The following is a 57,671-nucleotide window of genomic DNA, read 5'->3' on the forward strand; positions in this document are numbered from 1 at the left end:
CGCGGCCGGCGGCGCCGCGCCGAGCGCCGAGGCGATCCAGTCGGGGCTGCCCGATCCGCGCGCCGCGACCATGGCCGCGGCCACGCCGCAGCTGCGGACCGATCTGGCCGCGGCCGACCTGGTCGTCGTGACGATCGGCGGCAACGACTTCTCGCCGCTCGTCCAGGAGCTGGCGGACGGACGGGACGAGGCCGAGGCGTGGCTGGAGACTGCGCTGGAAGCCTACATGGACGAGCTGAGGACGTCGCTGGAGCTGATCGGCGAGCTCGCGCCCGAGGCGCGCATCGTTGTCTCCGACCTCTACTCCCCGCTGCCCGACAGCCGCCTGACGCTGGGCGCGCTCGGCCTGGACGACTCGGACTACGCCTTCCTGCTCGACACGCTGGAGCAGGTGCGCACGCGGCTGGGCGCGCTGGCCGGCGAGCTGAGCGGAGACGGTCCCGACGTCGCGGTCGCCTATTCCGGCGAGGCATTCGTCGGTCAGGAGAGCAAGTTCACCTCGCTCGTCAGCGCCTATCTGTCCGACGGCATCGCCGATCTGCATCCGACGCAGCCCGGCTATGCCGCGATCGGCGACGCCTTCGCCGAGGCGATCTGGGGCGAGGCGCGCGCCGTCGAGCCGCGTCCGGAGGGCGTGGGCATCTCCGTCGTCGTCGACGGCCGCGAGCTGATCACCGCCAACAAGCCGGTGCTCAAGGCCAACCGCACCTACCTCGCCTTCCGCGACATCGCCGATGCGATGGGCGCGACGACGGAGTGGGACAACCAGACCAAGACCGTCACGATCACCTACGGCGAGCGTGCCGTCGCCCTGGCCATCGGCGCGCAGACGATGCTGGTCGACGGCCAGCGCGTGGCGATCGACACACCGGCCTTCCTCCATGCCGTAGGCAAGGAACAGAAGACCTACGTGCCGCTCGCCGTGCTCGCCGACGGGCTCGGCTTCCAGGTCGAATACCGTGGCACGCTCAAGACCGCCTTCATTAATAAATAGCGCTTCTAATATTCATTCTTCAGGCGCTGCAGCTGCTCGAGGCCGCGCGCGGCCCAGCGCTCCAGCTTGTCGAGGGCCGCGAGCTCTTGCTGGAGCGCGCGCTGCAGCGATTCCTTGTAATCCGGCACCGCGCCGGTGTGCGGCTGCAGGTCGCGCGCCGGCGCGAGCGCCTTCTCCGTGTAGCTCAGCGCGCGTCGCTCGTGGAACATCGGCACGTCCGGATCGTACGGATGATGCAGATCGCCCTGCTCCGGATGCTTCAGCACGGCCAGCACCTTCACCACAGCGCGCGCGCCGCTCCACTCAGTCACCTCGCCGACGTAGACGCCCGATTTATAGCTCATGCGCACCCGTTCGCCCGGCTGCGGCAGGTTCTTTTCCGTTTGACTCGCTTCCATGTCAAGACCTCCCCATGCGTTTTCAAGAATTTTAGCATAATTTAAGGTTCATTTTAAGCGCATATGCGATTCCGCGCCTTGTCTAAGGCGCTGCCAAGTCGTAATATGGTAGGTAGGAAAAGTAGGTGAGACGATGCGCAAGAAAAGAGTGCTCCTGCTCTCTGAAGGATTCGGCTCCGGCCATACCCAGGCCGCGTACGCGCTGGCGATGGGGCTGCGGCAGCTGGATCACGGCGTACAGACCCGTGTAATCGAGCTCGGCAAATTTTTGAACCCGGTGGTCGGCCCCTGGATCATGTCGGCCTACCGCAAGACGGTCAGCAAGCAGCCCAAGCTCGTCGGCATGATGTATCGCACGCAATACCACAAATCGCTCAACCGGTTCACCCAGCTCGCGCTGCACCGCGTCTTCTACACCCAGACGTCGCAGGTCATCGCCCAGCTCAAGCCCGATCTGATCATCTGCACCCACCCGGTGCCCAACGCCGTCGTGGCCCGCCTGAAACGGCTCGGGCTGGACGTGCCGCTCTATACGCTGATCACCGATTACGACGCGCACGGCACGTGGATCAGCACCGAAGTGAACAAGTACCTCGTCTCCACCCCGATGGTCAAGCACAAGCTGACCGATCACGGCATCGACGAAGCGCGGATCGAGGTGACGGGCATTCCCGTGCATCCGAACTTCTGGACGACCTACGACAAGTCCGACGTGCGCGCCCAGTTCGGCCTGCGGCAGCTGCCGACGGTGCTCGTCATGGGCGGCGGCTGGGGACTGCTCGGAGCGGACAGCCTTTTTGAATACATGACGCGCTACCGCGACCGCGTGCAGCTCGTCTTTTGCGTCGGCAACAACGACAAGATGCGCGAGGAGCTGCTCGCCAGCTGGGCGTTCCGCCATCCGAACATCAAGATCATCGGTTTCACGAGCGAAGTCAGCAAGCTGATGGACGTCTCCGACCTGCTCGTCACCAAGCCCGGCGGCATGACCTGCACGGAAGGCCTCAGCAAGGGCATCCCGATGCTCTTCTACGAGCCGATCCCCGGGCAGGAGGAGGAGAACATGGATTACTTCATCGCCGGCGGCTTCGGGGAGGCGCTGCAGTCGGAGGAGACGATCGACAAGTGGTTCACCCTGATTCAGGAGCCGTACACATCGGGCGAATACCGCAGGACGCTGCTCACCAAGCGCAACCAGGAATACAATCCGACGCAATGCTCGCGGGCCGTGCTGCGCATGCTGCAGGCCAAGTCCATTTCGTAGGCGCGTTGCACCACGCGCCGCAACTTGCGCCACATTATAAGGGGAAACGGGGAGAGCGCCATGCAAGGAACCTCGCTTGACCGCAAGACGATCATTCTGCGCCTGGAGCTGAGCACGAAGCTCGCCAACTTCAGCCGCGCCGCCTCGACAATCGAACAAGCCGGCGGCGACGTCGTCGCCATCGATATCATCCAGACCGGCAAGGATCGGACTGTCCGCGATCTGACCGTCAAATTCGGCGAGGGCGGCAGCTCCGAACAGATCGTCGCCGCGCTGGACGCGCTGGAGGGCATCCGCGTCGTCAATGTGTCCGACCGCACCTTCCTGCTGCATCTGGGCGGCAAGCTGACCGTGCAACCGAAGACGCCGATCCAGAATCGGGACGATCTCTCCCGCGTCTATACGCCCGACGTCGCCCGGGTCTGCGAAGCGATCCATGCCGATCCGGCCAAGGCGTTCAACCTGACCATCAAGCGCAACACCGTCGCCGTCGTGACCGACGGCAGCGCTGTGCTCGGCCTCGGCAACATCGGACCGCATGCGGCGATGCCGGTCATGGAGGGCAAGGCGATCCTCTTCAAGCAGTTCGCCGAGGTCGACGCCTTCCCGATCTGCCTCGACACGCAGGACACCGAGCAGATCATCGCCTCGGTGAAGGCAATCGCGCCGGCCTTTGGGGGCATCAATCTCGAGGATATCGCCGCTCCGCGCTGCTTCGAGATCGAGCAGCGGCTGCGTGAGGAGCTGGATATCCCGGTATTCCACGACGACCAGCACGGCACCTCGGTCGTGCTCTACGCCGGGCTGCTCAACGCGCTCAAGCTGGCCGGCAAACGGCTGGAGGATGTGCGCATCGTCGTCTGCGGCATCGGCGCCGCCGGCACCGCCTGCACCAAGATGCTGCTCGCCGGCGGCGCGCGTCATATTGTCGGCGTCGATCGCGACGGCATCCTGACCGCGGACCGCAGCTACGCGCATCCGATGTGGCAATGGTACGCCGAGCATACGAATGCCGAGCGGCGCAACGGCGGACTCGCCGAAGCGGTGCAAGGCGCGGACGTCTTCATCGGCGTATCGGCCGGGGGCATCCTGACGCGCGCGCATATCCAGAGCATGGCGAACGAGCCGATCGTCTTCGCGATGGCCAATCCCCATCCGGAGATCCTCCCCGAGCAGGCGGAGGATCTGGTCGCCGTACTCGCGACCGGGCGCTCGGATTATCCGAATCAGATCAACAACGTGCTCTGCTTCCCCGGCATCTTCCGCGGGGCGCTCGACTGCCGGGCCCCGCTGATCAACGAGCCGATGAAGCTCGCGGCGGCGGAGGCGATCGCCTCGGTCGTCTCGGAGGAGGAGCTGAGCCGGCATTATATCATTCCCAGCGTATTCAACCAGCGGGTCGTCGAGGAAGTGCGGCGCCGCGTCGTGCAAGCCGCGATCGACAGCGGCGTGGCGCGGCGCCGACCGCACGAATAACGGCGCCCTAGCCGCCTTCACGACTACGCGCCTATACAGCCTGAATCAATATAATCCCCGGCCATGAGGGCACGGGGATTTTTTTATGCTTGTGCGCACGCCTCATCCGGGATGCATTCACCCAAGCGGCGCTGCCGGTCGCGCAGGCGACCAGCAGCGGGGCGGGCGGCCCCTCGCTACTCCCTGGCCGCAGCTTGTCCATCCGCCTCACCGCGCTCCTCCGGCTCGACATGCACGTGCACGTTCATGATGTTGTGCTTGCTCTCCATGCGCCGCTCGATCTCGTCGCTGATGAGGTGGCCCTCGACCAGCGACAGCCGCGCATCGACGACGACGATGACGTCGATCAGCACCTGGCTGCCGTGCGCGCGCGCCTTGATGTCCTTGATGCCCCGTACGCCTTCGATGCGGCCGATCGTGGTCCGCAGCGTCTTGAGCTCTCCGGCGTCGAAGCCGTCGGTGAGCGCGTGGGTCGAACTGTAGAAGATATCCCATGCCGTCTTGCAGATGATGAGCCCTACTGCCAGCGCAGCCACCGGATCGAGCCAGGGCATGCCGAGCTGGGCCCCGAAAATGCCGACTGCCGCTCCCGTGCTGACCAGCGCATCGGAGAGATTGTCCTTGGCGGCCGCCATCAGCGCCTGGTTGTGAATCCGCTTCGCCAGCCTGCTGTTGTACAGATAGACCGCGTACATGAAGACGGCGGCGGCGACCGCGATCCAGCCAGCCGTCATGCTCGGCGCCTCGTGCACATCGACGAACAGCGAGCGCACCGTCTCGATCAGCACCTGCAGGCCGACCGTCGCCATGATGAAGGAAGCGATCAGCGCCGCGATCGTCTCCGCTCGAAAGTGGCCGTACGGGTGATCGTGATCCGGCGGCTTTTGCGAGATGCGCAAGCCAATGAGTACCGCCACCGAAGCGACAATATCGGTCGCGTTGTTCAGACCATCCGCAATCAAGGCCTGCGACACGAACCAATAGCCCGCGCCGAGCTTGACGGCCGAGAGCAGCAGGTAGGAGCCGATGCTCACCCACGCCCCCCGCTCACCGGCTTTAATTTCTTCGTACTGATTCAGCAGAGCCACCTCCGGACCGCATTTCACATTGTTTTGGTATCATACCCGACCGCATACGTGTGGGTCTAGAGAAACAGTGTTGACCGCGGGAGGACTTTTATGCGCGTTGACAACATGTTTGTCGCGCCACAACTGCCTTGCGATCCTCCAACTGCTTTGCGCCGGCCCAACTGCTTTGCCTCGTGCCAACTGCTCCGGACCGCGCTTCAGGCCGCGCTGTAGCGGGTGCCGGCGGGTGCCGCCATGCGGTGAATCGTACGCGTCGCGGACCTGATTTCGCTCGCGTGTTAATCCGAATCGATGCGTGTAATGGAAGAGAAGAGGCAACCTTTTTCTGGAGAAGTGCGTCTGAGAGACATATGGCAAATTTGTGAAGGAGACGATACACGAATGAAAAACGCAACCCTGTCGTACGGGAAAGCGCTGCTCTGCGCCGCTGCCGCGGCTCTGCTGATGCTGACCCTGGTCGCCGTTCCGAGGCAGGCGCAAGCCTGCTCTTGTGTCGCGCCGGGCACCCCGTTGGAGGAAATGGAAGCCAAGGACGCCGTATTCTCCGGCACCGTCTTGGGTGCGATTGTCGAGGAGCCGAACCGAGCGGACGGCACGATCTCTTCGGCGGACCCGGTATTCGCAACCTTCGATGTCGATAAAGTGTGGAAGGGCGAGATCGAGCAACAGGCGCAGGTTAATACGGTGCGCAGCAGCGCGAGCTGCGGCGTCGACTTCGAGATCGGCACCGCCTACATCGTCTACGCGAAATTTGGCGAAGACGGCATGCTGCACGCCAGTCTCTGCTCCCGCACCGCTCCGCTGACGCTGGCCGGCGACGACCTGGCACAGCTCGGCGCAGGGCGAACGCCCAGCGGTCCTGATCCAGCGAGCAATGGCGCAATGCCCATGCGCATCGATAGCATACCGATACCGGATAGCGGCGTAACGGTTGGCCATGGCCTCGCACTTGTGCTGGTGCGTACGCTCGCCGTCATCGGCGGGTGGCATATCTTCGCATGGGACAACATCGTCAAGACGTTCGGTTGAGAGGGGCGATAGAGCCGCGCGAACCAGTCGAGCGCCATCCGCCGGCGACCCGAGGACGATGCTTCAGCTTGGCCTGTCCGCGCTTGGACCTGTCCGCGCTTGGGCAGCAAGAGTGTTCTCCTCAGGCCAAAACGAGCGCCCACAGCGGCATTGCTGTGGGCGCTCGTTTTGCGTTACACGGCGGCGAGATCCTCGCCGCAGGAGATGCAATATTTCGCGTTCATGTCGTTCTCCGTCTCGCAGGAAGAGCAGATGACCCGGATATCGCCGGTCGTATCCGCCTGCCGCGGTTCGTCGGAGAAGCGCTTGCCGCAGTCGGGACAAAATTTCACATCCGCCGCTACGACCTTGCCGCAGTCGCAGGTTTTCACCGCCTTGAGCGTTTTGATGCGAAACTCGAGCCGCTCAATCTCCGTCTCCATCTCCTCCAGCTCGGCGCAGTAGTCCATGACCTCCGCCTCCGAGGCGCTGATATCTCCGGCCTTGTGCGATTCGTAGACCGCTTTGCCGATACGCGCATAGACGCGTTCCATTTCCTTTTCCTTGCCGCTGGCCTGGCTTTTGAGTTTTTGCGTCTCCACGGTCAGCTGCGCGCGCTTGGCTGCGTCCGAAGCGCCCTGCTTCATCTTGTCAAAAAAGGATGCCATCTCAGTCACTCTCTCCTTTGAGTCAATTGCGTGCCGTTTGTACCTGATACGTCGCGGCAGCTGCAAAAGTTGCGAAATTTCGCCGATACCGTTAGATTACCCTGTCGAATCGCGTCTAAAACAGGCGGCTTATATACTTTCTATATTCAAAAAAGCCCGCCCCAGCTAAGGGACGGGCCATTCGGAAAGGCAATCAAGCCGTAGCCGCGGCATACATCTTGTCGCGCAGCGCCTTGATCTCGTCGCTCTCCAGATATTCATCGTACGTCGTGACGCGGTCGATCACGCCCTCCGGCGTCAGCTCGACGATCCGATTGGCGATCGTATGGATGAACTGATGGTCATGCGAGGTGAACAGCATCGTGCCGTCGAAGTCGATCAGCCCGTTGTTGAGCGCGGTGATCGATTCCAGATCGAGATGGTTGGTCGGCTCGTCGAGCATGAGCACGTTGGAGCCGGACAGCATCATCTTCGAGAGCATGCAGCGCACCTTCTCGCCCCCGGAGAGCACGCTCGCCTTCTTGAGCGCTTCGTCGCCGGAGAACAGCATCCGGCCGAGGAAGCCGCGAATGAACGATTCGTCCTGATCCTTGGAGTACTGGCGCAGCCAGTCGACCAGGTTCATCTCCTTGCCGTCGAAGTAAGGCGCGTTGTCCTTGGGGAAATACGCCTGCGTCGTCGTCACGCCCCATTGGTACGTGCCCGCATCCGGCTCGAGCTCGCCCGCGAGGATCTGCATCAGCACGGTCTTCGGCAGCGAGTTGGGGCCGACCAGCGCGACCTTGTCGCCCTTGTTGACGGTCAGCGTCAAGTTGTCGATCACCTTCTCGCCGTCGATCGACTTGGTCAGTCCCTCGATCAGCAGCAATTGCTTGCCCGCCTCGCGTTCCGGCTTGAAGTTAATGAACGGATATTTGCGGTTGGACGGCCGGATGTCGTCGAGCGTAATCTTGTCGAGCAGCTTGCGGCGCGATGTTGCCTGCTTCGCCTTCGACTTGTTGGCGCTGAAGCGCTGGATGAACGCTTGCAGCTCTTTAATTTTGTCTTCTTTTTTCTTGTTCTGGTCGCGCTGCAGCGCCAGCGCCAGCTGGCTCGATTCGTACCAGAAGTCGTAGTTGCCGACATAGAGCTGAATTTTGCCGAAGTCGATGTCCGCGATATGCGTACAGACCGTATTCAGGAAGTGACGGTCATGGCTGACGACGATGACGGTGCCTTCGTAGCCCGCCAGGAAGTGCTCCAGCCAGCCGATCGATGCCAGGTCCAGATGGTTGGTCGGCTCATCGAGCAGCAGGATCTGCGGGCGGCCGAACAGCGCCTGCGCCAGCAGCACGCGCACCTTCTGATTGCCGTCGAGCTCCTCCATCCGCTTGTCGTGCAGTTCGGTCTCGATGCCGAGTCCGTTGAGCATGGAGGCCGCCTCGGACTCGGCCTCCCAGCCGTTCATTTCCGCGAACTCGGCCTCCAGCTCGCCTGCTCGCATGCCGTCCTCGTCGGAGAAGTCGGCCTTGGCGTAGAGCGCGTTTTTCTCCTGCATGACGTCGTACAGCTTCTTGTGACCCATGATGACGGTGTCGAGCACCGTGTGGGTGTCATATTCGTAATGGTTCTGCTTCAGCACCGCCAGCCGCTCGCCGGGAGTCATATGCACCTCGCCGCCCGTCGGCTCGATCTCCCCGGACAAGATCTTCAGGAAGGTCGACTTGCCCGCTCCGTTCGCGCCGATCAGACCGTAGCAGTTGCCGGGCGAAAATTTGATATTCACATCTTCAAAAAGCGCGCGCTTGCCATAGCGCAACGTCACGCCGCTTGTGCTAATCATCGAAAAAATCCCGTCCTTCGCTCACAGATTTGAACTATCTAGCCATTATACCACAAAGGCGGCGCGGGCGCCGCCCATTAACGACAGATCGTCACTCTATTCACGCACTACCACACATCGTCACGCTATTCACGCATTGCCGCACAGGACGCCGTTCTCGACACGGGACGGGGTTCTCGGCGTCCGCCTCATGCACCGGCGAGACGGTCAGCCTGGCTCGACACGGAAATACGCGCCCGTTTACTCGCCCGACAGCCGCCAGGTCTCGCCATGAGGCAGGATGACGACGCGCGTCTCTTCGATTGCGTGCGCCCGGCGGCCCGATTCGAGCCGATCCAGCGCCTCGCGGGGCGTATCGTCGGCCAGCTTGAACGATCCGTAGTGCATTGGCACGAACCACGTCGCCCCTGTATCCAGGAACGCCTGCAGCGCTTGCTCCGGCGTCACGTGCTGGGGCGACATGAAATACTCGGGCTCGTATGCGCCGATCGGCATCAGCGCCACATCGATCTTGTGCCGCCTGCCGATCTCGCGGAAGCCCTGAAAATACCCGCTATCGCCCGCGAAATACAGGGTCGGTGCCGTACAGACAAACGGTCGCTGCGCTTCACTCGACGCTTTCGCCTCACTCGACGTTACCGCTTCATTTGTCGTACGCGGCGTTCGTGCCTCGCTCGAAGCATTGGGCCGTGTCGCGGCATCTGACACATCCGATGTAACGGCTCCTTGCTCATCAATGCCAGATTCCGGGCCCGCATGCGTCTCCCCGGCCTGCAACGCCCGTACCGCCGGCGGTACGGTGCCGTCCGGCCGAGCCGGCACTTCGCCCGGCTCCGTGGCGGTGCGGTGCCCGCCCGGAGCGCCCGAAGCACAAGGATCGCCAGGCTTCGCTTCAGCACTGACGGGGCCCTGCTCCGCAGCGTCGTACGACTCCCCGTCGCGGGTCTCCTGATCCGCCGATGCTCCCCGCAGCCGCTCCTGCACGGTCGCTCCTGGAGGCGGACTCAGCGGCGCAGCCTCTCGCTTGCCGCCGGCAGGTGCGATGATCCACCCGCCCCAGTGCGAGCGGTTCATATCCCAGGGCGTGCGGCGCGTCCAATGCTGCGATGGCACGAAGGTGAATTTGACGCCGCGAATAGTCGCCGATTCCCACCAATGGAACTCGCGGATTCGAAAAAAGCCCTTGAGCTGCAGCTTCGTCTTCAAGCCCATCGGCACCAGCAGCAGCTTCGTGCCGGCGAGCCGCCGCAACGATGCAATGCTGAGATGATCATAGTGCGAATGCGAGATCAGCACGATATCGATCGGCGGCATATCCTGCAGGGCAATGCCCGGACGGGCCAGCCGCTTGTGCATTGCCATCGAGCCGGACCATACCGGGTCGGTGACGATATTGAGCCCGGAATGCTGAATCAGGAAGGTTGAGTGACCGATCCAGGTCAGCGACGGCTCGCGATGATTGTGGTCGAGATAAGTCAAATTCGGCTCCACCCCCGGCACCACGAACGTGTAGTCCTTGTCACGAAGCTTGCGGGCGCGCTCCTTCCGCCATCGCTTGAAATGGGTGAGCGTTTTTTCCGTTTTTATGGGATCGATATTCGTAAAGCGCAGTCTGCGCAAGGTGTCATCCCTCATTTCGTCGCTGTTCGCTTAGGATACCAATTGCGGCCCTTTGTTAGCAAATTTACCCCGCGCCCTCCGCAGCGAAACGAAAGCGCGGCGCAGGCGCCTTTTATTCAGGAGGACGACCGCCCGCTTGCCACAAGGCAACGGCTGGCGTTGTCCTCTGACCAGCGCTGAACCCGGACCTACTGCTATAACCTCGTATTTTACGCTTGTTTCCGCCGCCGACGCTCATTGCGCCGTGTAACCTCACTTTTTTCACGCTTATTTCCTCCCGCCGAGCGCGTCAAGTGACTCGCCTTATCGTACGCGGCGGCGAAATTGGGCGTGAATCGCAGCCGGAGCAGGGCAAGCCGGCGAGCGAGCCCGACGAATAGGGATCGATGGCTTGATGTGATATAATCCACCCATACGCTTCATTATTCCGCAAAATGGAGGTCGAATACGCCATGAAACTGTTATCTATCGAGCCCACGCCGAGTCCCAACTCGATGAAGCTGAATATGGACGAAAAGCTCCCGCCCGGACACCGCTCGAGCTATACAAAGGATGACGCCGACAGCGCGCCGGAGCCGCTGCGCGGGCTGTTGGCCATCGACGGCGTGCGCAGCCTGTTCCGCACCGCCGACTTCATCGCCATCGACCGCAAGCCAGGCTCCGACTGGCAGCGCATCCTCGAGGCGGCGCGCGCGCTGCTCAGCAGCGGCGAGGAATCGGCCGAACAGGGCGGCGTGCCGCATGAAAGCTACGGCGAATCCCATGTATTCGTCCAAGTGTACCGCGGCATCCCGATGCAGCTGCGCGTGCGTACCGGAGACGCGGAGACGCGGGCCGCGCTGCCCGAGCAATTCGCTGCGGCCGTGCAAGAAGCGGCCGGCTCCGGCATGATCCGCGAGCGCCGGCTGGAGGAGCTCGGGGTGCGCTACGGCGAGCCCGAGGAGATCGCCTCCGAGGTCGTCGCGGAGCTGACGGCCGCCTATCCCCAGGAGCGGCTGCGCGAGCTGATCGCAGCCGCGCGCGCGCTCGGCGCCGAGGCGGCGCCCGAGGACGCTCCGGCCGCGCCGCGGCCGGAGCCGCTCAGCCCCGATGCGCTGGCTGCCAGCCTCGAGGACCCCGACTGGCAGGTGCGCTACGCCGCGCTCGAACGCGTAGCGCCCGCAGCGGAGCTGCTACCGCAGTTTGCGCAGGCGGTGCGCGACGACAATACGTCCATCAGGCGGCTGGCGGTCGTCTACCTCGGCGATCTTCGCATCCCCGAGGCGCTGCCACATCTGTTCGCCGCCCTGCAGGACCGCTCTGCCTCCGTGCGCCGCACCGCCGGCGATACGCTCTCCGATCTCGGCGATCCGGCGGCGATTCCGCCTATGATCGACGCCCTCCGGGACAAAAACAAGCTGGTGCGCTGGCGCGCCGCCCGTTATTTGTACGAGATCGGCGACGAACGCGCGGTCCCGGCGCTGCACAAGGCGGCGGAAGACCCGGAATTCGAAGTCAAGCTGCAGGCTCAGATCGCCCTGGAGCGGATCGAACGCGGCGAAGAAGCGGCGGGCTCGGTCTGGCAGCAAATGACGGCCAGTCGGCGCGCCGACGCGCCTTGAGCACAAGCGACGTCTCCGAAGCTCCCGCAGGTATCCGCTTGCCCGCTGTTGTCCGATCGCGCTCCCGTTGCCCGGCTGCCTCGCAGCACGACAAAGACCGCCCGCGCCGCCTCGCCATGAGGCAGGTCCCGCAGTGCGGTCCTTTTTTTTGAACCGATCAATTATTAAGGGGAGCTGCCCCTAAGCTAAGCCAGTGATGGCCGCACACCCTAGGCCGCGCGCTCGTCCAGTTGGAAGTCGAGCTTCAACAACACACCGCCCGCCGCGCCAAAGTCGGAATATCGGATACGGTAGGAGGAAATCGCTCCGACCGCCAGCACCGCGGCCTTGACGTCAGCCTCTACCCGTTCGCCGCGGGTGTAGCGCACCGTCATATTCCGCTCGCCGCCGGCTACCGCATCGGCCAGACGCGTCTCCAGCTCGGCTGGCGTGCCCGCCGTATGCTCCGGCCGCAGCCAGATCAGCCCGGTCTCGCGCTCCACCGTTGTATAGAACGCCAGCCGCTGCGGGTCCCGCTCCTTGAGGCGCTGCAGCGTCTGCGCATAATCGCGCACCGCCGCCGGATAGCTGCGCGTCCAGGCATGATGCTCGCGCATCTGCGCGTCGTTGAGCAGGTAATAGGCATAGGACACCTCACCCGGGCGATCCGGGACCGGGTCGTCCCAGGTCACATCGAGGTGGTACCAGGCGCCATTGACGTTCACCAGGTTCCAGGCATGATCGCCGGTGTTCACCGTTCCTTCTACGATTCGACTCTCCACGCCTGCCGCCTCCAGCATCCGCTGCGCGAGCAGGGCATAGCCCTGGCAGACGGCACGCCCCTCGGTCAGCGCCTCGTATGCCGTGTAGCGGCTCAGCGACTCGTCGTACGCGACATGACGCACGATCCAGTCGTGGATCGCCTTGACCTTCTGATGATCATTCATGTCCGGCCGCAGCAGCTCATGCAGGACTTGCTCCACCCGTCGATCCACGACGGCCGTCTGCCGGGGCGACTCGCGATAGGCGATGGACAGCTCGATTCTGGAGTGGGCAGGCCAACTGGTGATCGTATAATGATACGAATCGACGACATAAGCTGTGTAATCATCGGCGGCGATGGCCCGCTTCACGGTCGCGGCCAGTTGCTTGGAAAGCGCCTTCTGGTCGCCGACATACTCGATCACCAGCGCCTCTTGCCGCTGCTTGAGCTGCTTCGCAATCGTGCGCTCCAGCTCCTGCAGTCCGACAATGCGCGACGCATCCGCGTTGACCGGTCCGAATTTGATGTCCCACCCGACAGCCACCACGACCAGCATGGCCAGCACGCCCCATTTTGCCGCTACCCTCGCCATTCGCATTCCTCCCGATGTTTATCCGATGTATAACGGTTCGTCTTCATTATACCCAGTATCTGGGTAGTCTCAAACCGCCATTCTTGCGTCAGCACCGCTGCTGTCAATGCCCAGCGCCGCTGTTAGGCGAGTCGGGGCTTGCCGCTTGTGGAGGAGACGCGTCGGGGTCCGTCTTGGGGGTTGTTTTTTGCTGGTGCTTTTGCTGGTGCTTTAGTACCCGGCCGGTGCTGGTGTGTTTCGCAGCTACTCCTCGCGGTTCGTATTTTTGGGCGGCTTGTTCGTCTTGACGACCGCCAGCGTGATGATGACGGCAGCGGCTGCGACCACGACAAAAAAAATCAACGCTTCCATCGTCAGTCCACCTCCTTGGTTGAAATCAGATTGAGAACGGATTCAAATTTGTAACGATTTTGTAATCGTCTACTCAGGTAACGTTCATCTTGCATTTGTATACTTGTTCCCATGACCCCCCTTTAATATATTTTCTCTCTTGAGCCTGCGGAAGCTTCCGCAGGCTCCTTTTTTGTCCAAGCTCCGCGGCGCGCGCCGCGGAAGATTGAGGTTTAACGCCTCCCCCGCGCAGCCGCCGCAAATGCCGCAGCCCGCTCCCGCAGCTGATCCAGCTTGCCTTCCCGGGCCCATTCGAGATTGACCAGCTTGCTGCCCATCCCGACTGCGCACGCGCCGGCCCGGAAGTAGTCTCCGATATTGTCCAGATCCACCCCGCCGGTGGCGATCATTGGAATCTGGTCAAGCGGCGCGCGAATTTCCGCCAGGTACTTCCACCCCAGCGTCCCCATCGGAAATACCTTGACCGCTTCGGCCCCCGCGCTCCAGGCTCGCACGATCTCAGTCGGCGTCATGACGCCCGGCCATACCGATACCCCTCGCGAAGCGCCCAGCGCCACGACGCCTTCGTCCAGATTCGGCGAGATCAGGAACTGCGCGCCCGCGTCGATCGCCTCCACCGCCATCCCCATATCCAGCACCGTGCCGGCCCCGATCGCCGCCTGCTCGCCGAAACGGGTCCGCCAGCTGTCGATAATACGCGTCGCGCCTGCGGTATTCATCGTCACTTCCATCATTGTAATGCCGCCTTCGATCAATGCGCCGGCCGCTGCGTCCGCATGATCCTGGCCGATGCCGCGAAAGATGGCGACAATTTTTTCACGCTGGAGTCTCTCCAACATCTCACTCATGGCATACTCCTTCCCGGGCGTCTCGCCCGACCGCTATTCCCCCCGTATTGTATCGCGTCGCTACGACCAGGACAAGCCCGGAGTAGCGCAATGGGCGCACCGTGCATACACTGCTTGCAGATGGATGGGCGGGCATGCGCCCGCTCCGCGAACCATTCACCAAAAGGAGTGAAGGATCAATGCGTACGAATCGCTCATACCCGCGTGCCGGCGGCTGCGGCTGCGGCGGCGGCACGCGCGGGCTGGGGCCCGGCTTGTTCCCGCCCCCCGGCCCTCCCGGACCGGGGCCCGGGCCTGGTCCGTTTCCGCCGGGGCCTGGGCCCGGACCGTTTCCGCCCCCGCCGCCTCCGGGGCCGGGACCATTCCCGCCTCCACCGCCCCCGGGCCCCGGACCTGGCCCAGGGCCGTTCCCGCCAGGGCCGGGGCCGTTTCCGCCGGGACCAGGGCCGTTTCCGCCAGGGCCGGGACCGTTTCCGCCGGGGCCGGGACCGTTTCCGCCGGGACCCGGTCCATGGCCGTTGCCGATTCCGCTGCCCATCCCGGTGCCGATTCCGCCGGGGCCCGGTGCGCGCAGCGTAACGGTCGTACTCAACGGCGGACCGCGCTACCCGTTTGTAACCCAGGCCTACCGGGTGCCGTTCCGACCGGGTCTGACCGTCGCCGAGGCGCTGGCCTTCACCGGTGCGGTCCGCTTCGGACCAAGCGGCAATATTGTCTCGGTCGGCGGAGTGTTCGTCGGCGGCAATCAGGTGCCTTACGCCCTCCGCCTGAATGGGCGGACTGTCCCCCTCTCGCTGCTGTATGCGCCGTTGCAGCCCGGGGATACGGTTGAAATTCAACTTTTTTAATCTTTTAATCGAAGCATGAGATAACGCGAAGCAAGTGAATAAAGCGAAGCGGCTGCGTCGTCCCTGGGCGGCGCAGCACGTACGCTAACGGACACAGGAAGTCCTTAGAATCCAATTTCGCTCGTTCCCCGGCTCTAACGGACATGAGCGAGGCTTAGACGCATTTGCGACGCGTTATTCCTTTGATATTGGGCGCTAAGCGTCGCTGGTGACCGTTACATTGCCAGATCGTTCGTTAAGACTCGCTAAGCGTCGCTCATGACCGTTACAGTTTGACTTGCTTCAAAATCCCTTGACGACGGAGGCAATCCGATTGTGCATGCGAACCAAGTGTGGCATGCAAGCCGAGCGTGTATTTCGTAGTTTGTATTTCTTAACGCTTTCAAATTTGTAATCGTACTGAAACATTTCCTTCAGGATACGTTCATCTTCATGTTTTATTCTTATAGACATGACCCCCCTTATACAATACTTTAGGCCGACGGAGTTTCCGTCGGCCTCTTTGTTTTTTCCGGTGCTACGCGAATTTGTGCGCACTTGCTATACGCTTTTGTGTGCGAATGCTGCGCTCGTTTGTTTGGGATGCAAATGCGGTCATCGCTTCCGCATCAAGCATGATGCTGCTCATCGATAGCCGCAAAGCTTTTCAACGCAAGCGGATTGCCGTTTGCGCTTCCTTTGCGCTGGCTGACCACTTTCCGCTCCGCGCTTCCAGCTCGGTGCGCGGCTGGCCGTCCGCTCTCGCCGAGCGATAGAGGCGGCGCAGCGCTGAGCGCCGGGCCGCCGCGTCTAGCGCTCGGCGCGGCCGCGGCCGGTCAGCAGCAGCATCACGAACGAGATCGCCACGATGGACAGCGTCCATGCCCAGGCCATCTCTTGCCGTCCCGCATCGACCGCGACGTAGATCGCCGTCGGCACGGTCTGCGTGTGGCCGGGAATATTGCCGGCTATCATCAGCGTCGCTCCGAATTCGCCGAGCGCCCGCGCCGTGCCCAGTACAAAAGCCGCCGCGAACGAGCGGCCGACGAGCGGAAAGGTCACGTAACGAAAAACCTGCCATTCGCGCGCGCCGGCGGAGCGCGCCGCATCCTCGAGATGACGGTCGACCGAATTGAACCCGACCTTCATCGTCTGGTAGACGAGCGGAAAGGCCACCACAACGGCGGCGATGACGGCCGCCCACCAAGAGAACAGAATCGGGGCCGCGAAGATCCATTCCGCCAACCGGCCGAGCGCGCTGTTGCGCCCCAGCGCCACCAGGAGCAGGAAGCCGACGACCGTCGGCGGCAAGACGAGCGGCAGCATGAACAGCGTCTCTACGAGGACGCGTCCGCGGAAGCGGCGGCGCGCCACCCCCCAGGCGGCCAGCGTGCCGAGGGCGAGCGTACAGGTCCCCGCCAGCAATGCGACCCGGAGGGAGAGCAGGACCGGCTCCCAAAAAGCCGCCCAGTCAAAAGGCTGCGCCATCATGGAGCAGCGCTAAACCCGTATGTCTCAAACACCTCGAGCGCCTCGTCCGATTGCAGGAAAGTATAGAGCGTCTGCGCTTCCTCCGGATGCCCGGTCGCCGAGACAATGCCGGCCGGATAGTCGATGGCCGCATGCAGCGAGGGGTCCACGTCGAACGCAATCCGGACGCCCCCGGTCGAGGCCGCGTCGGTCTTGTAGACGAAGCCGGCCTCGACATTGCCGGTCTCGACATATTGCAGCACCTGCCGCACGTCCTTGGCCTGCACGGTCTTCGCCTGCAGCGTCTCCCACACTCCCGCATTCATCAAAGCTTCCTGGGCATACGCGCCGGCCGGCACGCTCTCGGGAATGCCGACCGCCACCCGGGCAATCGCGTCCGACGTCAGAGCCTCCAGGTCGGCCGGCGCCTCTTGCGCATCGGCCGGCACGACGACGACGAGCGAATTGCCGAGCAGCGTGCGCTGCTGATCGGCCGCGATCAGGCCGGCCTCGACGAGCGCCTCCATATGCGGCATCGACGCGGAGAGGAACAGATCGGCCGGCGCGCCCTGCTCGAGCTGGCGGCGCAGCGCGCCCGAGCCGCCGAAGTTGAACTGCAGCTCAATATTCGGATGCGCCGCCTCGAATTGCGACTCCAGCTCCTCCAGCGCATCGGTCAAGCTCGCCGCTGCGGAGACGGTCAGCGTGACGAGCTCGCCGGCGGACGCCCCCTCCTCCGTCGGGGCGGCGTTGCCCGAGTCTCCGGGTTCCGCGCCGCCGGTTGCGTCCGGCGCTGCCGCTTGCGCATTGTCCGCCGTTCCGGCCGACTCCGGCGACGTAGCCTTGCCGTTATTGGAAGCGCCGCAAGCACTTAGCAACACAGTCACGAGCAACAATAACCAAACCATACGAAATCGATTCAAACGAGATATCCCCTCTCCAAATCCATACATTTCATTATATCTAAATATAATTAATATGATTATATAAGGTCCTGTATGGTTTGTAAACCGCGCTGTCCCGAAAGTATGCTACAATGACAGCAGTTCAATCGGGGAGGAATACGCGTGACCGAGGACATCTCCTACACGACGGAGGAAATCGCCAAGCTGCTCAAAATATCGAAGCTGACCGTATATGATTTGATCAAAAAAGGTGAACTGCCTTCTTACCGGGTCGGCAAGCAAATGCGCGTCGACGCTTCCGACCTGCAGGCGTACAAACAACGCGCCAAATCGGCGCGCCCAGGAGCGCCAGCCACAAGCCCAGCCGCGGCGCAGACGGGAGAGGGCGCGGCGGCGCCTGCGGCCGCAGACGCCAACCTGCGGGCCGTGATCATTACCGGACAGGACACTAGCCTGGATATTCTGGCCCGGCACCTGGAGGGCGGCGAATCCGGCATCCGCCCGCTGCGCTCGCATATGAGCAGCATGGACAGTCTGATCGCACTGTACAAGGGCGAGGCCGATCTGGTCAGCCTTCATCTGCTGGACGGCGATACCGGCGACTACAACGAACCGTACGTGCGCCGCCTGTTGGTCGGCCTGCCCTATCGGATCGTGCGGCTGCTGGCGCGGCAGGCCGGCCTGTACGTACAGCGCGGCAATCCGCTCGGTCTCAAGAGCTGGAAGGATCTCGCCCGACCCGGACTGTGCCTGATCAACCGCGAGCAAGGCTCCGGCACGCGGGTGCTGCTCGACGAGCAGCTGCGGCTGCACGGCATCGACGCCGCCGGACTCGCCGGCTACGACCGCATCGCCACCAATCACCTCGGCGTCGCGGCCAAGGTCGCCTCCGGCGAAGCCGATGTCGGGATCGGCATGGAAAAAGCCGCCATGCTCGCCGGCGCGGTCGAATTCGTCCCACTGCTGCGCGAATGCTGCGACTTGGTCATGCTGGATACGACAGTCAACCGAAGCTGGATCGGCGAAGTGCTGCGCATTGTGCGCTCCGACGCGTTTCGCCGCGAGCTCGAGGCGCTCGAGGGCTACGACCTGTCCGAGATCGGCCGGCTGATCGCGCCCTCCGGCCCGTAGGGCCGCCCTGCTCCCCTCGCAAGCTTATATTGGATCCCTCCCCGCAAGCCTGGCCCGAAAAGGCGTCCGACGTGCTGCTCGGATCGCTACTGCACGTCAAAGTCGTAGTAGCGCCGCGGCTGCGGCTCATTCTCGTACGTGTAATGCCACCATTCCTTGTCGTACGCGCGGAACCCGCCTAGCACCATCGCGGACTTGAGCACGGCCCGCGCCGCGGCCTGCTCCTCTCCGATCAGCTCGGTCCCATGGCTCGAGACCGGACCGAAAAAATCGAACGGCCCGCCCATGTCGACCTCTTCCCCGGTCGCCGCATCCGCCAGCGTCAGATCGACCGTGCTGCCGCGCGAATGCCCCGAGCGCGAGGCAATGAAGCCGAGCTCGAACAACCGACGCTTGTCCAGCTCGGGATAGTAGTCGTCCTTCATTTTCGTGTCTGTCGCGTCCTGCGACCAGCGCTTGAAATGATCGACGGCTTTTTGCGGACGGTAGGCGTCAAAAATTTTTAACACATACCCTTCCTCCTGCAGCGCCTGCTGCACAGTCTGCAGCGCCCCGGCCGCCTCCTCCTGCATAATGGCCAGCGGCGCCAAATACCCGTCGATTCGCGTCCCGACAAAATTGTTGTCGCCGTAATACCGGATGTCGTACTGCGCGCCTTCGAGCACCTCGTCCAAATAGACGAAGCCCTCCGGCAGCTCATACTTTTTTGAACGATTCGGAGCCAGCGCACGCTCCTCGCCAATCGTATGATTCGTATCGTCCGGCGGCAAGGGGTCGCGCGGCGCGTCTGCTCCGGCGCGGTCCGCCGCGCCTCGTCCGTCCGCCCCCTCATCCGTCTCGCCATCGCCCTCAGCCGATTGGCCCTGCCCGGCAGCCAAGGGCGCAGACGCAGCGTTGTCGCCGCTTTGCTCGTAGGCAGGTCGCTCGATTGCCGGCTGGGCGTTGCTCGGAGCGGCCTCGTCGCCGCCGGTCGCCCCTTCGGGTCCGTTCGTTTCTCCAGTCGTACAGCCGACCAAGGCCAGCGCGATCATTATGCAGAGCAGCCACCCTGCGCCTGCGCCGCTTTTCCATCTGTTCATCGGTTCACGCTCCGCTTCCTTGCAGAATTGGCCGCCAAAAACCCCGTCGATCTGCTGCGGGCCGCAGACCGACGGGGCGGAGCGGCGCGCAATACCCCTATGCTTGCCCGCGGTTATGATTTAGAATCTTGAAATTTAAGGACTTTGAAATGTAAGGGCCTTTAACCTTAATCCCGCTGATCATTAAGGCCCCTAGTCGTTAAGGCGGCTGATCGTTGAAGCCGTTAAGGGTACGCTCGCTCACCCGTTCTCCTTCACCCGCCCGCTTACTACGCTTGCGCCGCTTCTTCCTTGATCGCCTTGAGGCGCTTCATGACGTCGTTGGCGCCGCGGCCGAAGTAATCGTGCAGGGCGGTATATTCTTGGTACAGCTTGTCGTACACGGCGACATTGGCCGGGATCGGCTTGAACGTCTCCTCGCGCACGCGCGCCATCTTGGCAGCCGCGTCGACGATGCTGTCGTAGCCGCCGGCCGCGGCGCCGGCCGCGACCGCGCCAAACATCGCCGCGCCGAGCGCAGGCGTCTGCTTCGAGGCCGCGATCTTGATCTCGCGATTCGTGACGTCCGCGTAGATCTGCATCAGCAGCCGGTTCTTTTGCGGCAGGCCGCCGCAGGCATAGAGCTCGTTCACCTCGACGCCGCTGTGATGAAAAGCGTCGACGATCTTGCGCGTGCCAAACGCCGTCGCCTCAAGCAGCGCCCGGTAAATTTCCTCCGGCTTGGTGAGCAGCGTGCAGCCGAGCAGCAGGCCCGTCAGGTCGGTGTCGACGAGTACGGAGCGGTTGCCGTTCCACCAGTCAAGCGCCAGCAGGCCGGACTCGCCCGGACTCAGCTTGGCCGCCTCGCGCTCGAGCAGCTCGTGGATGCTGATGCCCTCGCGGTCCGCCGCCGCCGTGGCGTAGGCAGGCACGCCGTGCTCGACGTACCAGGCGAAAATGTCACCTACCGCCGATTGGCCGGCCTCGTAGCCGTAATAGCCGGGGATGATGCCGTCCTCGACGACGCCGCACATGCCCTCGACCTCCTGCTCCTGCGTGCCGAGCAGCATGTGGCAGATCGAGGTGCCCATCGCCATCACCAGCTTGCCCGGCTCCACGACGCCGACGCCCGGCACCGCGGCATGCGCGTCGACGTTGCCGACCGCAATCGCCGTGCCGGCCGCCAGGCCCATGCGCGCCGCCATATCCGCCGTCAGCTCGCCGGCCTTGGAGCCGAGCGGCACGACGTCGCCGCGCAGCTTCGTCTCCGGCAGATCGGCCAGCCGCGGATCGAGCGCCGCGTAGAAGTCGCGGCTCGGATAGCCGTCCTGCTTGTGCCAGATCGACTTGTACCCGGCCGTACAGCTGTTGCGCACGATCCGGCCGGTCATCTGGGAGACGACCCAGTCGGTCGCCTCGACGAAGCGATCGGCCGCCTCGTACATCTCCGGCGCCTCGTTTAGGATCTGCCAGGCCTTGGCGGTCATCCATTCGGAGGAGATTTTGCCGCCGTAGCGCGCGAGGAAGCGCTCGCCGCGCGAGGCGGCCATTTCGTTGATCAGATTGGCTTCGTCCTGCGCCGCGTGGTGCTTCCACAGCTTGATCCAGCTATGCGGATTGTCGCGGTAACGCTCGTCGAAGCACAGCGGCAGCCCCGCCGCGTCGACCGGCACGAGGGTGCAGGCCGTAAAATCGATGCCCAGTCCGATCACGTCGCCCGCGGCAATCCCGGTCTCCTTCATGACGGCCGGCACGCAGGTCTCCAGCACCTCGATATAATCGGCCGGGTGCTGGAGCGCCCAATCATGCTCCAGCTTGATCCCCGACACCGGCAGCGCCTCGTCGATCACGCCATGCCGGTACGGCAGCACCTGCTCCGCCAGCTCCGCGCCATCGCTCAGATCGACCAGCACCGCCCTCCCCGACTCCGTACCGAAGTCGACGCCAATTGCATACTTACGCTTGCCCATCGTTCGCTCCCCTTCCCTCAATTACGATTGTCCGTAGTAGGCGCCCGCTCCGTGCTTGCGCAGGTAATGCCGGTCGAGCAGATGGCGGTCCATCGGCGGCGTATCGGGATTGAGCTGGTATGTGCGCAGCGCCATCGCCGCGACCTCCTCCAGCACGACCGCATTATGCACCGCGTTGTCCGCATCCTTGCCCCAGCAGAACGGCGCGTGGCTATGCACCAGTACAGCGGGAATCTGCAGCGGATCGAGTCCCGCGCGCTCGAACGTCTCGACGATCACATGGCCCGTCTCCGCCTCGTAGGCCCCTTCGATCTCGGCGCGCGTCATCGGACGCGTGCACGGTACTTCACCGTAGTAATAGTCGGCATGCGTGGTCCCCAGCGCCGGGATCCCCCGGCCCGCCTGAGCGAAGCTGGTCGCCCAGGGCGAATGCGTATGTACGATGCCGCCGATCCTCGGGAAGGACCGGTACAGCAGGACGTGCGTCGCAGTGTCCGAGGAGGGCCGGCAATCTCCCTCGACGACATTGCCGTCCAGGTCGACCACGACCATCTGCTCCGGCCGCAGCTCCTCGTACGGCACGCCGCTCGGCTTGATGACCACATAGCCGCTCTCCCGGTCGACGCCGCTGACGTTGCCCCATGTGAAGGTCACCAGACCGTGCTCGGGCAGCGCCATGTTGGCCTTCCATACTTCCTGCTTCAGCGATTCCAGCAAGTCTCTCACTCCTTACCCCTGTTCATGTTGTACGTACAAGTCGAAACGGCGAGGACGTTTTTGGTCGCGCTCAAGCAAGGTTTATGGCGCGGCTGCGGTCGACTCCCGCAGCACGAGCCGCGGCTCGTACACGATGTCCTGCGGTCGCTCGCTTGCGCCCTCGATCATCCGCCAGAGCAGTTGCACCGCCTGCCTGCCCATCTCCGTCTTGGGATGCGTCAGCGTCGTCAGCTTCACCTCGGTGGCCACCGCCAGCGTCGAGTCGTCGAAGCCGATCAGAGAGATGTCCTCGGGCACGCGCAGGCCGGCGCCGCGTATGACGTCGAGCATCCGGACGGCGAGCTGATCGTTGTAGCACACGAGCGCAGTCGGCCGTTGCTCCGGCGCGCGCTGCAGCAGCGCACGCAGCCGCTCCCCCGGCTTGCTGTGCTGCTCCTGCGTCGCGTAGCGCACCAGCAGCTCGGGATCGAGCACGAGGCCGCGCTCCCGATAGGCCCGGCGGAAGCCGCGCATCCGATGCACGCCCTGATAATCGTCGGTCTTGAACAGGCCCGCGATCCGCGTGTGACCGAGCGCCATCACATGCTCCGCAGCGCGGTAGCCGCCGAGCTCGTCGTCGACCTTCAGACACGGCGCGTCGATGTCGCTGTAGCGCTCGTTGAGCATCACCAGCGGAATCCGCTGCGCCTCCAGCGCCAGGAAGGCGGAAAAATTCGGATTGCCCTCCGCGCTCCGGGTCGGCTCCAGAATGAGTCCGTCCACCGGCTCGCGCAGCAAAGCGCGCAGGCTGTCGCGCTCCTTGGCCTTCTCGTTGTCGGTACTGGCGAGCAGCAGCCCGGCCTCGCGCGCGCGCAGCTCCGATTCGACGCCGCGCACGATGACCGGGAAGATGTAATCGGAGATGTACGTCGTGATCAGGCCGATCGTCAGCGCCTGTCCGACCCGGCGCGGCGCCGGCGCGCTGGCCGCGACGAAGGTGCCCTTGCCCTGCTCGCGGTACAGCAGGCCTTCCTGCTCGAGCTCGCCCAGCGCCTGCCGCACCGTCTGGCGGCTCATCGCGAATTCGCGGGCAATCTCGTTCTCCGACGGCAGCTTGTCGTGGGCCCGATAGCGCGCCTCGGCTAGCCACGCTTGGACCGCCTGTTTGATCCGTCTGTATTTGGGCTGCTGCTCCACGTTCACGATCCACCTCGCTGCATAATTTTTCGGGTCTGACACACTTGTATTATAGCACAGTCCTCTTGTATGTACATGTAGAACTCCAACCTGACATATTGCGGGCAAGCCGCACCAGGCGAAACGGCGAGACCGTCTGCGATCGGCCGGTGCTCCCTGCAGCCGCCATTTTGGCGGTTTCACGCTCCGCTCCCCTCGGCCGCACTCCTACAGCCGCCATTTTGGCGGTTACACGCTCCGCTCCCCTCGGCCGCGCTCCTGCAACCGCCATTTTGGCGGTTACACGCTCCGCTCCCCTCGGCCGAGCTCCTGCAGCCGCCATTTTGGCGGTTACACGCCCCGCTCCCCTCGGCCACGCTCCTGCAGCCGCCATTTTGGCGGTTTCACGCCCCGCTCCCCTCGGCCGCGCTCCTGCAGCCGCCATTTTGGCGGTTACACCCCCCTCTTCCCCCGTCCGCGCTCCTGCAGCCGCCATTTTGGCGGTTACACACCCCTCTTCCCCCGTCCGCGCTCCTGCAGCCGCCATTTTGGCGGTTTCACGCTCCTCTCCCCTCGGCCGAGCTCCTGCAACCGCCATTTTGGCGGTTACACACCCCTCTTCCCCCGCTACGCGCTCCTGCAGCCGCCATTTTGGCGGTTACACGCCCCGCTCCCCTCGGCCGAGCTCCTGCAGCCGCCATTTTGGCGGTTACACACCCCTCTTCCCCCGTCCGCGCTCCTGCAGCCGCCATTTTGGCGGTTTCACGCCCCGTTCCCCTCGGCCGCGCTCCTGCAGCCGCCATTTTGGCGGTTTCACGCTCCGCTCCCCCCCGTCCGCGCTCCTGCAGCCGCCATTTTGGCGGTTTCACGCCCCGCTCCCCCCCGTCCGCGCTCCTGCAGCCGCCATTTTGGCGGTTTCACGCTCCTCTTCCCCCGTCCGCGCTCCTGCAGCCGCCATTTTGGCGGTTACACGCCCCGCTCCCCTCGCCGTGCTCCTGCAGCCGCCATTTTTGTCCGTTAGGATGAAAATGTCATATATTTTCGTTCAAAAAAAAGGCCCGCATAGCGGACCATAGTCAAATATCGTTTGACGCGGCTTGCGAAGCATCCAGCAGCAGCCCTGCCTGCAGCAGCAGCCGCGCCGCCACCGGCGGTCGCCCGACCGCCGTCATGCCGCCGGACCCCGCAGGCTTAGACGACGTCGTAGCCCTGCTCCTCGATGGCCGCTGCCAGTTGCTCGCGCGTCACCTTGGTCTCGTCGTAAGTCACTGTAGCCGTACCGGCCGCCAGATGCACCTTGCCCTCGGCGCCCAGCTCGCGCACCGCGCCTTCCACGGCTTGCACGCAGTGATTGCACGACATGCCCTTTACGTTCAGCGTTGCTTGTTGCATCTGCCTTCCACCCTCTCTGCGCATAGATTGTACAAGCGTCCCGGGTCAGGGGAGCAGCAGACCTGCCGCTTGCATTTATTTCAACAGCTTGTTGATGGTCACGAGCAGCTCGTCGACTACGGCGTGATCGCCCTCTTCAATCCGCTCCACGATGCAGCTCTTCATATGTCCTTCAAGCAGCAGCCGGCCTACGCTATTCAGCGCAGACTGCACCGCGGCAATCTGATTGAGCACGTCGTCGCAGTACGTGTCCCGCTCGATCATGCCCTTGATCCCTCTTACCTGCCCTTCGACCCGATTGAGCCGCGCCAGCAGATTGGACTTGAACTTCTCGGAGTGGTGCGCCTTGCGCTCGCCTGCTCCGTGACAGTCTCCTTCTTGCCGGAGCGGCTGCGCCTCTTCCATGGCAGTCATCCCCACCACCTCCGTCTTCTATTTTACCATACCCCCCATGGGTATTCAACAAGTTACTTAACACTCCTCCTGAGCCAGGCGCCGCTGCAAGTAGCTGCGCACATCGTCCGCCATATCCGCGCGCCGCAGCGCCAAATCGATCGTGGCCTCGACGAAACCGAGCTTGTCGCCGACATCGTAGCGGCTGCCCTCGTAGCAGTACGCCGCGATCGGCACTTGGCGATTCAGCTCCTGCAGGCTGTCGGTGAGCTGGATTTCTCCGTTTTTGCCCGGCTTGGCCGCGGCCAGCAGGTCGAATATACCCGGGTCGAGCACATATCGGCCGACGACGGCAAGGTTGGACGGCGCCTCGCCGAGCGGCGGCTTCTCCACCAGGTCGCGCACCCGGTCCGCGCCTTCTTGCTCAAGCGCCACAATGCCGTATTTCTCAGTCTGGTCCCATGGCACTTCCATGACCGCGACGACCGAGGAGCCGTCCTGCTCGTAGCGCTCGATCATGCTGCCCAGACAAGGCGGGTCGGAGAGCAGGATGTCGTCGCCCAGCAGCACCGCGAACGGTTCGTCGCCGATAAAGGTGCGCGCCGACAGCACCGCATGCCCGAGGCCGAGCGGTTCTTTTTGACGAATATAACAGATGTCCGCGAGTCTGGATATGCGCTGTACGAGCTCCAGCGTATCCGAGGAGCCGCGCGTCTCGAGCGAGTGCTCGAGCTCGACGGACTTGTCGAAATGGTCCTCGATGGCGCGCTTGTTGCGGCCGGTCACGATCATGATGCTCTCGATGCCCGAGGCGACCGCCTCCTCGACAATGTACTGAATCGCGGGCTTGTCGATCAGCGGCAGCATTTCCTTCGGCTGCGCCTTGGTTGCAGGCAAAAAACGGGTACCTAAACCGCCTGCGGGAATGATGGCTTTTCGTACTTTTTTCATGGTTGCACTCCTTTTCCGAGCCAAACGTATTCTTCTTCTATGCTTACGTTCCATAACAGTATGTATTCCTGATGCGGAGCAGTCCTCGGCATACGCTGCATACAGCTTATCCATAAGGGGGAGCCGCAATACGGGGGTCCCACTCAATATAACATAATTCCCACTATTGAGCACATCGACTGCCGCCGGCAGCCCTCCTGCGCCGGATTGACAGACCGCGGCCGCACATGGCACACTTCAACGAGAGCCAAAGGGCAGAGGTTGAGTAGGGTTGGAGTTGGACAGGAGCTAACATTTATCCGAATTCGAATAGGAGGCTGACGCGTATGCTATACAAGGAAGCGCTGCGCACGACGCGCAGAGACGAGATGATCGACATCACGAGGCAGGTCGCGGCGCTGGTCGCGCGCTCGGAGACCGAGGAAGGCGTCGCGGTCGTCTATTGCCCGCACACGACGGCGGGCATCACTATACAGGAGAATGCCGATCCGGACGTCAAGCTGGACGTGTTGATGCGGCTGGACGAGGTCTACCCGTGGACGCATCCGAAGTATCGACATGCGGAGGGCAATACGGCCTCGCATCTGAAGGCAATGACCGTCGGTGCCTCGCAGACGGTACCCATCGCCGGGGGGCGGCTTGTGCTGGGACGCTGGCAGGGCCTTTACTTTTGCGAATTCGACGGTCCGCGCAGTCGGGAATACGTCGTCAAGGTGCTGCGCTAGCTCGTCGCGGCTGGCGGGAGGCTGTCAATGCTTGCGTAAATGGTCGATGAGCTTGCGCAGGATGCGGTCGTCCTCCCGCCGTTCTTCGTTGCCCAGCCGCACAATGCGAATCTCGACCGGGTCGTCCCCGTTGGGATCGAAGAAGATCAGCCGCTCCGGGTCCTTGATCTGCGCGCCGCGGTACCCGCTGCCTCGCAAAAATTGCTCGATCTGATCGGCCGTAGGGGGCCGCTCGCCATCCGTGAAGATCAGTCCCTTCAGGTTGCGCTCTTCGCCGTGCTGCCTGAGGTAATCGATCCGAAATACAAAATTCCATTCCATAGGGGCTCGCTCCCTTGTTTGAGCTTGTCAGTTGTCTGAAAATTTGGTAAAGTCAAATCAGGTCCCGGAAGATACGCTGGGCCTGAATAAGCAAATAACCTCTCGCTAGCGGAGAGGTCGCGTGCCGATTAAAGAAGCTGTCGCTTGTTTAATCAACGGTATGCAGGTGCATCACGCTATTCCATGCGAGAGGAGGTGAACACCATGGCCAAGGACGTCCTGTGCGAGGTCAGCTCATGCCGCAACTGGCAAAGCAACAATCGCTGCAGCGCCGACTCGATCTACATCGTCAACAACAGCAGCAATACCGCTCACAAGTCGGCAGAAACTGACTGCAAAACATTTGACCCCAAATAAGTGAAAAAGGATACCGGTGATTGAAAAAAATATTGGCTTACAGGAGGAAGGGATCTGCGGTCCCTTCTTTCTCTTTGTATTTTAACAAGAATGATAATTGTTATCAAGTTATTTTTATCGGTTGACCGCGTCCAGGCGCGCGCTTGACAAACTCCTTTTATTATTTATAATTATTATAAAGTAATAATTTTTATCATTTAAGAAAAGGAGCTGTTTTCTGATGTACAATACGGTCATTGTCGGTACCGGCCCTGCCGGCCTCACGGCCGCAATCTACCTCGCCCGCGCCAATCTGAATCCACTTGTGCTGGAGGGACCCGAACCCGGCGGACAATTGACCACCACGACCGAGGTGGAGAATTTCCCCGGCTTTCCCGAGGGCATCCTCGGCCCCGAGCTGATGGCGAACATGCGCCGTCAAGCCGAGCGATTCGGCGCCGTATTCAAGAGCGGCTGGGTGACTCGGGCTGATCTGGACCAGCGCCCCTTTACACTCGAGGTCGACGGTCAGGAGCAACTGCAGGCTCAGACGTTGATCATCTCCACCGGCGCCTCGGCTCGCTATCTCGGCATCCCCGGAGAGAAGAGCAACGTCGGACGAGGCGTCAGCACATGCGCCACCTGTGACGGCTTTTTCTTTCGCGGCAAAAAAATCATCGTGGTCGGCGGTGGCGATTCGGCCATGGAGGAAGCCGGCTTCCTTACCCGCTTCGCGTCCGAGGTGCGCGTCGTCCATCGCCGCGGCGAGCTGCGCGCTTCCAAGATCATGCAGGACCGGGCCCGCCAAAACGATAAAATCTCCTGGAGCCTGAACCATACGCCCGTGGAAGTCGTGGCAGGCGGCCTGGGCGTGACCGGCCTCAGAACAGTCGACAACGCCACCGGCGAGGAGACCGTACTGGAGGCGGACGGCGTGTTCATCGCCATCGGCCACAGTCCGAACACCGCCTTCCTGGACGGGCAGGTCCATACCGACGGGCAAGGCTACATCGTCGTCCAGCCCGGCACGACCCAGACCAGCGTCCCCGGCGTGTTCGCCTGCGGCGACGTGCAGGATACGAAGTATCGTCAAGCCATCACCGCGGCCGGCAGCGGCTGCATGGCGGCGATGGATTGCGAGCGCCTGCTGGAAACGCTCGAAGCCTCGCACGCTCCCGTCGCTTCTGTCTAACTCGAACGCAATCAACATCATAAATGATAGAAAAACAGGAGGGATTAACATGTCTGCACAGGCTATCCATGACCTGCTCAATCGTCAAATCGCAAGCTGGGGCGTCCTGTATATCAAGCTGCACAACTATCACTGGTACGTAAGCGGCCCGCAATTCTTTACCCTCCATGCCAAGTTCCAGGAGCTGTACGAGGAGGCGGCTCAGCATGTCGACACGCTCGCCGAGCGCCTGCTGGCGCTGCGCGGCAAGCCGCTGGCACGGATGAGCGATTACGCCGCCCACTCGCTGGTCAAGGATGCGGACGGCGACGAGACCGCGGAGCAGATGGTCGAAGCCTTGATCGTCGATTACACACTGCTGATTCACGAGCTCAAGCAAGGCATCACGCTGGCTCAACAGGCTGGCGACGAGACGACTGGCGACATGCTGCTCGCGATCCATACCGAGCTGGAGAAGCACGTATGGATGCTGGGTGCCTGGAGCGGACGCCAAGTCTGAACGAGGCTGGACAGATGTGCCCCGGCGAAGCCGCCTATACCCGGCGATTCAATACCGCAAGCCCCCGGACCGACACTTCCTGCGTCGGCACGGGGGCTTGCGGCTTGCCGCTATACGAGCGGCCGCTTCGATCTGCGCTGCCGCCTAGCCATCGAGCGCGCTAATGCTTGGCCGCTTCGATCTGCTCGGCCAGCTCCTGCAGCTCTGTCCAGCGCTCCAGCAACCGGTCCAGTGCGGCCTCCGCAGTCCGCTGCTCCGCGACCAGCTCCTGGAGCCGCACCGCATCGCTGCCGGCCTGCTCCATCTGCGCCGTCAACTGCTGCAACTGCTGCTCGGCCGCTTCGATCCGTCCGTCGATCTGCTCATAATCCTGCTGATCGCGGTAGCTCATTCGCGGTGCGCGCGACCGATAGCGGGACGAGGAGTCGGCCTTCTCCTCGAGCGCCGCGACCTCCCGGCCCTCCTGCACAGCCGGAGCCTTGCCCGGGGCCATGCGCAGCGCCTCCTGCTTGCGCGCTGCGTAATCGCTGTAATTGCCGACGTGCAGCGCCAGTTCGCCGTCCCCCTCGAAGGCCACGATGCGCGATACGGTCCGGTCCAGGAAGTAGCGGTCATGCGAGACGATCACCGCGACCCCCGGGTATTCGTCCAGGTAGTCCTCCAGTACGGTTAACGTCGCAATATCCAGATCGTTGGTCGGTTCGTCGAGCAGCAGCACGTTGGGCGCCTCCATCAACACCCGCAGCAGTTGCAGGCGCCGCTTCTCGCCACCGGAGAGCCGCTCGATCGGCGTCCACTGCTGCGGACCAGGGAACAAAAAACGCTCCAACATCTGCGACGCCCCGATCATGGTGCCGTCGGATGTCCTGACCTGTTCTGCGGCCTCGCGAATATACTCGATCGGACGCAGCCGCTCGTCCATTTCCTCGTGCTCCTGCGTGAACCAGCCCAGCTTGACGGTCGGACCCAATACGACCTCGCCCGCGGTCGGCTCCAGCCTGCCGGCAATGAGTCGCAGCAGCGTCGACTTGCCGAGCCCGTTACGGCCGATAATGCCGAGACGGTCGCCGGGCACCGTCATATAGCTGAAGTTCCGAATCAGCACGCGTCCGTCCACTTCCATGCCCAGCTCGTGCAGCTCGAGGATCTTTTTGCCAAGCCGGGTCGATGCGACCGAGACGTCGACTTTGCCCGCCGCCTCGCGCGTCTGCTCTTGCTGCAGCGTTTCGAATCGATCGATGCGCGCCTTCTGCTTCGTCGTGCGCGCCTTGGCGCCCTTGCGCATCCACGCCAGCTCCTGCTTCAGCAGCTTGGCCCGCTTCGATTCGGCGGCCGCCTCGCGCGCCTCGCGGTCCAGCTTCAGCTCGAGGAAGCGGCTGTAGTTCGCCGTATAGAAAAACGCTCGTCCTTGATCCAGCTCGAGAATGCGGCTCGTCACGCGATCCAGGAAATAGCGGTCATGGGTAATCATCAGCAACGCCCCGCGCCGCCGCTGCAGCATCTCTTCGAGCCAGGCCACCGAATCGTTGTCGATATGGTTGGTCGGCTCGTCGAGGATCAGAATGTCCGACGGCTGGACCAGTGCTTCGGCCAGCGCCACCCGCTTGCGCTGACCGCCGGACAGCGTGCCCATGCGCGCGCCGTAGTCGGCGATCCCCAGCCGCGTCAGGGCGGCCTTGGCGTCGCTCTCGAGCTGCCAGGCCCCCAGCGTCTCGACCCGCTGGCTGGCCGTCAGCAGGCGCTGCTGCGCGGCCTCGTCGCCGGAGCGCAGCTCCAATGCGGTCATCGCCTCGCTGTAGCTGCGCAGCGCCTGCAGCTCTGGCGAGTCTCCCTGGTAGACGTGCTCCAGTACGGTCATATTCGGATCGTACGGCGGATTTTGCGCCAGCATGCGCAGCCGCACTCCGCTGCCCTTCACCACCTGTCCTCGATCGGGCGGTTCCAGCCCGGCAAGGATATTCAGCAACGTCGTCTTGCCCGTCCCGTTCACCCCGATGATGCCAAGCTTGTCGCCTGCCTCGACACCGAACGATACTTCCTCGAACAGCAACTTCTCGCCGTGACTCTTGCCGAGCTGCTCCGCCGCCAACAGATTCATGCGCATCTCCTTCTTCCCGCGCGGACACACCGGCCGCTCTTATGCTGCGCCCGGCTGTCATCCCGCCGCTCATGCCCCTATTCTAGCAAAGATGCGCTTGCCGCCGCAACGGCTGTGCGACCGTTAATCTTATACGCGCAGTCTCCCAGCCGCAACCTCATATTCCCGCAGCTTGCGATCGGCCTCGAGACGGCACAGCTCCAGCAGCTTCGCCCGCGCCGCAGCTCCTGCGACGACCCGTTGTTCTTGCGAATCCTGCTCCGTATCCGCCGTCCATTCATGCCGGGTGATCACCTCGTACAGCATACCCACCGAATTCCCTCCTTCCTCTCTTATCGTCGTCCGCCTCCAGTTGCTTCGACGAAGTGCGAACTCAGCCTCTGCTGCCTGTTGCGCAATTAACCGATCTGCGCCGCCAGCAGCGCTTCCGCGAGTCGGCGTCCGGTGGCGCGACATTCCCCCAGCTCCTCGATTGACGGCGCCAGCTCGATTTTTAACCGTTCCAGCACCTGAGCGGCGCCGCGCTCCAGCAGCTTGTCTGCAAGCAGATCGACGGCTGCGCCGTACATCGGGTAAGACGAATCCGCCGAGCCGAAGGTCGTGCAGATGCGGCCGTCCAGATTCAGCGTGTCCATCCCGTCGTAGAAGTCCAAAAACTCATCCGGCAAATCGCCGTCGCCCCACGTGTACGCCCCCAGCGCTACCGCATCGTAGCCTTCCAGCTCGGGCGCTTCTACATCGAGCACCGACTGCAACTCAGGCGCAATGCCCGCCTCCCGAACTCCGGCAGCCACCGCTTCCGCCATCTCTTCCGTATTGCCGCCCAGACTTGCGTATACGATGATTACTTTAGCCATTTTGTGTTTCGCTCCTTCATAGGATAATGATAATCATTATCAATAATAGAGGCTGGCGCTCCCTTAGTCTGTCTTTCAATCGCGAAGTTAGACGCGACTTTCGCTTCCGCGCCGTGCCTCAGGTCATCGTCTGCACGCCCTGGAACAGGGTTGCCATGTACAGATTGTCCCCGTCCATGTCGATATCGGTCACCGGACAGCCGAGCTTCACCGAGATCAGCGTCGGCTGTCCCGCGCGCAATACGCTCATGCGATACAAGCCCCGGTCCGTGCACAGGAACACGCCGCCCGCCTTACTCACGACAGAGAAGATAAACTGCTTGCCGAAGCGTATGCTATCGAAGCCTCCCCGCTTGTTGCCCATCATGAGCTGCCCCTTCTCCGTGACCGCCAGCACATGCCCGTGATAGATGGCCAGCGACGTCACCGCCACGCCCCAGTCGTATTCCTGCCAGGCGTCGGTCAAGCGGTCATACAGCGCGAGCCCGTGATCCATCGCCAGAATGATGAACTGCGGCAAGTATAAGAAATCGTAGACGATCGAGCTGGCATACGCCGTTTTGGTCCAATGGCCCCCTACGCTGCTCCACAAGCCGTATTGCGTCGCGGCCAGCGCCAGATTGCCGAGCTGCCTGTATTGATAACATCCGATCGCCAGCCTTGTCTCCTTCCACTCATCATTGCCCTGCAGCGAGTAAAGGCCGTGATTCGTACAGGCGTATAGTGCTTGCTCGTGGACGTGGAGCCGGTTGATATGCGCCTCCGAGGGCAGCCCCTTCTCCAGTCGCTCCCAGCTGCCGCTCTCTGTGCTGCGCAGCACCCCCTGGCCCATCAGCGCCGCGACCAGCTCGTCCGGGCGCAGCACCTTGACCGATGAAAAATGAAATAAAAACCAATCCTCGTGATTGGTCGAGAGATTGCGATTATCGGGCATTGCACGCCCTCCCGTCAGTCCGTTTTATGTAAGCGAACGGTTTTCATTTCCCATTTTAATTGATAACGATTATCAATGTCAAGAGAATGCAGAAAAAGCTTGCGCTTTCATTCCCGGTCTCCATCTTGGCCAGCATGCCGAACAAGGTCGCTCTTGGGCGACCCTGTTCGGCTGGGGACTGCCGCTGGTCGGCACTCCGCCTTACATTTCGATATAGACCCGTCCCTCTTCTACCTCGGCCTTGTAGCCTCGCAGCTTCTGCTCGCCCGCCAGATGCTGGCCGGTCTTCAGATCGAATTCCCAGCCATGCCACGGACAGCGCAAAATTTCCTGGTCGCGGCCGTAGACATATTCGTACACATTCGAGGCGAGCCGGGTGCCGCACACCCGACCCTCGCAGACCGGAGCGAAGGCGTGCGGGCACAGGTTGCGCCATGCGCGCACCTCGCCATCCACCTCGAACAGCCCGATCTCCGCCTTGCCGACCTGCACGATCAGCCTCCCCTTCTCCCGCAATTCCTCCAGCGATGCCACGTCGTGCCGCGTCTTGGTCGTCATGCTCGCACCGCCCCCTCGCCCACCTGAGGACGGGTGTGCAGGCCGTACAGATCCATGGCATTGCGGGCGAAGATGCGGTCGCGCAGCGGCTTGCGAATCTGCTGCAGCGCAATCTGCGGGTTGTCGAAGTCCCAGTGCGGATAGTCCGACGAGAACATGACCATATGATCGGCGTCGATCATGTCGAAGATCGCGTTCAGATGATCCTTGCGCTCCGGCTCCTCGATCGGCTGGGTCGTCAGCCGGATGTGCTTGCGAATGTACTCGGACGGCAGCTTTTTCAGCCATGGGACCGTGTCTCGCAGCCCCTTGTAATTTTTGTCCATGCGCCACATCAGATGCGGCAGCCAGGCCAGACCGCCCTCGATGGCGACGAATACCATCTCCGGGAACTTCTCGAATACGCCTTCGCAGACGAGGCTATTCACATGCGCCATGTAGTTCGTCGGCAGGATGTTGTGCCATTCCAGGTAACGCGTCGGATGGCCGGACGGCGTCGGTGGACCGGCGATGCCGCGACCCTCCGTGCCGGGATGAATTGCTACGGGCAGGTTATGGCGCGCTGCCGCCTCATAGATCGGATGAAACACACGCTGTCCGAACAACTGGCGCGAGCCGCTGCACATAATGACCTGCACCATGTCCTTGTGGCGGGCCATTCGCTCGATTTCCTTGGCCGCCTCCGGCGGGTCCGAGTGGTTGACGAGGATCGAGCCTTTATATTGCGGGCTGGCCTTCAGCCATGTCTCCACGAGCCAGTCGTTGTAGGCGCTTGCCACTGCATTGCCAAAGTCGGGATCGGGGTTCAGCGAGATGCCGAGGATGCCCGACCCGGTCAATACGGCGTAGTCGATGCCGTAGCGGTCCAGATGATGCTTCTTCAAAAACAGCGGGTCGCTGCCGGGCGCGCCGCCTGTATCCGTTACAGCGTCGCTGCGGTTGACGCTGTTGTTGCCGTAGTAGCCGCCCCCGTAACCGGGACCGCCGCGCAGCCACTGCTCGTGAAAAGCTTTTGGCAAAAACGGCAGCAGATGGTCTTTGTGGCCGATTGCATTATGCACGTCCGCATCAATGATGCGCGGGGCTTCAGCCCCCTCCTCCGTCTGAGCGATGCGCGAGGAATCAGTCATATCCTTCAGCTCCTTGGGTTGACGATATAGCTTAAGTATAGAAGACGGCGCCGATGCCGTCGATGCAGGATTCACCTAATTTCGGACAATATTCCGATTATTTATTTGCCCCGTCCATCTTGACTGGCACACAACTCCACTCCTGTATATACAGTTTATTCGCTCATCTCCGGTTGTGCTATAATAGAAATCAATATGCCTCACCCAATACTTTCAGAAAAAATTACGCCCGTATAGAAAAGGAGTGCTGCCGCCATGTTCGACATTCGCATGATGAACCGCCGTCACAAGGTCACCGCAGCCTGGCGCATCGGCCCGTCCAACGTGCCCACCCATATCCTGGCACTCATCACCGACGGCATGGTCGATTACCAATTCGAGGACGAGACGCTGCGGCTCTACAAAAACGATATGCTCTACCTCCCGATCGGCATCGCGCGCGCTGCCGTCCCCGTGCCGCCGGACTATCACAAGATGATGTCCGTGCACTTCGTCGCCGCGCCGAGCGCACCGGCCGATCTGCCCGTGCTATGCGAGCGCGAGCTGCGCATCGTACGGCTGGGCAACGCCGAATATGCCAAGCAGCGCATGTCGACCTTAGCCGAGCTGTGGGAGAACCGTCCGCTCTATTACGAGCTGCAGACGCAGGCGATCATCCTGGAGTTGCTCTGTCTGTTCGGACGCGAGCTGACCCACAGCCGCTACAGCCCCCGCAAGCATGCCGTCGTCCAAGAGCTGCAACGCTTCATTCACACCCGCTACGATCAGCGGCTCACCCTGGAGCGGCTCGCCGCCCACGTCGACCGGACGCCCAATTATATCTGCACGCTATTCAAGGACATGACCGGCCAGAGTCCGATCGAATACATCAATCAGATCCGCGTCAACGCCGCCCATGAGCTGCTGCTTAATACCGAGCAGACGGTCACCGACATTGCCGAGCAGGTCGGGTTCTCGGATCCCTATTATTTTAACCGCGTCTACAAAAAAATGTACGGCCTGCCGCCCAAACGGTCGGTCGTCGAATAACGCCGCCACGATCGAACCTGTCAAGCGCGCGACGCGCTGCATAAATCGAATCGGGCATGGTCATGCAGACTGCCGGGTCCCGGCAGCGCGGGCATTGCCATACAGAGCGAGCCGTGCCACGACTGATCGGACCATGTCCTACCAAGAACTCCGGGCCGCTGCAGAACGGTACGCTCCATGACAGAGTCGGCGGGGCCGCCGCAAAAAATTGGACGGCCCCTGCCGTGTGCCCGGCAGGGGCCTGTAATGGTGCGCGTTGCATGCGTCCGGCAATCCGCAACATAGCTTGGCGGCCGGAAGCGAAACGCGTCGTATGACGTAGCGTAACCGTGCGGATCTTCACAACATTTACACGAAAACAACGAAAGCCCTATCCTCTCGATCGTCCTTGCGGTTCCATGACCAGCGCCAGTGCGAATCCGTGCTCCTTTATTGCAATAAAGCGTCAATTGAATTTCGCTTGAAAGGGAATAAAAGAAATGTCCTAACGGATGGGAGACAATCCTAAAAAAATCGAAGAAAATCCAAGGGGTACACTACTCTTACACAAATGCTAGTATAACGCGTTTTACTGATATTGTCAAACAAGTGTTCTTGCCAGGCGAACCTGAGGCCCTATAATGGTCCTATGGCCTGGTGGCTCCTCTGTTATCCGCGCCCGCGGTGGGGGCAAGCGGATTGTAACGGTCATGGGAGCCGCTTAGCGCTGATTTTTTGCTCCTGCTTGCTCCTGCTTACTCCTGCTCGCCCTCTCCTGCTCTGCCCTTCCCTCTCGCGCCGCCGGCAAGCCGGCGACGCGAGAGCCGTCGCTCTAGCTCAGTCCGCGCAGTGTGAAGGAGAAGCGGTAATTGCGATTCGCGTACAGCGTGTATTCGGGATGCACCTTGGCCTTCCAGCTGTCGTCGCCGCCGACGCCCATCTGCTTGCCGGCGATGCGCACGACAACGCGCTCCGAGGCCGGCAGCTTGTAGGCGTGGCTCGCTTCCTCGAGCTGCTGCGCCGTATACGGCAGCGCGCTCAGCTCGATCGTCGGCGCGCCCTCGACGCGCAGACCGGCGCCCGACTCGTCGCACAGCTCGGCCCAGCGCACGCCGACCTTGTTGCCGCATTCCTGCGGCTTCAGATACGGCGTCAGCTGCTCCGCAACCGTACCGCTGTATACGCCGAGCGGCGCGCCGTGCTGCCGATCCCAGTGGCTCTCGTGCGGGCCGTGACCGTACCAGTCCAGCCGCCCGTAGCGGCCGTCCAGCTCGAGCTGGAGCGCCACCACCGGCAGCTCCGGCAGCGACGGATCGCCGGGCACGAGCACGCACGACACCTCGATCGCGCCGTCGCCCGTCACCGTATAGGCCGCCTCGAGCGCCGAGGCGGCGCCGGTCGGCAGCGTCCACAGCTGGCGCACCGTCACCGTCCGCTCGCCCTTCTCCACCCCGGCCAGCACGGCCGTCGCGCCCTCCGTGGCCTCGCGCCAGACGGCGCTGCGCTGGTCCAGCTTGCTGCCGCGATCATTGTCCGTCCAGGCCCGCCACAGCATCGGTCGCGGGCCCTCCTGCAGCAGCTCCCGGCCGTCGCAGCGATAGCGCGTCAGCCCGCCGGTCGACGCGTCAAAGACCGCCTCGAAGCGCTCGCCCGCCACCTGAATCCGGCCGTCCGCCGCCGTCGTGACGAGCAGCGGGGCCGCGCTCAGCCCGCCCGCCGTCTCGACCGCGGGGGCTTGCGGCTGCGCCGGCAGACGCAGCTGGCGCTGCCCGATCACATGCCCGGCGGACGCCCACGGCGTATCCGCCGGCAGACAGAGCCGCACGTCCAGCCATAGCTCCTCGCCCGCAGCCGTCTGCAGCGTCGTCTCATAGGCCAGCGTCAGCTCTGCCGTCATCCCGGGCGCCACGGCGAAGCGACCGCGGCGCGTCTCGACGGCGACGCCGCCGCGCAGCACCCGCCACTCCCAGTCGTACGCCTCCAGATCCGTGAACAGATGCGTGTTCGTCACGCGCACCCGTCCGGCCGCCGCGTCGAGCGGCTCGATGCTCACGTTCTGATAGCAGGCCTTTGTCTCCAGCAGCTTCGGCGTCACGCTGCGATCGGCGAACAAGAGGCCGTTGCCGCTGAAGTTGCCGTCGTGCGGCGACTCGCCGAAGTCGCCGCCGTACGCCAAGTAAGACGTGCCGTCCTCGGCCTTGGTACGGATCGCCTGATCGACCCAGTCCCAGATGAACCCGCCCTGCAGCACCGGGTAGCGGTCGAACAGCTCGGTGTACTTGTGCAGATTGCCGCTCGAGTTGCCCATCGCATGACTGTACTCGCACAGGATGAACGGCTTCGCCGGCTTGCCGAGCGCATACTTCTCCACCTCGGCCGGCTGCGTATACATGTGGCTCTCGATCTCGGAGGCGTCGTCGAATTCGCGGTGATGGAACGTCCCTTCGTAATGGACGAGACGACCCGGATCGCGTTGCTTGAAGAAGTCGCGCATGTGCAGGAAGTTCTCGCCGCCGAACGACTCGTTGCCGAGCGACCAGATCAGGATCGACGGATGGTTCTTGTCGCGCTGGTACATCGAATTGGCGCGATCGAGCACGTTCGCCTTCCACTCCGGCTTGCTGCCCGGCAGCGCGCCGCCCTCGCCTTGCTGACCATACGTCCACAGCCCGTGCGTCTCCAGATTGACCTCGTCGATGACGTAGAGGCCGTACTCGCTGCACAGCTCGTACCAGATCGGCTGATTCGGATAATGCGACGTGCGCACGGCGTTGATGTTGTGCGCCTTCATCAGCTCGATATCGGTCCGCATCGTCGCCACGTCCATGACGCGGCCGCTCTCGCAGTGGAACTCGTGGCGGTTGACGCCCTTGAAGACGATCCGTTCGCCGTTGAGCTTCATGAGGCCGTCCTCGATCGCGAAGCGGCGGAAGCCGACTCTGCTGCGGTGCGCTTCCAGCATAGCGCCGTCCGCATCCAGCACGCTCAGCACGAGCGTATACAGATTGGGCTGCTCTGCGCTCCACAGCCGCGGCGCCGCGAGACGCGCATGCAGCGCCAGCTCCGCCTCCATGCGCCCCGTCAGCTCCGCCTCCGCGCGCAGCGGCGCGTCCAGTACCGGCCGACCGTCCGCGTCGTACAGCATCGCCTCCAGCGCCGCCGCCCTCGCATGACGGCCGTCGTAGTTGACCAGTCGCGCCGCGACGGCGAGTTCGCCGTGCGTCAGACTCTCGTCCGGCTCGGCCGTCACCTTGTAATCGTACAGGTGCGCATCCGGACGCGCATGCAGGTACACGTCGCGGAAGATGCCGCTCAGCCGCCAGAAGTCCTGATCCTCCAGCCAGCTCGCATCGCACCAGCGGTACACCTCGACCGCGAGCTTGTTGTCGCCGTCCGCGAGGTACGGCGTCAGGTCGAATTCGGCCGGGGTGAACGTATCCTCGCTGTAGCCGACCAGCTCGCCGTTGAGCCAGACGTAGAACGCCGACTCCACGCCCTGGAAATTCAGGAACACGGGGCGGCCTTGCCAGCCTTCGGGCACGCGAAAATGCCGGACGTACGAGCCGACCGGATTGTATTCGACCGGGGCGAACGGCGGCTGGATCGCTTCCCGCTCGCTCCACGGATAGCGAATATTCGTATATTGCGGATAATCGTAGCCCTGTAGCTGCCAATGCGACGGGACGGGCATATCCGCCCATTCGTCCGTCCGATAGTCCGTACGGTAGAAGTCTCGGATGCGCTCGTCCGGTTTTTGGGCCCAGGCGAACTTCCACGCGCCGGCGAGCGACAGCCGCGCCGCCGCGCGGGAGGGATCGCCGATCAGCGCATCCTCCGCACTCGCATAGGCAATCGATTCGGTATGCGCTTCCATCCGGTTCAGGGCGTACAGCTCGGGATTGTTATTCCACTCCGGGTACCCGTTGGCTGGCGGCGTATACATAAATTTAGCTGGCATGATTCACATCAACCTCGCTTCGCTGTAAGAACTCGAAGAACGCGCAGACGCAGCATCTGCACGCGCTTGTCATTCAAGTATAGCGGAAGCCGGCCCCTCGGGAAACCGCAACATTTGAAGCCGAATAGCACAATTTGAAGACAATGGTCAGCGCCGGGAAGTGGGCGGCCCGCCCCCGAGCTTTTCGATCTGCCGGCAAATTTCGTGCTGCCAATCCGTATCGTCGGTCATCGAGGCGAGCAGCGAAATGTTGCGCAGATGCGCCAATTCACGGCAATAGGACGCATTGACGGCCAGACAATGGTCCATGTCCATTTGCTCCTGATCGGTCAGCTCGCGCGCGCTGCGGATCGTCCACAGCTCGGCGAGCCGCTCGTGTATCGGCAGCAAGCTCACCCTCCTCCCCCCCTTCCGTCGTCACCTTCTTTATAGTATTGCCAGAATGTGCCGAACGAAACGATTTATTTGCCCAAGCGGCGCAAATATTGACCCGGCGTCACGCCGTTGTAGCGCTTGAACAAGGCATAGAAATGGGCCATGTTCTCCATGCCCGCCGCGCGCGCCGCCTCCGCCACCGTCAGATCGGCGGAGACGAGCAGCCGCTCCGCCTCCTGAATGCGCCGCCGATTGACGAAATCGGTAAAGCTCGAGCCGGTCGCCTGCTTGAAATAGGCCGAGAAATACGAGTAGCTCATTCCGGCCGCGTCGCTCGCCTCCTGCAGCGTCACCTTGCCTGGCAGGCGGCTGTCGATGAGCGTCAGCGTGCGCCGGATCACCCGCGCGTCCCCGGCGCCCGCCGGCGCCAGCACGCCCCGCGTATCCGCGCGCAGCAGGAGCAGCAGCAGCTCGTGCACGGCGGCGCTCACCGCGAGCTCGTAGCCCGGCCTGCTCTGCGTCACCTCGTCGTAGAGACGGCCCACGAGCGCCGCGGCCTCCGCCCGGGCCGCCGGCTGCTCGGCGAAGATATAATTGACGCTGTCCAGCGGCTCGAGCAGCTCCGCATAATGGCGCGCATACCGCCACAGCGCCGCATCGAGATAGGGCTGCAGCTCGAAGTGAATCACCATGCAGCGCATCGGGTCCGGTCCCGGCGGGCCGGTGCGGTGCAATTGATTCGAGCCGAACACCGCCACGTCTCCCGCCTCCAGCCGATAGGCGCGCTGGACCGTATGCATCTCGTGGACGCCCTCGCAGACGAGCACGACCTCGATCTCCTTGTGATAATGCCAGCGCCACGCGCTCGGCTGCGCCTCGGCGGGACGGGGCGCACTCGTGTACGCCAGCACCTTGATGCCGAGCTCGCGGTCCTGCGGATGAATCGGCTCCTGATAGATTTGCATGGCAGCGCGCCAACCCTTCATCGTAAATTTGCATAAAAACCGCATAAATCACGGCATAGCTCGGGCGCCCGCTCCCATTGTATCGTAAGAAGCAGATCGCCAGTACAGAAAGCGAGGCATGTCCAACATGAAAATCGCAATCGTCGGCTGCGGCGGGATGGGTCACATCCACGCCGCCGCATACGCGCGCATGACGCATGTCCGGATCGTCGGCGTATGCGACGTCGACCCGATCCGCGCGGCCGAGCTCGGCGAGCGAATCGGCGCGCCGTCCTACACCGATTATGGACAGTTGCTTGCAGCCGAAGCGCCCGAGCTGGTCAGCCTGACCGTCCCCAGCCATCTGCACCTTGCCTACATCGAGCAGACCGCCGCCCATGGCGCGCATATCGTCTGCGAGAAGCCGCTCGCGCTGACCGTCGCCGACGCCGAGGCCGCACTTGCCGTCTGCGCCAAGCACGGCGTGCGCCTGTTCGTCGGCCATGTCGTGCGGTTCTTCCCGGACTACGCCGGCCTCAAGCACGCGGTGGACGGCGGGCGGATCGGCACGCCGGGCGTCGCGCATCTGCGCCGCGTCGGCGGCTATCCGGAACGCCAATGGTTCGCCGAGGAGGCGAAGAGCGGGGGCGTCATCACCGACCTGATGATTCACGATATCGACTATGCGCGCTGGACGCTGGGGCCCGTCCGCTCCGTCTACTGCCTGCGCCGGACAGCCGCGGGCCTCGATTACGCGCTGGCGACGCTCGTCTTTGCCAGCGGCGCAGTCGCCAATCTGGAGAGCCACTGGGGCTACCCCGGCTCCTTCCGGACGGCGGCCGAATTCGCCGGCGACGGCGGCGTCGTCCGCCTCGACAGCGCAGCCTCCGCCGCGCTCCACATGCGCAAGACCCCTCCGAAGCGGACAGACGCATGCGCTCGAACGGGGGAAGGCCCTGCACCCGCCGCTGCCGACGCAGCTCCGGCCCCGGCAGCGGCGGAGATCCCGCGCAGCCCGCTGCGCAAGAGTCCGTACGCCCGGGAGCTGGAGCACTTCGTCGACTGCCTGCGACTAGGCGGCGCTCCACTCGTCACTGCGACCGACGCCCTGCAAGCGCTCCGGGTAGCCGAGGCGGCGCACCAATCCGCCCGCACTGGGCGAGCCGTCTACCTGTCAAGCGAGGAAGGAGAACGCCTATGACACCACCTGTAAAGATCGGCATGATCAGCATGGCGCACGGCCATGCGCACGCCTACATGGAGGCGCTGCTCGCCATGCCGCAGGCCGATATCGCCGGCATCGCCCATCCGTCCCGGGACGAAGTCGCCGACGTACTGGCGCGCACCGGCATCCCGTATTACGCCGATTATCGGGAGCTGCTGCAGACCGACATCGACGCTGTCGTGATCTGCTCCGAGAATGCGCTCCACGCTCGTCACACCATCGACGCCGCCATGGCCGGCAAGCACATACTGTGCGAGAAGCCGCTCGGCATCGAGGTCGGCGAAATGACGCGCATGATCGACGCCTGCCGGGAAGGCGGCGTGCAGCTCATGACGGCGTTCCCTTGCCGCTATCTTACCGCTGCAGAGGAGGCGCGGCAAGCGATTCTGCGCGGCGAGATCGGCGAGATCCTCGCCTTCAAGGGCACCAATCGCGGCACCTTCCCCGGGAGCTGGTTCGCCGATAGCGCCCGCTCCGGCGGCGGCGCGCTGCTCGATCACTCGGTGCATGTGCTTGACCTGCTGCACTGGATGATGCCCGGTGCCGCCGTGCGCGAGGTGTACGCGTATGCGGCCAATCGCTTCCAGCCGGAGCATGAGATCGATGACGCCGGAATGCTGCACGTCACCTTTGACAACGGCGCCTGCGGCGTCATCGACACGAGCTGGTCGCGGCCGCGCACATTCCCGACCTGGGGCGACGTGACGCTGGAGATCGTAGGTAGCGCGGGTGTGCTCTCGCTCGACGCCTTCGCCCAGCACAATGAGGTCTACTCGGATGCGGCCGGCAAGGGCGCTTACGCCTATTGGGGAGACGGCATGGACGAGTTGATGGTGCGGGCCTTCGTCGACGCCGTGCGCAGCGGTCGGCCGGTGCCGATTACCGGCGCAGACGGACTGCACGCCGCCAGGGCCGCACTCGCCGGCTACGACTCGGTGCGCAGCGGCCAGCCGGTGCGGTTAGCCTAGCATGGACGACAGGGGCTGGCCCTCGGGTCTATTTATGACCTGAGGGCCAGCCCTTGTCACTCAGCCTTCGTTCAGATACGTCCAGTCCATGACGTTCCGCAGAAGGACTGCAGCTTCCTCCCGCGTAATCATAGCTCCCGGTCGGAAGGTTCCGTCCGGATAACCGCCGACGATCCCTTCGCGCGAGAGCATCGCCACCGCTTCGATCGCCCATGGCGGAATTTCTTGCGCATCGCGGAATGCCGCCACCGCCCCTGCTCCGCTATCAGACGGCGGCGCCGCATCATCAAGCACTCGCGCCAACATGACAACCGCCTCGGCTCGGGTAATTTCTTGCAGCGGATTCAGGTACAACATCTCGCCGGCATCCGAGCCTGCGACCCATCCCGCATCCACGGCTCGGATCATATAGGGGAGGGCCCATGTGCTGACACGGTCTCGATCGGCGAATCCTGGCTGTAGTTCCGTTGACCCGCTCGGCGGCAACTCTTCCATCCCCACGATCATCTTCACGAATTCCTGCCTCCGGATCGATTGTCCCGGGGCGAAGACCCACCGTCCGGATTGCTGCCAGCCCTCCAGGATGCCGACCGAGGACAATCGATACACGGCATCCGTCGACCAGCGGCCGCGCATATCTGCGAATCGAGTCATCTGCTCATCGTATAATAATGCGTACTTGCTGAAATGCGGGAGCTCGGCCACCACCGTGCCATATAGCGGGTTCACCTCGCCTCCAATATACTCCCAGCGGAGCTTGCGCTCGTTGTACCAGTAGATACCAAGCTTCTCGTAATCGGCGACATCCTCGAGACCGAAGCGGATCAGGAGCTCCGGCGGCTGTTCGAAGCGCACCGGCTTGTTCGTCTTCACTTCATAGATCGAGCCGATGAGCCGCCTGCTCTCGCCTGCCAGGTACGGCTCCTCATTCGTCACCGTACCGATTCCGACACCTGCCCCTTCCAGATCCCACCGCTGCGCGAATACTTTCAATGCCGCGCGGTCCCCGACAGCGATATCGCGCGCTTCGCCATCCTGCAGGGCCAGATAATCGAGAAATACCGTTCCTTGCTCCGCTTCAATGATCGACCGCAGGGCTTCCCGCAGCATGACATCCATATCCTCAGCCGGTTCCCCGTCCGGGCTCGTCGGGATCCAGATCGGAAGGTCGACGGGATTCCGGGGGTAGTTGTCCTTCCAATCCTCGTCGTACCAGTCCTCGTAATCCGCGATCTCTCCTTGGCCATCCCCCGGTTGGATGTGCACAACGAAGGCATCCTGCAACGCGTAGTCGCCGGCGATGCGATAAGCAGCATGGGCCACCAACTTGCCCGGATGATTCACGCTTATTTTGCCATTGGACAGTTCGCCGTATTGTTCGCCCAGCAGCAGGTCCCAACTGACTAAATTCGAATCCAGTACGTAGGCTTCCCCGCGATCGTCGATTGCCACCAGCTCCAACTCCGCCGTCTCGCCAACCTGCAAGACCAGGTCGACTCCCTCTTGCGCCTCGTCGGCTTCGCCCTCTTCAAGGGTCGCGGAACGTTCGCGAAGCTCCGCGAACTGCAACGATCCCACACTGTCGTTCACAGCCTGGAAGGCGTAGACGGAGCGATTCCCGGCCGCGTCTTCGGCTGTCACCTCTATATAGCGGCTCAGATAGCCGGCAATCGAGACGTCAGCGGTAAATCTGCCGTCCAAATCGGATTCTACCGTCGCGCCGTCCACCGTGACGACGCTCCCGGGCTCGGCAATGCCACTCACCGTCACGAGTTCGTCCCCGGAAGAGAGTACGCTGGTCCCCGGTGATTCGATCTTCAAGTCCGGGGCGGCTGTATCCAGTCGAACCTGGACGCCGGAGATTGTGACATCGCCCTGCTCGTTGACGGATACGACATCAATCCGATTCAGCCCCTCCGTCAATTCGACAGCCTGCTGCCACTCGTCGCCCGAGCGATCGGCCGCATGCCGCTCGTTGACCCTCACTTCAGACTCGACAGTCTGATCGGCTTGAAGCGCCACATCCACTGCCGGCTCATGGACGACATAGATCCTGTCTCCTTGCGCATCCACCATACGCCCGGCTTCCACCCCGTCAATTCGAACGGTCAACTGTGCTTTCGCAGGGGCCGGCTCAGGTACGTACAAGGGGGCGGACACCGCTGCCCGGCCGTACACGTTCAAGCCATCCACCTCTTGGTAGGCGGTGACCTCCATTCGATAGGTATCGCCCGGGACCAAGCCGAACTGCTCTCCCGTGCCCTGATCATGATAGGTGCCGCCGATGCCAGCCTCTCGCCGGCCTCCCTCGACCTGCACCGCCCCGATATTCGGCAGCGGCCTGCCATCGGCGTCCAAGGCTTGCAGCACGAACCCGTCCGCTTCTCCATCGAAGTCCCATTGCGCCCGGATTAAGCCGTTGCCCACCGGTTCGATCACGACCTGATCGGGCGCAGGCAGCTCATACGGATTGTCAATTACGAACGAAGTGTCGCTGTATCGATCAGCCTCCAGCATGTCTTTGTCTACCACCGTCGCACGGATGTAATAATTGCCGGAAGCCAGCGTTTCAGGCAGGGTCACCGTCGTCGACCCGGACGTCGGCAGCGCATGAAGCAGCAGCTGACCGGAGTCCGTATCGCCGTCTTCACTGAGATACAGCGCCACATTCATGTCCTCGTCCACATGATCGGCGTGCCACTGCACCTTGAGCACGTGGCTTCCGGTCTGTTCGACCGTCAGCTGATCGAGCACGGGGAGTTCCTTTACATCCAGCAGGCGCCCGTCGTCCAGCGGCTTGCTGGTCGCCACCTTCCAGGTGCCCGGCTGAGGATCCGTCACGGAGACGTAGATGTACTGCTCCGCAAGACCGCTTTTGCTTTCCTCGGCGGATATATGCTGGATCAGCATATTCTCGTCCTCAATCAGTTCATACGGCTGACCTCCCGGAGTCGTCATCTCCACGTCCGGACGCTCGCCGCTATAGGCAAATTCGAACAACGCAAAATCCTGCTCGCCCACCGGAATGTCCAGCGTGGACGGCAACGCACTGGACAGCAGCATCACTTGCCCCTTGGCTTGATTCGTCCAGTTCGCCATGGAGGACACCCGCTTGATATTGCTGCCGTACAGCATCGTTCCGGCTAATTCCCCGTTCTCCAGAATTGGCTCCGTCGATAATCCTGCCGCTTCCATCATCGGCATCGAACTGAGCGAGGCCAGCCTAGGACGACTGTCGCCCCAATCGTATCGCATATTGATCGGAATATTAATTATCCGGGCGGTGGCCGAGACGCCGCCCGTGCTGATGTATCCTCTTACGTCCGCAATTTTTTTGCCGCCGACGAAGAGAATATTGCGCGGTACGATCAAGGAGACATTACCGCCACCTGACATGGTCACCGGCCCCATAATCCCTGTATTGTCGGAGCTGTAAGAGATCGTAGCCGAAGCGTCCCCTTCGATCACATCGAAGACCGAGATCTCCGCGCCGATCTTGGCTTCAATCCCCGAATTCCGCAAGCTGTCCTCGATCAGGTACCGCCCGTATGCCTTCTCGAAAATCGGAATTTCTAAAACCGAGATCGACGATTCGAAAAGGATGCCCCGAAGCGAGGCCTCAAGACGCATATCATCGGCAAACAGGATGTTCCCGATCGACATCCCGCCGATCACGACCAGCTTCAAGGGAGGCAGCACATTGAAGTTGCCGGCAAGGGTATCGTACAGATCGTTGAATCCGCCGCCGCCCTTGGTGATATAGCCGACCGTATAACCGGGAATCAACGGAATACCCGGCTTGCCGCCTACATAGAACTCAAAATTATCGAGTATTGGAATCGAATTGTTCAGAAAACGAATCGTAAACAGCCCGCCTGTTTCGATGACTTTAAAGTTCACGTCGGCTTCCAGCTCATAGATCTGATCCAGGGTATCGACGAGCAGTCGGCCTTCCGCGCCGAAATCCATCCCTGGCAGTAAATCCTTGGGCATGCCGACCTCGCCCTCTGCCCGCAACCCGAGAAAATCGAAATTCCGATTGTCGTTCAAGCCGAAACGAGCCTCTTCCAGGTCAATGTTCAGCTTGAGCGGGAAATCATCATCTCCGTCATCCTGCAACGCGCCAAAGTTCATGGACAACCTACCGCCAAAAGAAACGCTTTTGTCTCCAACAACGGCATTTTTGATCGTCACCGGGAAATACGACATCGTGGCGACTTCATTCAAGTAATCCACCAGTTCCCATTGAACGCGAACGGGCGATTGCTCACCCCTCGCATCCAACGCGTAATGCTTGCCATCCTCCAGCTCGATGGCGAACGGTCCCGACACAAACGGGAAATACGGGACTGACAATACGCCCGTGCCGCGAATTTCCAAGGTGCCGTCATTTTTCTCGATCCGCAGTAATTGATCGCCGCCGAATCGACCTCTGACCGTCTCGTCTCCGTCAAAACGAATAACCGAATTGATGGTCGTGCCCGGAGCCGCTTCAAAAACCGAGGCTCCCCCGGAGCGAAGCTCGCGGATGTCGCCGCGGATCGTCAGCAATACCTCGCCGCTCACCTGCGCCAATGCCTGCTCCTTATCTATCGGTACCATTTCATAGCTCGTGCTCCGCTTGACAATTGCGAGCAACCCATAGCTTCTCGATTGATACTCGGTATCCATTGTCAGTTCGATCTGCCTGTCGAAGCGGCCGTACTCCCCGGCGTCCAGTTGCAGCGTGTAATCGCCCGCCTCGGGGCGCTCCTCCAACCACAGCTCATTGAGCTCCGCTTGCATCAGGCCGTCGTCCAACACCTCGTAATCGACAAGCGGGAAGCGTCTGCCATCATGCTCGCGGACCAGTGCAAGATCAGCGTCCCAGTTGTTCACCAGCGCGGAGAAGCCCTGCCCCTTCATGCGAATCCAGCGATCACCGGCCTCAATGAATTTTTTGCGCGGCAAGACGTCCAGCAGTTGCAACTGCGGCGCGGCGCCGGAGAGCGCCGGCATAATCACATAATCGGCATGGGTCGTCTGCCGCCCGCCAGACTGTCTCACCCCGACCCAATACCGCGCTGCTTTGTAGGTTTGCTGCGGGATCGCCTTCACTTGCCACGACAACGTGGTCACTTCGCCGATTCGCAACAGATCGATGCGCTTCTCCCGCATTTCCCCTTCGGCTAATTCCAGTTCCAGCGGCAACCCGAGCTCGACGACCGCATTTTGAATCACCCTGGCATCTGCTCTCGTATTATCAATCGTTACCATTATCTCAAAGTGGTCTGGTGCATAGCTGTCTTGCTCCTCGTTTACGCGCAGTTCTTTCGGCGCGAGAAATTGCACCCCGTAACGCGCCTCCGGTTCGGAGGTGAAAAAGCTGCCCAGACCATAATAGGTTTCAAATTGCATCGTCTGACCCGCGCGCAGCGTGGCCGGGTTCCAGTACAGCGCCACCGCGCTGTCGCGGCTGCCGTAACGGTTCTGATCCGTTGTGAAATCAATGTCTTGTACAGCGTAATCCCAGGTCGTCGCCGACAGGCCCTCCCAATGCGCCACAACCATTCGATCCGGGATGCGGTTATCCCAGCCGCGCAAAAACCCGTAGGTCATCACTTGAGGCGAGAGCGGATCGTCGACCGCCCGCCAGTAGGCCGGTACGTTCGATCCGTTCAGATCGGTCTCTGTCCGGATGTACTGGTCGCTGCCGGACAGCGCAATCGGCGACGAATCCTCGGCGCCCAGCATCGTATCGAGCAAGATGCGGCTGCCGACGGAGACCGATTGAGCGGTCGTATTCGTCACCTCATAGGCAATCTTGACATTCCCGATATTCGGATTTTTCACATCGTCAACCAACGTAATCGTCTGGACCACTTCCATCCCGTCGATCCGCCATACCGATCGATTGGACAGCCCCTGCGTCGCGGGGCGGTCCGAGAATCCGCTATCCAGACCGAGGTAGCCGTAATCTGCACCAAAAGTGTAATCCGCGCCGTCGATCCGGAACGTCGTGAACGACGTATCCGGCTGCTCGTCCAAAAAAAGCAGGTCGCCCTCGTCATCCATGCGTAGCGGGTGGCCCTGCTTCGTCTGAATGCTGAACCGCCCGGTATCCTGACTCACCGACACCTCTACATAATCGTTGCCGACGTACTCGATTTCGGAAGCTGAGGCGGGCTGCGCCTCCGCCGGCACAAGCGTGCCGGCTGGTAAAAAGAGTACGCCGCTAATCAGCATCAACATGAGCTTTTTAATCATCCGTTATCTCCTCGCTTCAGGATTTCAGAGCGCCAATAAGACATAGGGGTTACTTATTCCGGCACCACGTATACATGAATCAAATGATAGCGCCTCTGCTGATCCTGGAGAAGGAATGTATAATAGCCGTATTGCGTCACGGTGATCGCATCCGTGTCCAGCCACTCTCCGTTGGACTTAAAGTATCCCTTGGCCCGGAACCCCCTGTCCCACTTGACGTTCAAGTGTCCCAGCGCCCCAATCGGCCGCAGCTGAATGTCATAGCCTCGCACCGTCAACGCCGTACCGCTCGGCGGCAACTCCCCATTCACGTAGCCCCTGAGCGCGTCCCGTCCGATTACCTGCGCCGGACGCGTGAAGCGCAGCGCATTCCCCGCCCGATCGAACGCCTCAAAGGCAAGTTCATACTCCCCGGCACGGTGGACATCGATCGAATGCCGGACAGTGGTCGCCGACGTGAGATCCCCGTCTTGCGCATCGACAATACGCATACCTTCGAACGGATCAAAAGCCTCGCCTTCAACGATGATCAACGGCTCGCCTGCCGAATAGCGAACCTCCGGCGCCTCCCGGTCGATGTTGTCCACCGTGATTTCCAGCCAGTAAACATTGCCAAGCGCATCCTGCGCCTGAAGCCAGCGCGTCTCATTGCGTGTGAAGATCTGCTCCAGCCCGCCGTCGGCCTCGCGCAATGTCAATTCGCGGTCACTCGCGATCGTTACCGTGACACTCTCACGAGTCGGCTCCGTTTTCGAATAATGCAGCGCGATCTCGGCCAGCGATGTATCAATATTCGTCACAACGGCCTCCACCGTTGTCCGATTGCCGGCTTCGTCTTGCACGAAAAACGTGAAGCTGCCGTTCTCGGTAAAAACATATTCGTGACGCCTGAAGTTATTCGTGACATAGATTGTCTGGCTGGGATCTGCGGCGCTTACCCGGGCGATCACCCGTCCGCCGGTCGGCTCGGTCGTGCTGTATGTGACCGTCACGTCGGGTTCGTCCCGTACGATATGGTTCACTTGTGCCATGACGGGCGTCACATTGCCCGCCCGATCCATCAGGATGAAAGTAAAATTTCCGTTTTCCACAAAGTCATAGGTCGTCTTCCCGCCATTGTTGACGACTTGCACGCCCGCCTCGTCCGGCTCAATTGTGGCTCTAACCGGCGCATTCGTCGGCTCAATGGTTGAGTAGCGCACGCTCGCCTGCGGCGGCGTCTTGTCAATGCGGTCGACCACCGCTGTGACCGCATTCTCATTTCCGGCGGCATCCCGGAACGTAAAGGTGAATGACCCGTTCTCAGTAAAGGTGTGCTGTGAACCTCCATCATTAAGAAAAATCACGTCCGCTCCTGAATTGTCGGAAGGCAGCAGGCTCACGGTCACATCCTCGTTCGTCCAGCCTCTTTCGCTGAAAAGCAGCGTACCCTTCGGTGCCTCCCGATCGATCCAGTCCACCGTCACCGGCCCGGAGTCCCCGACATTACCGGCGGCATCCGCATAGCGAAAGGTAAAGGTGCCGTTATGTTCAAACGTATAAGTACGTTCATCCAGATTCGTCATCGCGATCGGTGCTGTTTCCTGTTCAAAAGACAAGGTCGCCGTCACCGGCCCTGACGTCCACGTAGCGGGCGTGAATGTGACCGTCGGTTCAGGCGTTGCACGGACGATCCAGTCGACAAACGCCGTCCTTTCGGTCTCGTTGCCAGCCGCATCTCGAAATCGGAACGTATGCTCGCCATTTTCCGTAAAGACGATCTCGTCTCCGCCCTCGCTCCATATGACGGGTGCCATCCCCGAGTCATCGTACACCGACAAGGTGACCGTCACGTCTTCCTGCGTCCAGTATTCCGTGGAATACCGAATTTCCCCGCCCGGAGCCTGCAGATCAATATTCATGACTTGCGCCTGCCCGTTGCTGGTAAGCCCCGTCTCCAGATCCTCGACAATGAAATCGAGCGTGCCGTTCGCATGGAACCGGTAGACAACCTCGGTTACCGTCGCATCCGCTGAGGGATGACCGAGAATATCGCCCCCGTCTGTCTTGATCCGAATCAGCTCGGCATCATCCGGGCCCCGGATGCCGCGCAGAGCGCGCGGAGGTTCACCCGCCACGCTGACAGTCACATCCACCGGCTGATTAGTCCAGTTAGATGTAGAGCGAGACACGTCCGCTGTCGGCAAGCTTGTATCGATCCAGTCCACATTCACCGTGTAGACGGATGCATTGCCCGCCTCGTCGGCGAAGCGCGTCTCGACACTTCCGTTCTCCGCAAAGGTCAACTCGTACTTCGTGACTGGAGTCTCAAGCGCATCCGGCGCCGATACGTACACCGGCTCAGAGAAGGTGAGCGTCGCGATTACCGGCATCGCCGTCCGCTGATCCGGCGAGAAAGATTCTTCCGCGACCGATGGGACCGTATTATCCAGCCAGAAGGAATTGCTGACCGCGATTCGCGTATTCCCTGCCTCGTCGACGGCCCGGACCCATAAATACCAATTGCCATCGGCGGCCTCCAATTCAACCGCTTCTCCCGCGTCCACCCCGCTCCAGGCTTCCGGCGCATCAAGCGCATCTGCACGCATCGACCATGCATATTCTAATGCAAGGGCCGTCGGAGCAGAGGCGTTGTCCGTTGCGAGGACGATTGTCGATACCGCTTGTTGCTTGTGATTATTGCCATTGGTCACAAACTGGATGACGGGAGACGTCCTGTCGATATGATCGACGTTCACGACCCGGGTCGCCGCATTGCCCGCTTGATCATATACCGTCAAAGTGCGGGTTCCATTCTCTTCAATCTGAAAATCTTGCGTCCCGGCCGGCGTAAAGTTATCCGTATAAGATAAGGTGACCGTAACATTCTCTTGCGTATAGCCGTCAGGATCAAACGCCGCATCGGTAATCGTCGGCGGGGTCACATCATAGGTCGCCCCAATCGTGTACACCTCGCTTTCGTTGCCGGCCTCATCCCGATATTGCACATGAATGTCCACTTTTCCCTCCGCGTCCGCCGCGTCGTCCAGATCGATCGTTGCGCTCGGCGTCTGGACATAGGACAGCCAGTCGCCCCATGCGGCGTCTTCCACCGCGTAGCGGACTTCCATAGCGGTCACGGCGCCTTCGTCCGCGGCCGTAAAATTAACTGCAATTTGCTTTTCATTCGTATGCCCGTGTCCATTGGCAAATAGCGCGGCGCCTTGCGGCGGCAAATGATCGAGCGAAAAAGGCTTGCTCGTCGCTGCGGTCGTATTGCCAGCTTCATCCGTCACATTCACATGGATGCGGAGGACACCGGACACGCCGTTCAGCTCAAGATCTCCGTCTGCAGAAGTCAGCCAATCGCCTGTCCCGTAATCTTCGGGGGACTTCCCTTCCTCCAGAATAAGATAGGCGATGTCGCATTGGGCTGCATCACTGATGGCATCATCCACCACGACAGCTATCTCGGCACGGGAAGCATATACGCCATTGTTGCCATCGGGTTGAAATTCCACTTCCGGCGCGATGTTGTCCACCAGGAACGAGACGCCTTCAGCGCTGCCTACAGTGAACCGCTCGACATTCCCCAGGTTATCCTCGGTCTTCACGTGCAGATACAGATTCCCGTTCTCGCCCTCGGGCGTCGTCTCCGTCCAGGAAGCCGGCAGCAACTTTCCGTCGATCCGTTTCTCCCAGCCGCCGTCTGATTCGTCCGGTTGGCCCCCGCTATGCGTCCACATGACATACAACGTTCCCTGCTCGTCCGCCCGATTTCCCTCCAGCGTAATATCCACTGAATGGAAGGTCTTCGGCTGGTCAGACGCCGTGTAGGAAAAATTCGGTACGGGTGCAGCATCGTCCACGATGTAATCGCCAAACGTCTGCACCTCGGACTGATTGCCGATTTGGTCCGTGGCCCTTACCTCCAGCACGTGCGTACCCGCAGTTGCCGGTATTGTCGTGTCGACCTCGTCTGACGATTCGCTTTGCCATCCTCCCCCGTCCCAGCGGTAGTCCATGCTTTGTACGCCTGCATCATCCGAGGCACGAAGCGTAACGGGGATTCCGCCCGCACCCGCACTCTCGCTCGGGGAGGCCGTAATCGCCGGGGGGGTATTGTCGAAATAATACGGACCATGGCTTACATTGGTGGCATTCCCTCCCCGATCCTCAACGCGCACGTGCAGATAATACGCGCCATCCACATTACCGGACGGGGGCAAGGCCTCCTCTGTCACTTCACTCGGATTTCCCGCGAACCCTACATCGGTCCAATTCCCGGAGCCTCCTCCCGTTCCTTCCACCCATTCATATTGCACCTTGGCCAACCCCGATCCGACATCTGTTGCCGTAATCTCCTCTTCGGGATTTTTTGTGTATGTATGACAGTACTCGCAGGTCACGCTGCTTTCGGGAAAGATGGCATCCAGCGTAATCGCTACGCCACTGGCCGCGAGCCCGTGTTCCGCACTGTCGTAGGTTGTTCCCCACGCATTGCCGGCAAAGTCGGTTACCGTCCCGACAAAATCCGTCACCTCCAATTGCGCGACATCATCGCCTTCTTTCACCCGGTAAATAAACCAACTGCCGTATCCGTTGTACGAGCTAAAAATCGCTTCCTCTCCATTATTAAGCTGAAGTACGGCATCTTCCGGCATGATGGTCGGTTCATCGAACCGCGCCTGAAAGTAAATTGATTGCGTATAACCGCTGGTACTATATCTCCCATATACACCTGATTGAGCTTGCAAACGTTCGAATTGGGGAGGTGTAATATCGATCGCAATGGCGTTCTCGCCTCTTATAAAGGCGGTCAACTGGTTATAAATATCCGTTTGTCCAGAGACTTCATAGTTGGTGCCGCCGCTGCCAGAACAGGGGATGGTAAGGGTAAATGCCAGCGGCCCGCCATCGGTAGGCTTGAATTCAAGATCCTCGTCGTACAATTCCACACCGCCGCTATTCACCACCGTGAAGGTGAAGATAGCGGTTTGGTCGTCTTTTTTTCCGGCGTACTGAAAGTTCAGCGTAGGGGAAGAACCATAGTTGTCCAGAACCATCGGAATGCTGCCGCTTGTACAGCCGACAGGTTGGTTAAATTCAATCATAAGCTCTATTTTTTCGCCATATGTATAGTAATACGGAACTTCCCCCACCCCGGTCAAGTGCGTCGCATTGTCGATCGGCTTCTCCTTCTCCACATACACGTTGGTTACTTCCAGAGACGTATCCGCATGCGCCGGTATGACCGAAAATAATAACCACAAAAAACCGAACAGCAGCATCATTCCGGCAGTTCGTCCATACCTGCGCAAACCTGTCAGCATCAATACCATCAGCATTCTCTCCTCCTCCTAATTTCCCCTCTTGATTCCATCCCAAAAATGCCCCCACGCCAGTTCGAATCCTTCCCAGAACGTCTCCGCAGATACGCACCGCTGCAATTGCCAGAACAAGCCGTCCATCATGCATAGCAACGCTCTGGCATAGATCGCGCTGTCTCCTGCCCGCACTTCGCCTCGGCGCATGCCTTCCTCAAATAGCTCGGCAAATAATTGACACTCCACATCAGCCAATTGATTGAGCGCTTCTTTCAAATTGGTTTGAAACACCTTCGGCGGGAACAACAACAACCGCATAAAGATTTTGAGCTGCAAATCGTCTTCAAAGTGAAAGTGAAAAAGCTCGCGAAGCAACCGGTGCAGCTGCGCCTGAGTTGAGAGATTTCGAAACTCCCGGGAGTGGGACTGGGCGATATCCAAATGATTGTTCAATACTTCTTTGTAAACTTGAAAAAATACATCCTCCTTGTTTTTGTAAAAGGCGTATATAGCAGAAGGCGTGATGCCGACCTCATCTGCAATCAGCTTGACCGTCATACCTTCGTAACCTTTCTCGGCAAATAATCTAGCAGCGGCATCTATAATCGCTTTTCTGGTAGACATGACTTCATAATCTCCTTATGAATAAACGTTCATTAACCTTATCTGATATTATAGACCCGGGTCTTTTGGACTGTCAATGCTCAATTGAACGTCGCTTCGCGCGACAAAACGAGCCTGCCGCATTAGGCGGCAGGCTCGTTTTGTATCAATTTGTGTATACTAGCCCTGCAGCACATCCTCGATTCGCTGCACCACATCCGCGGCGAGCTTCACCCCGGCCGCCTTGACGTTCTCCTCGACCTGCTGGGGCCGGCTGGCGCCGACGAGCGCGCTCGACACGTTGGTCTGACGCAGGATCCAGGCCAGCGCGAGCTGCCCCACAGTCAGATCCAGCTCCTGCGCAATGCCGGCGAGCTGCTGCACCTTGGCGATCTTCTCCGCCGTCACGCCCTTTCGCATGCCGTCCTTCTTGGCCGCCCGGCTGTGCTCGGGGATCGCGTCCGCCGAGGCGTACTTGCCGGTCAGCAGCCCTTGCGCCAGCGGCGAATAGACGACCTGACCGATGCCGTTGCGCTCGCCGAACGGGATGATCTCCTTCTCGATATAGCGGTTGAACATATTGTAGATCGGCTGATTGACGACGATCCGATCCAGCAGATAGCGATCCGCGACCGCCAGCGCCTCCTGCATCTGCGCCGCCGTCCACTCGCTGACGCCGACATACAGCACCTTGCCCTGGCGCACCAGATCGTCGAGCGCGCGCAGCGTCTCCTCGACCGGCGTCGACGGATCGTGGCGGTGGCAATAGTAGAGATCAATATAGTCCGTCCCCAGCCGCTTCAGGCTGGCATGCGCCTGCTCGGTGACGTGCTTGCGCGAGAGTCCGCGGTCGTTGGGCCCGTCGCCCATCTCGCCGTATACTTTCGTCGCCAGCACGTAGCTTTCGCGCGGATACGCTTTCAGCGCCTGGCCCATGACCCGCTCGGCCGCGCCGCGTTCGTAGACGTTGGCGGTATCAAAGAAATTGACGCCCGCCTCATAGGCCGCCGCAATCGACTTTGCCGCGGGATCCTGATCGACGTAGCCGCCGTACGTGAGCCAACTGCCCAGACTGATTTCGCTCACCTTCAGACCGGTCTTGCCCAGCTTCCGATATTCCATTCGATGCCCAGCTCCTTTTACGTTGCGATAATTAAGCGCTTAGCTATGCGCCTGTCGGCACTGTGCGATACGCCCACCCGTTAAGTGTAGAAGAGTTTCTATCAAATGAGAAGTAGTGAAATCTTTCTCACTATATTATACTTGATATACCTGCTATACAAAGGATAGCAAGTAGTGCGATTGGAGGAGGAAGAGCATGAGCAACAGCAATCAGGTGCCGAAGGCACCGCTCGTCATCGAATGCAACATCGAAAAAACACTGGACGTGCTCGGCGGCAAGTGGGCGTTTCTCGTGCTGCGCGAGCTGTTCGGCGGCACCCGCCGCTTCGGCGAGCTGCAGCGCTCGATCCCGGCGGTCAGTCCGCGGGCGCTGACCAGCACGCTGCGCCACCTGGAGAACAAGGGCGTGCTCGAACGCACCGTCTATCCGACCGTTCCGGTGACGGTGGAGTACACGCTGACGCCCAAGGGCGAGGACCTGCACGGCATCATCAAAAATATGAAACTCTGGGCAGCGAAATGGACGTAGCCCAAAGCTCCGCTCTGATTGCAACTGACTGCGGCCGCTTGCGCAAACGCTGTATCGGCTTGCCAATGTTCAGATTTTGTTTAGATACAAATTGTATAATTTGATCAGAAAGCAACATGGACGAAGCGGAGGGCGAAGTGTGGCGAAGATTATGATCGTGGACGATGCCGCATTCATGCGCATGACACTGCGCGGCATATTGGAGAAGGGCGGGCACGAGGTCGCCTGCGAAGGGGCAAACGGCGAGGAAGCGGTCCGGCTGTACGGCACGCACCAGCCCGATCTGGTCACGATGG

The 57,671-nt window shown here is 61.6% G+C and carries 46 protein-coding genes (1 of these 46 running past the window's edge); 16 read left to right on the top strand and 30 right to left on the bottom strand.

Going from position 1 to position 57,671, the window contains the following annotated elements; genetic code table 11:
• Window positions 1–994, top strand: a 994-nt coding sequence (locus IDH44_RS21770; RefSeq protein WP_190920938.1) for a stalk domain-containing protein, incomplete at its 5' end; no start/stop codon positions are given.
• 5 nt (window positions 995–999) lie between these two features.
• On the opposite strand, the gene kapB is transcribed toward IDH44_RS21770, so the two are convergent.
• The gene (kapB, locus tag IDH44_RS21775; protein WP_190920939.1) at window positions 1,000–1,392 is read right to left on the bottom strand and encodes a sporulation phosphorelay system protein KapB; all 393 of its coding nucleotides are present in this window, start codon (window positions 1,390–1,392) and stop codon (window positions 1,000–1,002) included.
• Between the two features lie 133 nt (window positions 1,393–1,525).
• Between kapB and IDH44_RS21780 the strand changes: the two genes are divergently transcribed.
• Both IDH44_RS21780 and IDH44_RS21785 read left to right on the top strand, forming a co-directional pair.
• Window positions 1,526–2,656: an MGDG synthase family glycosyltransferase gene (locus tag IDH44_RS21780; protein ID WP_190920940.1), complete on the top strand. Its 1,131-nt coding sequence runs from the start codon at window positions 1,526–1,528 to the stop codon at window positions 2,654–2,656.
• Between the two features lie 60 nt (window positions 2,657–2,716).
• On the top strand, window positions 2,717–4,132 hold the full coding sequence (locus tag IDH44_RS21785) for an NAD-dependent malic enzyme (RefSeq protein ID WP_190920941.1): 1,416 nt from the start codon (window positions 2,717–2,719) through the stop codon (window positions 4,130–4,132).
• A gap of 176 nt (window positions 4,133–4,308) precedes the next feature.
• Here IDH44_RS21785 and IDH44_RS21790 read toward each other — a convergent pair whose 3' ends face one another.
• A complete protein-coding gene (locus tag IDH44_RS21790; RefSeq protein WP_317890237.1) occupies window positions 4,309–5,214 on the bottom strand; it encodes a cation diffusion facilitator family transporter in 906 nt (301 codons plus the stop codon).
• Window positions 5,215–5,601: 387 nt separating this feature from the next.
• Here IDH44_RS21790 and IDH44_RS21795 point away from each other — a divergent pair, with 387 nt between their 5' ends.
• Window positions 5,602–6,249 carry a hypothetical protein gene (locus tag IDH44_RS21795; protein ID WP_190920942.1) on the top strand — a complete coding sequence of 216 codons (648 nt, stop codon included), beginning with the start codon at window positions 5,602–5,604 and terminating at the stop codon, window positions 6,247–6,249.
• Between the two features lie 173 nt (window positions 6,250–6,422).
• On the opposite strand, the gene IDH44_RS21800 is transcribed toward IDH44_RS21795, so the two are convergent.
• From IDH44_RS21800 to IDH44_RS26780, 3 genes are all read right to left on the bottom strand, one after another.
• Window positions 6,423–6,896: a zinc ribbon domain-containing protein gene (locus IDH44_RS21800; RefSeq protein ID WP_190920943.1), complete on the bottom strand. Its 474-nt coding sequence runs from the start codon at window positions 6,894–6,896 to the stop codon at window positions 6,423–6,425.
• 193 nt (window positions 6,897–7,089) lie between these two features.
• The gene (locus IDH44_RS21805) at window positions 7,090–8,718 is read right to left on the bottom strand and encodes an ABC-F family ATP-binding cassette domain-containing protein (RefSeq protein ID WP_190920944.1); all 1,629 of its coding nucleotides are present in this window, start codon (window positions 8,716–8,718) and stop codon (window positions 7,090–7,092) included.
• Window positions 8,719–8,958: 240 nt separating this feature from the next.
• Window positions 8,959–10,338, bottom strand: a complete 1,380-nt coding sequence (locus IDH44_RS26780; protein ID WP_223869928.1) for an MBL fold metallo-hydrolase — start codon at window positions 10,336–10,338, stop codon at window positions 8,959–8,961.
• Window positions 10,339–10,790: 452 nt separating this feature from the next.
• Here IDH44_RS26780 and IDH44_RS21815 point away from each other — a divergent pair, with 452 nt between their 5' ends.
• A complete protein-coding gene (locus tag IDH44_RS21815) occupies window positions 10,791–11,939 on the top strand; it encodes a virulence factor (RefSeq protein ID WP_190920945.1) in 1,149 nt (382 codons plus the stop codon).
• Between the two features lie 209 nt (window positions 11,940–12,148).
• On the opposite strand, the gene IDH44_RS21820 is transcribed toward IDH44_RS21815, so the two are convergent.
• Window positions 12,149–13,273, bottom strand: a complete 1,125-nt coding sequence (locus IDH44_RS21820; RefSeq protein ID WP_190920946.1) for a transglutaminase domain-containing protein — start codon at window positions 13,271–13,273, stop codon at window positions 12,149–12,151.
• A gap of 563 nt (window positions 13,274–13,836) precedes the next feature.
• Window positions 13,837–14,472: a bifunctional 4-hydroxy-2-oxoglutarate aldolase/2-dehydro-3-deoxy-phosphogluconate aldolase gene (locus IDH44_RS21825; protein WP_190920947.1), complete on the bottom strand. Its 636-nt coding sequence runs from the start codon at window positions 14,470–14,472 to the stop codon at window positions 13,837–13,839.
• A gap of 518 nt (window positions 14,473–14,990) precedes the next feature.
• Between IDH44_RS21825 and IDH44_RS21830 the strand changes: the two genes are divergently transcribed.
• Window positions 14,991–15,320, top strand: a complete 330-nt coding sequence (locus IDH44_RS21830) for a hypothetical protein (RefSeq protein WP_190920948.1) — start codon at window positions 14,991–14,993, stop codon at window positions 15,318–15,320.
• A gap of 789 nt (window positions 15,321–16,109) precedes the next feature.
• Here IDH44_RS21830 and modB read toward each other — a convergent pair.
• Together modB and modA are read right to left on the bottom strand one after the other, a co-directional pair.
• Window positions 16,110–16,790, bottom strand: coding sequence for a molybdate ABC transporter permease subunit (gene modB / locus IDH44_RS21835; protein WP_190920949.1), 681 nt, complete (start codon window positions 16,788–16,790; stop codon window positions 16,110–16,112).
• The gene (gene modA, locus IDH44_RS21840) at window positions 16,787–17,692 is read right to left on the bottom strand and encodes a molybdate ABC transporter substrate-binding protein (protein ID WP_223869929.1); all 906 of its coding nucleotides are present in this window, start codon (window positions 17,690–17,692) and stop codon (window positions 16,787–16,789) included. The genes modB and modA overlap by 4 nt, the downstream gene beginning before the upstream one ends.
• Before the next feature lie 144 nt (window positions 17,693–17,836).
• Here modA and IDH44_RS21845 point away from each other — a divergent pair, with 144 nt between their 5' ends.
• Window positions 17,837–18,805 (top strand): substrate-binding domain-containing protein, encoded by a 969-nt coding sequence (locus tag IDH44_RS21845; protein WP_190920950.1) that lies wholly within the window; start codon window positions 17,837–17,839, stop codon window positions 18,803–18,805.
• Window positions 18,806–18,891: 86 nt separating this feature from the next.
• Here the strand turns inward: IDH44_RS21845 and IDH44_RS21850 are convergent, their stop codons facing one another.
• The 7 genes from IDH44_RS21850 to galU form a co-directional block, all read right to left on the bottom strand.
• Entirely contained in the window at window positions 18,892–19,884 is a 993-nt protein-coding gene (locus IDH44_RS21850) for a M15 family metallopeptidase (protein WP_223869930.1), read from the bottom strand.
• Between the two features lie 269 nt (window positions 19,885–20,153).
• Window positions 20,154–21,833, bottom strand: a complete 1,680-nt coding sequence (locus IDH44_RS21855; protein WP_190920951.1) for a ribulokinase — start codon at window positions 21,831–21,833, stop codon at window positions 20,154–20,156.
• Between the two features lie 21 nt (window positions 21,834–21,854).
• Window positions 21,855–22,550 carry an L-ribulose-5-phosphate 4-epimerase gene (gene araD, locus IDH44_RS21860; protein ID WP_317890235.1) on the bottom strand — a complete coding sequence of 232 codons (696 nt, stop codon included), beginning with the start codon at window positions 22,548–22,550 and terminating at the stop codon, window positions 21,855–21,857.
• 81 nt (window positions 22,551–22,631) lie between these two features.
• Window positions 22,632–23,732 carry a GntR family transcriptional regulator gene (locus IDH44_RS21865; RefSeq protein WP_190920952.1) on the bottom strand — a complete coding sequence of 367 codons (1,101 nt, stop codon included), beginning with the start codon at window positions 23,730–23,732 and terminating at the stop codon, window positions 22,632–22,634.
• 1,164 nt (window positions 23,733–24,896) lie between these two features.
• Window positions 24,897–25,097, bottom strand: coding sequence for a copper ion binding protein (locus IDH44_RS21870; protein WP_190920953.1), 201 nt, complete (start codon window positions 25,095–25,097; stop codon window positions 24,897–24,899).
• 75 nt (window positions 25,098–25,172) lie between these two features.
• Complete coding sequence (locus IDH44_RS21875; RefSeq protein ID WP_190920983.1) at window positions 25,173–25,502, bottom strand: metal-sensitive transcriptional regulator; 330 nt, start codon at window positions 25,500–25,502, stop codon at window positions 25,173–25,175.
• 66 nt (window positions 25,503–25,568) lie between these two features.
• A complete protein-coding gene (gene galU / locus IDH44_RS21880; protein WP_190920954.1) occupies window positions 25,569–26,441 on the bottom strand; it encodes a UTP--glucose-1-phosphate uridylyltransferase GalU in 873 nt (290 codons plus the stop codon).
• A 326-nt stretch (window positions 26,442–26,767) separates the two neighbouring features.
• Between galU and IDH44_RS21885 the strand changes: the two genes are divergently transcribed.
• Window positions 26,768–27,166 carry a secondary thiamine-phosphate synthase enzyme YjbQ gene (locus IDH44_RS21885; RefSeq protein ID WP_190920955.1) on the top strand — a complete coding sequence of 133 codons (399 nt, stop codon included), beginning with the start codon at window positions 26,768–26,770 and terminating at the stop codon, window positions 27,164–27,166.
• Between the two features lie 24 nt (window positions 27,167–27,190).
• Here IDH44_RS21885 and IDH44_RS21890 read toward each other — a convergent pair whose 3' ends face one another.
• A complete protein-coding gene (locus tag IDH44_RS21890; protein WP_190920956.1) occupies window positions 27,191–27,487 on the bottom strand; it encodes a hypothetical protein in 297 nt (98 codons plus the stop codon).
• Window positions 27,488–27,691: 204 nt separating this feature from the next.
• Here IDH44_RS21890 and IDH44_RS21895 point away from each other — a divergent pair, with 204 nt between their 5' ends.
• From IDH44_RS21895 to IDH44_RS21905, 3 genes are all read left to right on the top strand, one after another.
• Entirely contained in the window at window positions 27,692–27,844 is a 153-nt protein-coding gene (locus tag IDH44_RS21895) for a DUF1540 domain-containing protein (protein WP_190920957.1), read from the top strand.
• A gap of 220 nt (window positions 27,845–28,064) precedes the next feature.
• Entirely contained in the window at window positions 28,065–29,015 is a 951-nt protein-coding gene (gene trxB, locus IDH44_RS21900; protein WP_190920958.1) for a thioredoxin-disulfide reductase, read from the top strand.
• A gap of 49 nt (window positions 29,016–29,064) precedes the next feature.
• A complete protein-coding gene (locus tag IDH44_RS21905) occupies window positions 29,065–29,514 on the top strand; it encodes a Dps family protein (protein WP_190920959.1) in 450 nt (149 codons plus the stop codon).
• Window positions 29,515–29,674: 160 nt separating this feature from the next.
• Here the strand turns inward: IDH44_RS21905 and IDH44_RS21910 are convergent, their stop codons facing one another.
• The 6 genes from IDH44_RS21910 to IDH44_RS21935 form a co-directional block, all read right to left on the bottom strand.
• Window positions 29,675–31,612, bottom strand: coding sequence for an ABC-F family ATP-binding cassette domain-containing protein (locus IDH44_RS21910; protein ID WP_190920960.1), 1,938 nt, complete (start codon window positions 31,610–31,612; stop codon window positions 29,675–29,677).
• Between the two features lie 129 nt (window positions 31,613–31,741).
• Complete coding sequence (locus IDH44_RS21915; RefSeq protein ID WP_190920961.1) at window positions 31,742–31,924, bottom strand: hypothetical protein; 183 nt, start codon at window positions 31,922–31,924, stop codon at window positions 31,742–31,744.
• An 86-nt stretch (window positions 31,925–32,010) separates the two neighbouring features.
• On the bottom strand, window positions 32,011–32,469 hold the full coding sequence (locus tag IDH44_RS21920) for a flavodoxin (protein ID WP_190920962.1): 459 nt from the start codon (window positions 32,467–32,469) through the stop codon (window positions 32,011–32,013).
• Window positions 32,470–32,587: 118 nt separating this feature from the next.
• Window positions 32,588–33,403 carry a hypothetical protein gene (locus IDH44_RS21925; RefSeq protein ID WP_190920963.1) on the bottom strand — a complete coding sequence of 272 codons (816 nt, stop codon included), beginning with the start codon at window positions 33,401–33,403 and terminating at the stop codon, window positions 32,588–32,590.
• 201 nt (window positions 33,404–33,604) lie between these two features.
• A complete protein-coding gene (locus IDH44_RS21930; protein ID WP_190920964.1) occupies window positions 33,605–33,961 on the bottom strand; it encodes a Rieske (2Fe-2S) protein in 357 nt (118 codons plus the stop codon).
• Complete coding sequence (locus tag IDH44_RS21935; RefSeq protein WP_223869931.1) at window positions 33,958–35,091, bottom strand: amidohydrolase family protein; 1,134 nt, start codon at window positions 35,089–35,091, stop codon at window positions 33,958–33,960. The genes IDH44_RS21930 and IDH44_RS21935 overlap by 4 nt, the downstream gene beginning before the upstream one ends.
• A gap of 255 nt (window positions 35,092–35,346) precedes the next feature.
• Between IDH44_RS21935 and IDH44_RS21940 the strand changes: the two genes are divergently transcribed.
• Window positions 35,347–36,120 (top strand): helix-turn-helix transcriptional regulator, encoded by a 774-nt coding sequence (locus IDH44_RS21940; protein ID WP_190920965.1) that lies wholly within the window; start codon window positions 35,347–35,349, stop codon window positions 36,118–36,120.
• An 811-nt stretch (window positions 36,121–36,931) separates the two neighbouring features.
• Here the strand turns inward: IDH44_RS21940 and IDH44_RS21945 are convergent.
• The 3 genes from IDH44_RS21945 to IDH44_RS21955 all read right to left on the bottom strand — a co-directional run bounded on the left by IDH44_RS21945 (window position 36,932) and on the right by IDH44_RS21955 (window position 41,397).
• Window positions 36,932–40,057, bottom strand: a complete 3,126-nt coding sequence (locus IDH44_RS21945; protein WP_190920966.1) for a glycoside hydrolase family 2 TIM barrel-domain containing protein — start codon at window positions 40,055–40,057, stop codon at window positions 36,932–36,934.
• Between the two features lie 147 nt (window positions 40,058–40,204).
• The gene (locus tag IDH44_RS21950) at window positions 40,205–40,453 is read right to left on the bottom strand and encodes a DUF7667 family protein (protein WP_397326824.1); all 249 of its coding nucleotides are present in this window, start codon (window positions 40,451–40,453) and stop codon (window positions 40,205–40,207) included.
• A gap of 65 nt (window positions 40,454–40,518) precedes the next feature.
• Window positions 40,519–41,397, bottom strand: coding sequence for a helix-turn-helix domain-containing protein (locus IDH44_RS21955; protein ID WP_190920967.1), 879 nt, complete (start codon window positions 41,395–41,397; stop codon window positions 40,519–40,521).
• Between the two features lie 127 nt (window positions 41,398–41,524).
• Between IDH44_RS21955 and IDH44_RS21960 the strand changes: the two genes are divergently transcribed.
• Both IDH44_RS21960 and IDH44_RS21965 read left to right on the top strand, forming a co-directional pair.
• Window positions 41,525–42,577 (top strand): Gfo/Idh/MocA family protein, encoded by a 1,053-nt coding sequence (locus tag IDH44_RS21960; protein WP_190920968.1) that lies wholly within the window; start codon window positions 41,525–41,527, stop codon window positions 42,575–42,577.
• Complete coding sequence (locus tag IDH44_RS21965; RefSeq protein WP_190920969.1) at window positions 42,574–43,569, top strand: Gfo/Idh/MocA family protein; 996 nt, start codon at window positions 42,574–42,576, stop codon at window positions 43,567–43,569. Before IDH44_RS21960 ends, IDH44_RS21965 begins: the two co-directional genes overlap by 4 nt.
• A 60-nt stretch (window positions 43,570–43,629) precedes the next feature.
• On the opposite strand, the gene IDH44_RS21970 is transcribed toward IDH44_RS21965, so the two are convergent.
• The 4 genes from IDH44_RS21970 to IDH44_RS21985 form a co-directional block, all read right to left on the bottom strand.
• Window positions 43,630–49,815, bottom strand: coding sequence for an S-layer homology domain-containing protein (locus IDH44_RS21970; RefSeq protein ID WP_190920970.1), 6,186 nt, complete (start codon window positions 49,813–49,815; stop codon window positions 43,630–43,632).
• Between the two features lie 53 nt (window positions 49,816–49,868).
• A complete protein-coding gene (locus IDH44_RS21975; RefSeq protein ID WP_190920971.1) occupies window positions 49,869–55,142 on the bottom strand; it encodes an Ig-like domain repeat protein in 5,274 nt (1,757 codons plus the stop codon).
• Window positions 55,143–55,154: 12 nt separating this feature from the next.
• The gene (locus IDH44_RS21980; protein ID WP_190920972.1) at window positions 55,155–55,745 is read right to left on the bottom strand and encodes a TetR/AcrR family transcriptional regulator; all 591 of its coding nucleotides are present in this window, start codon (window positions 55,743–55,745) and stop codon (window positions 55,155–55,157) included.
• Window positions 55,746–55,904: 159 nt separating this feature from the next.
• Window positions 55,905–56,846: an aldo/keto reductase family protein gene (locus IDH44_RS21985; protein WP_190920973.1), complete on the bottom strand. Its 942-nt coding sequence runs from the start codon at window positions 56,844–56,846 to the stop codon at window positions 55,905–55,907.
• A 196-nt stretch (window positions 56,847–57,042) separates the two neighbouring features.
• On the opposite strand from IDH44_RS21985, the gene IDH44_RS21990 reads away from it, so the two are divergent.
• Window positions 57,043–57,375 (top strand): winged helix-turn-helix transcriptional regulator, encoded by a 333-nt coding sequence (locus tag IDH44_RS21990; RefSeq protein ID WP_190920974.1) that lies wholly within the window; start codon window positions 57,043–57,045, stop codon window positions 57,373–57,375.
• A gap of 139 nt (window positions 57,376–57,514) precedes the next feature.
• Window positions 57,515–57,671, top strand: the start of a protein-coding gene (locus tag IDH44_RS21995; protein ID WP_190920975.1) for a response regulator. It continues 227 nt past the right edge of the window; only the first 157 of its 384 coding nucleotides appear in the window; its start codon is at window positions 57,515–57,517; its stop codon lies beyond the right edge, outside the window.

The sequence above is a fragment of the Paenibacillus sabuli genome, from assembly GCF_014705605.1.
Lineage (GTDB): Bacteria > Bacillota > Bacilli > Paenibacillales > Paenibacillaceae > Paenibacillus_D > Paenibacillus_D sabuli.

Bases quoted from the DNA above. Each gene is read 5' to 3' on its own strand.
- IDH44_RS21980 (WP_190920972.1), bottom strand. From the start codon at position 55,745: ATGTCTACCAGAAAAGCGATTATAGATGCCGCTGCTAGATTATTTGCC.
- IDH44_RS21875 (WP_190920983.1), bottom strand. From the start codon at position 25,502: ATGGAAGAGGCGCAGCCGCTCCGGCAAGAAGGAGACTGTCACGGAGCA.
- IDH44_RS21925 (WP_190920963.1), bottom strand. From the start codon at position 33,403: ATGCCCGATAATCGCAATCTCTCGACCAATCACGAGGATTGGTTTTTA.
- IDH44_RS21815 (WP_190920945.1), top strand. From the start codon at position 10,791: ATGAAACTGTTATCTATCGAGCCCACGCCGAGTCCCAACTCGATGAAG.
- IDH44_RS21785 (WP_190920941.1), top strand. From the start codon at position 2,717: ATGCAAGGAACCTCGCTTGACCGCAAGACGATCATTCTGCGCCTGGAG.
- IDH44_RS21800 (WP_190920943.1), bottom strand. From the start codon at position 6,896: ATGGCATCCTTTTTTGACAAGATGAAGCAGGGCGCTTCGGACGCAGCC.
- IDH44_RS21905 (WP_190920959.1), top strand. From the start codon at position 29,065: ATGTCTGCACAGGCTATCCATGACCTGCTCAATCGTCAAATCGCAAGC.
- IDH44_RS21935 (WP_223869931.1), bottom strand. From the start codon at position 35,091: ATGACTGATTCCTCGCGCATCGCTCAGACGGAGGAGGGGGCTGAAGCC.
- IDH44_RS21820 (WP_190920946.1), bottom strand. From the start codon at position 13,273: ATGGCGAGGGTAGCGGCAAAATGGGGCGTGCTGGCCATGCTGGTCGTG.
- IDH44_RS21795 (WP_190920942.1), top strand. From the start codon at position 5,602: ATGAAAAACGCAACCCTGTCGTACGGGAAAGCGCTGCTCTGCGCCGCT.
- IDH44_RS21990 (WP_190920974.1), top strand. From the start codon at position 57,043: ATGAGCAACAGCAATCAGGTGCCGAAGGCACCGCTCGTCATCGAATGC.
- IDH44_RS21965 (WP_190920969.1), top strand. From the start codon at position 42,574: ATGACACCACCTGTAAAGATCGGCATGATCAGCATGGCGCACGGCCAT.
- trxB (WP_190920958.1), top strand. From the start codon at position 28,065: ATGTACAATACGGTCATTGTCGGTACCGGCCCTGCCGGCCTCACGGCC.
- IDH44_RS21910 (WP_190920960.1), bottom strand. From the start codon at position 31,612: ATGAATCTGTTGGCGGCGGAGCAGCTCGGCAAGAGTCACGGCGAGAAG.
- modB (WP_190920949.1), bottom strand. From the start codon at position 16,790: ATGATGGCGCAGCCTTTTGACTGGGCGGCTTTTTGGGAGCCGGTCCTG.
- IDH44_RS21890 (WP_190920956.1), bottom strand. From the start codon at position 27,487: ATGGAATGGAATTTTGTATTTCGGATCGATTACCTCAGGCAGCACGGC.
- galU (WP_190920954.1), bottom strand. From the start codon at position 26,441: ATGAAAAAAGTACGAAAAGCCATCATTCCCGCAGGCGGTTTAGGTACC.
- IDH44_RS21940 (WP_190920965.1), top strand. From the start codon at position 35,347: ATGTTCGACATTCGCATGATGAACCGCCGTCACAAGGTCACCGCAGCC.
- IDH44_RS21855 (WP_190920951.1), bottom strand. From the start codon at position 21,833: ATGGGCAAGCGTAAGTATGCAATTGGCGTCGACTTCGGTACGGAGTCG.
- IDH44_RS21805 (WP_190920944.1), bottom strand. From the start codon at position 8,718: ATGATTAGCACAAGCGGCGTGACGTTGCGCTATGGCAAGCGCGCGCTT.
- IDH44_RS21960 (WP_190920968.1), top strand. From the start codon at position 41,525: ATGAAAATCGCAATCGTCGGCTGCGGCGGGATGGGTCACATCCACGCC.
- IDH44_RS21780 (WP_190920940.1), top strand. From the start codon at position 1,526: ATGCGCAAGAAAAGAGTGCTCCTGCTCTCTGAAGGATTCGGCTCCGGC.
- IDH44_RS21985 (WP_190920973.1), bottom strand. From the start codon at position 56,846: ATGGAATATCGGAAGCTGGGCAAGACCGGTCTGAAGGTGAGCGAAATC.
- IDH44_RS21825 (WP_190920947.1), bottom strand. From the start codon at position 14,472: ATGAGTGAGATGTTGGAGAGACTCCAGCGTGAAAAAATTGTCGCCATC.
- IDH44_RS21945 (WP_190920966.1), bottom strand. From the start codon at position 40,057: ATGCCAGCTAAATTTATGTATACGCCGCCAGCCAACGGGTACCCGGAG.
- IDH44_RS21895 (WP_190920957.1), top strand. From the start codon at position 27,692: ATGGCCAAGGACGTCCTGTGCGAGGTCAGCTCATGCCGCAACTGGCAA.
- IDH44_RS21970 (WP_190920970.1), bottom strand. From the start codon at position 49,815: ATGATTAAAAAGCTCATGTTGATGCTGATTAGCGGCGTACTCTTTTTA.
- IDH44_RS21885 (WP_190920955.1), top strand. From the start codon at position 26,768: ATGCTATACAAGGAAGCGCTGCGCACGACGCGCAGAGACGAGATGATC.
- IDH44_RS21920 (WP_190920962.1), bottom strand. From the start codon at position 32,469: ATGGCTAAAGTAATCATCGTATACGCAAGTCTGGGCGGCAATACGGAA.
- IDH44_RS21975 (WP_190920971.1), bottom strand. From the start codon at position 55,142: ATGCTGATGGTATTGATGCTGACAGGTTTGCGCAGGTATGGACGAACT.
- IDH44_RS21850 (WP_223869930.1), bottom strand. From the start codon at position 19,884: ATGAACAGATGGAAAAGCGGCGCAGGCGCAGGGTGGCTGCTCTGCATA.
- IDH44_RS21955 (WP_190920967.1), bottom strand. From the start codon at position 41,397: ATGCAAATCTATCAGGAGCCGATTCATCCGCAGGACCGCGAGCTCGGC.
- kapB (WP_190920939.1), bottom strand. From the start codon at position 1,392: ATGGAAGCGAGTCAAACGGAAAAGAACCTGCCGCAGCCGGGCGAACGG.
- IDH44_RS21870 (WP_190920953.1), bottom strand. From the start codon at position 25,097: ATGCAACAAGCAACGCTGAACGTAAAGGGCATGTCGTGCAATCACTGC.
- IDH44_RS21930 (WP_190920964.1), bottom strand. From the start codon at position 33,961: ATGACGACCAAGACGCGGCACGACGTGGCATCGCTGGAGGAATTGCGG.